The 51,487-nt window shown below is 71.0% G+C and carries 51 protein-coding genes and 2 tRNA genes; 15 read left to right on the top strand and 38 right to left on the bottom strand.

The annotated features are described in order from the left end of the window. Positions 1–274: 274 nt before the first annotated feature. Positions 275–3,670, top strand: coding sequence for an alpha-L-arabinofuranosidase C-terminal domain-containing protein (locus AB0K28_RS48595; RefSeq protein WP_364384622.1), 3,396 nt, complete (start codon positions 275–277; stop codon positions 3,668–3,670). Between the two features lie 43 nt (positions 3,671–3,713). On the opposite strand, the gene AB0K28_RS48600 is transcribed toward AB0K28_RS48595, so the two are convergent. Beyond that, the gene (locus tag AB0K28_RS48600) at positions 3,714–4,460 is read right to left on the bottom strand and encodes a metallophosphoesterase (protein WP_364384624.1); all 747 of its coding nucleotides are present in this window, start codon (positions 4,458–4,460) and stop codon (positions 3,714–3,716) included. A 156-nt stretch (positions 4,461–4,616) separates the two neighbouring features. On the opposite strand from AB0K28_RS48600, the gene AB0K28_RS48605 reads away from it, so the two are divergent. Beyond that, positions 4,617–4,820, top strand: a complete 204-nt coding sequence (locus AB0K28_RS48605) for a DUF4236 domain-containing protein (protein ID WP_364384626.1) — start codon at positions 4,617–4,619, stop codon at positions 4,818–4,820. A gap of 79 nt (positions 4,821–4,899) precedes the next feature. On the opposite strand, the gene AB0K28_RS48610 is transcribed toward AB0K28_RS48605, so the two are convergent. Further along, positions 4,900–5,841: a WYL domain-containing protein gene (locus tag AB0K28_RS48610; RefSeq protein ID WP_345387884.1), complete on the bottom strand. Its 942-nt coding sequence runs from the start codon at positions 5,839–5,841 to the stop codon at positions 4,900–4,902. Between the two features lie 90 nt (positions 5,842–5,931). Here AB0K28_RS48610 and AB0K28_RS48615 point away from each other — a divergent pair, with 90 nt between their 5' ends. Then, positions 5,932–6,330: a VOC family protein gene (locus AB0K28_RS48615; RefSeq protein WP_345387886.1), complete on the top strand. Its 399-nt coding sequence runs from the start codon at positions 5,932–5,934 to the stop codon at positions 6,328–6,330. A gap of 58 nt (positions 6,331–6,388) precedes the next feature. Here AB0K28_RS48615 and AB0K28_RS48620 read toward each other — a convergent pair. Next, positions 6,389–6,461: transfer RNA gene (locus AB0K28_RS48620), tRNA-Ala, on the bottom strand. A gap of 74 nt (positions 6,462–6,535) precedes the next feature. Between AB0K28_RS48620 and sigJ the strand changes: the two genes are divergently transcribed. After that, on the top strand, positions 6,536–7,429 hold the full coding sequence (gene sigJ, locus AB0K28_RS48625; RefSeq protein WP_345387888.1) for an RNA polymerase sigma factor SigJ: 894 nt from the start codon (positions 6,536–6,538) through the stop codon (positions 7,427–7,429). Between the two features lie 4 nt (positions 7,430–7,433). On the opposite strand, the gene AB0K28_RS48630 is transcribed toward sigJ, so the two are convergent. From AB0K28_RS48630 to AB0K28_RS48665, 8 genes are all read right to left on the bottom strand, one after another. After that, positions 7,434–7,967 (bottom strand): hypothetical protein, encoded by a 534-nt coding sequence (locus tag AB0K28_RS48630; protein ID WP_364384630.1) that lies wholly within the window; start codon positions 7,965–7,967, stop codon positions 7,434–7,436. Further along, the gene (locus AB0K28_RS48635) at positions 7,964–8,185 is read right to left on the bottom strand and encodes a helix-turn-helix domain-containing protein (protein ID WP_345387892.1); all 222 of its coding nucleotides are present in this window, start codon (positions 8,183–8,185) and stop codon (positions 7,964–7,966) included. The genes AB0K28_RS48630 and AB0K28_RS48635 overlap by 4 nt, the downstream gene beginning before the upstream one ends. A 32-nt stretch (positions 8,186–8,217) precedes the next feature. After that, positions 8,218–8,949, bottom strand: a complete 732-nt coding sequence (locus AB0K28_RS48640; protein WP_364384633.1) for a metal-dependent hydrolase — start codon at positions 8,947–8,949, stop codon at positions 8,218–8,220. A gap of 95 nt (positions 8,950–9,044) precedes the next feature. Next, positions 9,045–10,286: an MFS transporter gene (locus AB0K28_RS48645; RefSeq protein WP_364384636.1), complete on the bottom strand. Its 1,242-nt coding sequence runs from the start codon at positions 10,284–10,286 to the stop codon at positions 9,045–9,047. A 124-nt stretch (positions 10,287–10,410) separates the two neighbouring features. Then, on the bottom strand, positions 10,411–11,016 hold the full coding sequence (locus tag AB0K28_RS48650; protein WP_364384639.1) for an SRPBCC family protein: 606 nt from the start codon (positions 11,014–11,016) through the stop codon (positions 10,411–10,413). A 31-nt stretch (positions 11,017–11,047) separates the two neighbouring features. Continuing rightward, the gene (locus AB0K28_RS48655; RefSeq protein ID WP_364384642.1) at positions 11,048–11,425 is read right to left on the bottom strand and encodes a hypothetical protein; all 378 of its coding nucleotides are present in this window, start codon (positions 11,423–11,425) and stop codon (positions 11,048–11,050) included. After that, entirely contained in the window at positions 11,422–11,784 is a 363-nt protein-coding gene (locus AB0K28_RS48660) for a hypothetical protein (RefSeq protein ID WP_345387902.1), read from the bottom strand. Before AB0K28_RS48660 ends, AB0K28_RS48655 begins: the two co-directional genes overlap by 4 nt. A 132-nt stretch (positions 11,785–11,916) precedes the next feature. Continuing rightward, entirely contained in the window at positions 11,917–12,624 is a 708-nt protein-coding gene (locus AB0K28_RS48665; RefSeq protein ID WP_364384646.1) for a TetR/AcrR family transcriptional regulator C-terminal domain-containing protein, read from the bottom strand. A 35-nt stretch (positions 12,625–12,659) separates the two neighbouring features. Between AB0K28_RS48665 and AB0K28_RS48670 the strand changes: the two genes are divergently transcribed. Together AB0K28_RS48670 and AB0K28_RS48675 are read left to right on the top strand one after the other, a co-directional pair. Further along, positions 12,660–14,009, top strand: coding sequence for a DHA2 family efflux MFS transporter permease subunit (locus AB0K28_RS48670; protein ID WP_364384720.1), 1,350 nt, complete (start codon positions 12,660–12,662; stop codon positions 14,007–14,009). After that, positions 13,979–14,473 carry a DUF523 domain-containing protein gene (locus tag AB0K28_RS48675; protein ID WP_364384649.1) on the top strand — a complete coding sequence of 165 codons (495 nt, stop codon included), beginning with the start codon at positions 13,979–13,981 and terminating at the stop codon, positions 14,471–14,473. The genes AB0K28_RS48670 and AB0K28_RS48675 overlap by 31 nt, the downstream gene beginning before the upstream one ends. A gap of 44 nt (positions 14,474–14,517) precedes the next feature. Here the strand turns inward: AB0K28_RS48675 and AB0K28_RS48680 are convergent, their stop codons facing one another. Then, positions 14,518–14,901, bottom strand: coding sequence for a hypothetical protein (locus AB0K28_RS48680; protein ID WP_345387908.1), 384 nt, complete (start codon positions 14,899–14,901; stop codon positions 14,518–14,520). A 41-nt stretch (positions 14,902–14,942) separates the two neighbouring features. Continuing rightward, positions 14,943–15,539: a helix-turn-helix domain-containing protein gene (locus AB0K28_RS48685; RefSeq protein WP_345387910.1), complete on the bottom strand. Its 597-nt coding sequence runs from the start codon at positions 15,537–15,539 to the stop codon at positions 14,943–14,945. Between the two features lie 253 nt (positions 15,540–15,792). Here AB0K28_RS48685 and AB0K28_RS48690 point away from each other — a divergent pair, with 253 nt between their 5' ends. The 4 genes from AB0K28_RS48690 (at position 15,793) to AB0K28_RS48705 (ending at position 20,588) form a co-directional block, all read left to right on the top strand. Continuing rightward, positions 15,793–17,163, top strand: a complete 1,371-nt coding sequence (locus tag AB0K28_RS48690; RefSeq protein WP_364384653.1) for a Dyp-type peroxidase — start codon at positions 15,793–15,795, stop codon at positions 17,161–17,163. 101 nt (positions 17,164–17,264) lie between these two features. Then, the gene (locus tag AB0K28_RS48695) at positions 17,265–17,954 is read left to right on the top strand and encodes a GAP family protein (RefSeq protein WP_364384656.1); all 690 of its coding nucleotides are present in this window, start codon (positions 17,265–17,267) and stop codon (positions 17,952–17,954) included. A gap of 63 nt (positions 17,955–18,017) precedes the next feature. Continuing rightward, on the top strand, positions 18,018–19,814 hold the full coding sequence (gene nhaA / locus AB0K28_RS48700; protein ID WP_364384723.1) for a Na+/H+ antiporter NhaA: 1,797 nt from the start codon (positions 18,018–18,020) through the stop codon (positions 19,812–19,814). Positions 19,815–19,856: 42 nt separating this feature from the next. Beyond that, a complete protein-coding gene (locus tag AB0K28_RS48705; RefSeq protein ID WP_364384659.1) occupies positions 19,857–20,588 on the top strand; it encodes a hypothetical protein in 732 nt (243 codons plus the stop codon). A 21-nt stretch (positions 20,589–20,609) separates the two neighbouring features. Here AB0K28_RS48705 and AB0K28_RS48710 read toward each other — a convergent pair whose 3' ends face one another. Then, a complete protein-coding gene (locus tag AB0K28_RS48710; RefSeq protein ID WP_364384662.1) occupies positions 20,610–21,374 on the bottom strand; it encodes an NAD(P)H-binding protein in 765 nt (254 codons plus the stop codon). 94 nt (positions 21,375–21,468) lie between these two features. Between AB0K28_RS48710 and AB0K28_RS48715 the strand changes: the two genes are divergently transcribed. Next, entirely contained in the window at positions 21,469–21,801 is a 333-nt protein-coding gene (locus tag AB0K28_RS48715; protein WP_364384665.1) for a hypothetical protein, read from the top strand. A 4-nt stretch (positions 21,802–21,805) separates the two neighbouring features. Here AB0K28_RS48715 and AB0K28_RS48720 read toward each other — a convergent pair whose 3' ends face one another. Continuing rightward, on the bottom strand, positions 21,806–22,258 hold the full coding sequence (locus tag AB0K28_RS48720) for a hypothetical protein (protein ID WP_364384668.1): 453 nt from the start codon (positions 22,256–22,258) through the stop codon (positions 21,806–21,808). Between the two features lie 45 nt (positions 22,259–22,303). Between AB0K28_RS48720 and AB0K28_RS48725 the strand changes: the two genes are divergently transcribed. The 3 genes from AB0K28_RS48725 (at position 22,304) to AB0K28_RS48735 (ending at position 24,075) form a co-directional block, all read left to right on the top strand. Next, positions 22,304–23,281: a YafY family protein gene (locus tag AB0K28_RS48725; RefSeq protein ID WP_345387925.1), complete on the top strand. Its 978-nt coding sequence runs from the start codon at positions 22,304–22,306 to the stop codon at positions 23,279–23,281. A gap of 111 nt (positions 23,282–23,392) precedes the next feature. Further along, positions 23,393–23,746 (top strand): SPW repeat protein, encoded by a 354-nt coding sequence (locus AB0K28_RS48730; RefSeq protein WP_364384671.1) that lies wholly within the window; start codon positions 23,393–23,395, stop codon positions 23,744–23,746. Between the two features lie 158 nt (positions 23,747–23,904). Further along, entirely contained in the window at positions 23,905–24,075 is a 171-nt protein-coding gene (locus tag AB0K28_RS48735) for a hypothetical protein (RefSeq protein ID WP_364384674.1), read from the top strand. A 28-nt stretch (positions 24,076–24,103) separates the two neighbouring features. On the opposite strand, the gene AB0K28_RS48740 is transcribed toward AB0K28_RS48735, so the two are convergent. From AB0K28_RS48740 to nadD, 4 genes are all read right to left on the bottom strand, one after another. After that, positions 24,104–24,176: transfer RNA gene (locus tag AB0K28_RS48740), tRNA-Ala, on the bottom strand. A 257-nt stretch (positions 24,177–24,433) separates the two neighbouring features. Next, on the bottom strand, positions 24,434–25,063 hold the full coding sequence (locus AB0K28_RS48745) for a histidine phosphatase family protein (protein WP_364384677.1): 630 nt from the start codon (positions 25,061–25,063) through the stop codon (positions 24,434–24,436). A 46-nt stretch (positions 25,064–25,109) separates the two neighbouring features. Continuing rightward, positions 25,110–25,505, bottom strand: a complete 396-nt coding sequence (rsfS, locus tag AB0K28_RS48750) for a ribosome silencing factor (protein WP_345387932.1) — start codon at positions 25,503–25,505, stop codon at positions 25,110–25,112. Positions 25,506–25,607: 102 nt separating this feature from the next. Continuing rightward, entirely contained in the window at positions 25,608–26,225 is a 618-nt protein-coding gene (nadD, locus tag AB0K28_RS48755; RefSeq protein ID WP_345387934.1) for a nicotinate-nucleotide adenylyltransferase, read from the bottom strand. A 96-nt stretch (positions 26,226–26,321) separates the two neighbouring features. Here nadD and AB0K28_RS48760 point away from each other — a divergent pair, with 96 nt between their 5' ends. Next, positions 26,322–27,344 (top strand): M48 family metallopeptidase, encoded by a 1,023-nt coding sequence (locus tag AB0K28_RS48760; RefSeq protein WP_364384682.1) that lies wholly within the window; start codon positions 26,322–26,324, stop codon positions 27,342–27,344. Positions 27,345–27,515: 171 nt separating this feature from the next. Here AB0K28_RS48760 and AB0K28_RS48765 read toward each other — a convergent pair whose 3' ends face one another. From AB0K28_RS48765 to AB0K28_RS48855, 19 genes are all read right to left on the bottom strand, one after another. Continuing rightward, on the bottom strand, positions 27,516–29,381 hold the full coding sequence (locus tag AB0K28_RS48765) for a protein kinase (RefSeq protein WP_364384685.1): 1,866 nt from the start codon (positions 29,379–29,381) through the stop codon (positions 27,516–27,518). A gap of 82 nt (positions 29,382–29,463) precedes the next feature. Further along, positions 29,464–29,640, bottom strand: a complete 177-nt coding sequence (locus AB0K28_RS48770; protein ID WP_345387938.1) for a hypothetical protein — start codon at positions 29,638–29,640, stop codon at positions 29,464–29,466. A gap of 50 nt (positions 29,641–29,690) precedes the next feature. Continuing rightward, a complete protein-coding gene (locus AB0K28_RS48775) occupies positions 29,691–30,965 on the bottom strand; it encodes a glutamate-5-semialdehyde dehydrogenase (RefSeq protein WP_364384689.1) in 1,275 nt (424 codons plus the stop codon). 22 nt (positions 30,966–30,987) lie between these two features. Continuing rightward, complete coding sequence (gene proB, locus AB0K28_RS48780) at positions 30,988–32,115, bottom strand: glutamate 5-kinase (protein WP_364384727.1); 1,128 nt, start codon at positions 32,113–32,115, stop codon at positions 30,988–30,990. 191 nt (positions 32,116–32,306) lie between these two features. Beyond that, entirely contained in the window at positions 32,307–33,659 is a 1,353-nt protein-coding gene (gene obgE, locus AB0K28_RS48785; RefSeq protein ID WP_364384692.1) for a GTPase ObgE, read from the bottom strand. 132 nt (positions 33,660–33,791) lie between these two features. After that, the gene (gene rpmA, locus AB0K28_RS48790) at positions 33,792–34,049 is read right to left on the bottom strand and encodes a 50S ribosomal protein L27 (protein ID WP_012893687.1); all 258 of its coding nucleotides are present in this window, start codon (positions 34,047–34,049) and stop codon (positions 33,792–33,794) included. A gap of 14 nt (positions 34,050–34,063) precedes the next feature. Further along, positions 34,064–34,366: a 50S ribosomal protein L21 gene (rplU, locus tag AB0K28_RS48795; protein WP_345387940.1), complete on the bottom strand. Its 303-nt coding sequence runs from the start codon at positions 34,364–34,366 to the stop codon at positions 34,064–34,066. Positions 34,367–34,583: 217 nt separating this feature from the next. Further along, positions 34,584–37,832, bottom strand: a complete 3,249-nt coding sequence (locus tag AB0K28_RS48800) for an Rne/Rng family ribonuclease (RefSeq protein ID WP_364384696.1) — start codon at positions 37,830–37,832, stop codon at positions 34,584–34,586. A 210-nt stretch (positions 37,833–38,042) separates the two neighbouring features. Continuing rightward, a complete protein-coding gene (locus AB0K28_RS48805; protein WP_364384699.1) occupies positions 38,043–38,810 on the bottom strand; it encodes a TIGR03936 family radical SAM-associated protein in 768 nt (255 codons plus the stop codon). 138 nt (positions 38,811–38,948) lie between these two features. Further along, positions 38,949–40,859, bottom strand: a complete 1,911-nt coding sequence (locus tag AB0K28_RS48810; RefSeq protein ID WP_364384702.1) for a TIGR03960 family B12-binding radical SAM protein — start codon at positions 40,857–40,859, stop codon at positions 38,949–38,951. A gap of 66 nt (positions 40,860–40,925) precedes the next feature. Beyond that, a complete protein-coding gene (gene rodA, locus AB0K28_RS48815) occupies positions 40,926–42,044 on the bottom strand; it encodes a rod shape-determining protein RodA (protein ID WP_355412877.1) in 1,119 nt (372 codons plus the stop codon). Positions 42,045–42,279: 235 nt separating this feature from the next. Then, on the bottom strand, positions 42,280–44,325 hold the full coding sequence (gene mrdA / locus AB0K28_RS48820; RefSeq protein ID WP_364384706.1) for a penicillin-binding protein 2: 2,046 nt from the start codon (positions 44,323–44,325) through the stop codon (positions 42,280–42,282). Then, positions 44,322–44,786, bottom strand: coding sequence for a rod shape-determining protein MreD (gene mreD / locus AB0K28_RS48825; RefSeq protein WP_345387952.1), 465 nt, complete (start codon positions 44,784–44,786; stop codon positions 44,322–44,324). Before mreD ends, mrdA begins: the two co-directional genes overlap by 4 nt. 181 nt (positions 44,787–44,967) lie before the next feature. Next, positions 44,968–45,846, bottom strand: coding sequence for a rod shape-determining protein MreC (gene mreC / locus AB0K28_RS48830; RefSeq protein ID WP_364384711.1), 879 nt, complete (start codon positions 45,844–45,846; stop codon positions 44,968–44,970). Next, on the bottom strand, positions 45,846–46,877 hold the full coding sequence (locus tag AB0K28_RS48835; RefSeq protein WP_345387961.1) for a rod shape-determining protein: 1,032 nt from the start codon (positions 46,875–46,877) through the stop codon (positions 45,846–45,848). The genes mreC and AB0K28_RS48835 overlap by 1 nt, the downstream gene beginning before the upstream one ends. A 332-nt stretch (positions 46,878–47,209) precedes the next feature. Beyond that, positions 47,210–47,620, bottom strand: coding sequence for a nucleoside-diphosphate kinase (gene ndk / locus AB0K28_RS48840; protein ID WP_020546379.1), 411 nt, complete (start codon positions 47,618–47,620; stop codon positions 47,210–47,212). A gap of 152 nt (positions 47,621–47,772) precedes the next feature. After that, positions 47,773–49,374 carry a hypothetical protein gene (locus AB0K28_RS48845; protein ID WP_364384716.1) on the bottom strand — a complete coding sequence of 534 codons (1,602 nt, stop codon included), beginning with the start codon at positions 49,372–49,374 and terminating at the stop codon, positions 47,773–47,775. An 11-nt stretch (positions 49,375–49,385) separates the two neighbouring features. After that, positions 49,386–49,724 carry a DUF4233 domain-containing protein gene (locus AB0K28_RS48850; RefSeq protein WP_345387969.1) on the bottom strand — a complete coding sequence of 113 codons (339 nt, stop codon included), beginning with the start codon at positions 49,722–49,724 and terminating at the stop codon, positions 49,386–49,388. Continuing rightward, positions 49,721–51,013: a folylpolyglutamate synthase/dihydrofolate synthase family protein gene (locus tag AB0K28_RS48855; RefSeq protein WP_345409326.1), complete on the bottom strand. Its 1,293-nt coding sequence runs from the start codon at positions 51,011–51,013 to the stop codon at positions 49,721–49,723. Before AB0K28_RS48855 ends, AB0K28_RS48850 begins: the two co-directional genes overlap by 4 nt. Positions 51,014–51,487 lie beyond the last annotated feature (474 nt).

The following is a 51,487-nucleotide window of genomic DNA, read 5'->3' on the forward strand; positions in this document are numbered from 1 at the left end:
CAAGACCGGCACCCTCTACGACGAGGCAACCGCCTGGTCGCGTCACACCGAGTCGCTTGCTGCTTGACAACTAAAGCTCCTGGGATGTCTTTCCTGGCTTGGCCCCGACTGTGAACGCTCACAATCCCTTCCGTCAAGGGCTCGCCGGATTACGGTCGGGTTACACAGCCGCCTCTTGACGCCCCTGGTCGGACGTCCCTAACGTGGCGCTGATCGCGCTTGTTAACGCTCACTTCTGTGTTAACGCTAACAACTCGTGAGGAGCCCCCCGCTCATGTCGCGCATCATCCTGTCGGCCCTGCTCGTGGCCGCTTCCCTGGTGGCGCCCGCCCGCGCGCCCACAGAACCCGCCCCCTTACCCGGCGGCGCCGTCGTGGACGAGTTCGACGGCACCACGCTCGGCCCCGACTGGAGCGTGCTGTCCCCCGACGACTCCCGCTGGAGCCTGTCCGGCGGCGCCCTGCACCTCGGCACCTCCACCGGCGACACCCACCAGGCCACCAACAACGCGCGCAACCTCTTCCTCGTGGACGTCCCCGACGGCGACTTCGAGGTGGTGACGCGGCTCAGCGCCCCCGTGGCGCTCGACTACCAGAGCGCGGGCCTGCTGGCCTGGCAGGACTGGGACAACTACGTCCGCGCCGGGCTCGCCCACGTCGGCTTCGAAGGCGGCCCGGTCATCGAGACGGCCACCGAGGCCGGCGCCGCCTTCACCTCCGCCTTCTCGGCCCGGCCCGGCTCCACCGCCGAGGTGCTCAAGCTGGCGCGCACCGGCGACGAGTTCGTCTCCTCCTACTGGGACGGCGCCGCCTGGGTGGAGGCGTCCAGGATGACCGCCAGGCTCGCGGTCGGGCAGGTCGGGCTGTTCGGGCTCTCGGCCCAGAACGGCACCTCCATGCGGGTGGACTTCGACTACTTCGCGATCAAGGCGGCTCCCGGCCGGGCGGTGGTGCCCGAGGGGACGTTCACGCTGCGGGCGGCGGAGCGGCCGTACCTGACGGCCGAGCGCTCGGGCGCGGTGCGCGCCTCGGCGTCGGCGGGCATGACGAGCCTGGCCTTCACCGCCGAGCCGAGCGGCGACGGCGTCAGGCTCAAGGACGTGGCCGGCGGGAAGTACCTGGAGGCGGCGGCCAAGGTGCGCCTGTCCGCCCAGGGCTCGATCTTCAAGCTCACCGACGCGGGCGGCGGCAAGGTCACGCTCACCTCGGGCGATCGGGCCGTCGCCGTCAGCGGCGGCGCGCTCGTCATGGGCACGCCGCCCGCCAGGTTCCGCGTCGAGGGGTACACCACGGGCGACCTGACCGTGGACACCCGGGCCAAGGGCACGAAGGTCAGCCCCGACCTGTACGGCGTCTTCTACGAGGACATCAACCACGCCGCCGACGGCGGCCTGTACGCCGAGCTGGTGCAGAACCGCTCGTTCGAGTTCAACGCGACCGACGAGCCCACCTACACGGGACTGACCGCCTGGACCAAGGCCGAGCGCGGCGCGACCGCCGCCCTGGCCGTCACCGGCGACCGCCCGCTCAACGCGAACAACCGCAACTACCTGCGCCTCGACGTGACCGGGACGGGCACGGCCGGCGTGCGCAACGCCGGCTTCAACCGGGGCCTGCCGCTGCGCGAGGGCGAGCGCTACGACCTGTCGCTGTGGGCCAGGCGCAGGGAGCCGGGCACGCTCACGGTCACCGCCGAGGACGGCACGACGATGCTGGGCCGGGCCACCGTGCGGGTGAAGGCGGGCGGCTGGGCCAGGTACCGGGCGTCGTTCACCGCCTCCGCCACGACCGACGCGGGGCGGCTCGTCGTGCAGGCGCCCGCCGGGCGGACCGACCTCGACATGGTGTCGCTGTTCCCGCGTGAGACGTACAAGGGGCACGGGATGCGGGCCGACCTGGCGAAACTGATCGCCGACCTCGAACCGCGGTTCCTGCGCTTCCCCGGCGGCTGCGTGACGAACGTCGGCACCTACGACCCGTACGCGGAGACCGGCGACCGGCGCCGCATCTACCAGTGGAAGGAGACGATCGGCCCGGTCGAGGAGCGGCCCACCAACTTCAACTTCTGGGGCTACAACCAGAGCTACGGCCTCGGCTACTACGAGTACTTCCAGTTCGCCGAGGACATCGGCGCGAAGGCGCTGCCGGTGCTGTCGGTCGGCGTCAACGGCTGCGGCGAGAACCGGCCGCTCACCGACGAGGCCGAGCTGGCCCGCTGGGTGCAGGACACGCTCGACCTCATCGAGTTCGCCAACGGCCCCGCCACCTCCCCCTGGGGGAAGAAGCGGGCCGAGATGGGGCATCCGAAGCCGTTCGGGCTGGAGTACATCGGGCTCGGCAACGAGGAGATCTACGAGGAGTTCTTCACCAACTACCCGAAGTTCGCCGCCGCGATCAGGGCGAAGCATCCCGACATCACGATCATCAGCAACTCGGGGCAGACCTCGCAGGGCGCCTGGTTCGACCGGATGTGGCAGTTCGCCCGCGACCAGAAGGCCGACCTCGTCGACGAGCACTACTACAACAACCCCGACTGGTTCCTCGCCAACAACCACCGCTACGACTCCTACGACCGCGAGGGGCCGCAGGTGTTCGTGGGCGAGTACGCCTCCCGGGGCAACACCTTCTACAACGCGCTGAGCGAGGCGTCGTACCTGACGGGCATCGAGCGCAACTCCGACGTGGTGAAGCTGGCGTCGTACGCGCCGCTGCTGGCCAACGTCGACTACGTGGACTGGTCGCCCGACCTCATCTGGTTCGACAACGACCAGGCGTACGGCTCGCCCAGCTACCACGTGCAGCGCCTGTTCGCCACGAACGCCGGCGACCGGGTCGTGCCCAGCAGGTTCGAGGGCGAGCCGCGGCCGGTCGAGGACATCAGGGGCGCTGTCGGGCTGGGCGCGTGGAACACCGCGGTCCGCTACGACGACGTCAAGGTCACCGCGGCCGACGGCACCGTGCTGCTGGCGGACGACTTCTCGGCCGGCGCCGGCCGCTGGTCGCCGGGGCTCGGCACGTGGGCGGTGCAGGACGGCGCGTACGTCCAGACCGCGCAGGTCGAGGACGCCAGGTCCACGGCGGGCTCGGCCGACTGGTCGAACTACACGATCGAGGTGACGGCACGCAAGACGGCCGGCGCCGAGGGCTTCCTGATCATGTTCGGGGTCCGCGACAGCGGCAACTACTACTGGTGGAACGTCGGCGGCTGGAACAACACCCAGTCCGCCGTCGAGAAGGCGGTCAACGGCGGCAAGTCGTCCATCGCCACCTCCTCCACCACCGTCGAGACCGGCCGCGACCACCGGCTGAAGGTGCAGGTCAGCGGGCGCACGATCACGACCTGGCTGGACGGCGAGAAGGTCGACGAGTTCGTCGACGCCTCCCGGGTGGAGCCGCTCTACCAGGTGGTCTCCAGGGACGGGAAGTCGATCACGCTCAAGGTCGTCAACGCGCAGGACAGTGCCGTACGCGGGAGCGTGGACCTCGGCTCGGCACGGCTCCGCCCGTCGGCCACCGTGACGACGCTGACCGGGTCGCCCTCCGACGTCAACTCCCTGTCCGACCCCGACCGCATCTCGCCGCGGCGGCAGCGGGTGACCGGCTTCTCCTCGGCCTTCACCTACGACTTCCCGGCGTACTCGGTGACGTTCATCGAGCTCACCGAACCGTGACCGTGCGGAGACGGGCCCCCTGGGCCCGGGGGCCCGTCTCCGCTCACGGCACGACGCGGTAGTGCGTGGTCATCCTGGCGCCGTCGAACACGTGGAAGGCGATCAGCGGCGGCGGAGCGTAGTCGATGGCCTCGGCGAAGCTGACGCCGCCCTCCCAGGGCAGCTTCAGCGTGGACACCACGCCGCCGCCCACCAGCAGCGGCCGGCCCGCGAACGTGGTGGCGGCGGCCGTGTGCGCGTGGCCCACCAGCACGGCGGGCACGTTCGGATGCTCGGCGAGCAGCGCTTCGAGGCGTTCCGTCCGGTGCATTCTGATGCCGTCGATGCCAGGGCCGTGCAGCATGACCGGCGGGTGGTGGAAAGCCACGAACACCGGCAGCCCGCCGCTGCCCGCCAGCACCCCCGCGAGCCAGTCGAGCGTCTCGTCCTCCAGGTGGCCGGCGGCCTCGCCGGGGATGGAGGAGTCGCACATCGCGTAGATCGCGTTCGGGGTCCGCAGCACCTGGTTGACCGGCCGGTCATCGGCCGGCCGGCCCAGCAGGACGCGGCGGAATTCGGCGCGCACGTCGTGGTTGCCGGGCCCGATCAGGACGGGGTGGCGGGAGGTGAGCAGCTTGGCGGCGCTCTCGTACTCCTCGGCCGTGCCGTGGTCGGCGATGTCGCCGGTGACGAGCACGGCGTCGAGGTCGGCGGGCAGCGCGTCGAGGTAACGCATGACCGCCGCCGTACGGGTGACGGTCTCGGCCGTGGCGCCGATGTGGACGTCACTCAGATGCCCGATCACGATCATGTCGGTAGCCCCTTCCCTAGGTCCTGCTCCTAACGTAGACCGAGCCCGTCGACGGGCTCAGAGCCACTTCCGCGTGCGTACGCCCGACCAGTCCGGGAACCCGGCCGCCGTTCCGGACGTTCTTCCGACTGAGCGCATGACGGTGGAGGAGGGACAGTGGGCTCGCACTACAACAAGTCGGTCAAAGTGGGTCCGTTCCGGATCAACCTTTCGCGGCACGGCATCGGCCACAGCTTCGGCGGACGCCGCTTCCACGTCTCGACCACCCCCGACGGCCGCCGTCACGTGTCGGTGCGCCTGCCCGGCGGCTTCCACCTCGGCAAGACGTTCGGCGGCCGGCGCCGCCACCACCCCTACTGACCCTCGGCGGTCCTCGTGACCGCTTGTCATAGAAACGGGCCGGAGGCTTATACCTCCGGCCCGCCCTTTTTCTCACCGGTCAGGGGGCGTAGCCGGCGACGAGTTCGGCGCCGATGCGGGCCAGCTCCGTCCTGACCTCCTCGGGCTCCACCACCTCGGCCCGCGCGCCCCACCCGGCGAGCTGCTCGGCGAGCGTCACGGCCATCGGGGCCGCCACCCGCACCCTGGCCCGCCCGTCCTCCTCCTCGCCGACGACCTCGCAGTGCCGCCCGAACCTGTCCCGCAGGATCGGGACGAACCGCGCCGCGATGAGCACGGTGGCCGCGACCGTCGAGCGCCGCCGTTCCATCTCCTCGACGACCTCCTGCCAGGCGGCTCCCGCCTCGAAGTCATCGGGCCGCTCGAACTCCTCCTCCGTCGGCTCGGCCCCGGTGATCCGGTCCACCCGGAAGGTCCGCCGCCCGCGCTCTGTGCCGGCCAGCAGGTACCAGACGCCGTCCTTGTCCACCAGCCCGTACGGATCGACCAGCCGCTCGCTGCGCCCGTCCCGCCCTTCGTACGCCAGCCTGACCCGGCGCCGCCGCACGGTGGCGTCCCGCAGCACCCGCACCGCGTCGGGCGGCTCCTTCCCGGTCGCGCCCCAGCCGGCGGGATCGACCACGACCGCGCTCGCCGCCGCCGCCGCGCCCTCCCTGAACGTCGCGGGCAGCGCCCGCAGCAGCTTGCGCAGCGCCGAGCGCACCTCGGGCGTCGCGGGCGCGGCGGGCCCGGCGAGCAGGAACAGCGCCTGCGCCTCCGAGGAGGACAACCCGCTCAGGTCGGTACGCGCACCGCCCAGCAGCCGCCACCCGCCGCCCCGCCCCGCCTGCGGATAGACGGGGACGCCCGCCGCCGACAGCGCCTCCAGGTCGCGGCGCGCGGTGGCCACCGACACCTCCAGCTCCTCGGCCAGCTCCGCCGCGGTCACCCTGCCGCGCGCCTGCATGAGCAGCAGCGCGGCCACCAGTCGATCAGCTCGCATGTCACCGATTCTCTCCGGAAAAGTAGTCAGAAGATGAGCACTTTTCCGGAGCATCCTGGTCTTCGTACCAGCAACCGGAAGGACACCGACATGCTCCGCGGATTCGCCACCTTGACGTTCTGGGCCGCCGACCACGAGGCCGCGCAGGCGTGGTACACCGAGTTCCTCGGCGTCGAGCCGTACTACCGCCGCCCCGGATACGTCGAGTTCCGCCTGGGCGACTACCAGCACGAGTTCGGCATCATCGACGGCCGCTACGCCCCGCCCGGCACGACCGGGCAGCCGGCGGGCGCCATCATGTACTGGCACGTGGACGACCTGGAGGCCACGGTGGAGCGGCTGCTCAGCATGGGCGCCAAGGAGCACCAGCCGATCAGGGAGCAGGGCGACGGCTCGGGCTTCGTCACGGCGTCGGTGGTGGACCCGTTCGGCAACGTGCTCGGCGTCATGCGCAACCCGCACTACCTGGCCGTGCTCGACGGCCGCTGAGCAGCCCCTGGAAACGCGAAACGCCCCGCCATCAGGCGGGGCGCTGCTCGACATCCTGTGGAGCTATGGGGATTCGAACCCCAGACCTCCTCCATGCCATGGAGGCGCGCTACCAACTGCGCCATAGCCCCTTGCGATCAACAAGTGTAACGGAGGTTCGGAGCCCTCGTGTCACGTCGCGGCTCTGTGGTACGTCTTAGGGTTCATGCCGACCTTCGAGGAGCACCGCAGTCTGCTGACCGCCGTCGCCTACCGCATCCTGGGCAGCGTGACCGACGCGGAAGACGTCGTCCAGGAGGCGTGGCTGCGCTGGTCGGGGGCCGATCGCGCGGACGTCGCCGACCCCAAGGCCTATCTCGTCAGGGTGACCTCGCGGCTGGCCATCGACCGGCTGCGGCAGCTGAAGGCGCGGCGGGAGTCGTACGTCGGGCCGTGGCTGCCCGAGCCGATCTCCACCGGGCCCGACGTCGCCGAGCACGCCGCGCTGGCCGACTCCGTCGAGCTGGCGCTGCTGGTCGTGCTGGAGACGCTGACGCCGCTGGAGCGGGCCGTGTTCGTGCTGCGGGAGGCGTTCGACCTGCCGTTCGCGGAGATCGGGGAGATCGTCGGACGCAACGAGCCGGCCGTCAGGCAGCTCGCCAGGCGGGCGCGTGAGCGCGTACGCGAGCGGCGGCCGCGCTTCGACGTGGACCGCGACGAGCGCCGCCGGATCACCGAGCGGTTCTTCGGCGCGGCGGCGGAAGGCGACCTCGACGGGCTGATCACGCTGCTGTCCGACAAGGTGCAGCTGGTCAGCGACGGCGGCGGCAAGGCCAGGGCGGCGCTGCGCGCCATCACCGGCTCCGCGAACGTCGGCCGCTTCCTCGCCTCCATCACCACGCAGGAGAACATCGCCAAGTTCATGGCCTCGATCGGCCTGCCGGACGTGCCGGACTGGTCGTTCACCATGGACACGATCAACGGCGCCCCCGGCATCGTCATGTCGGCCGGCGACCGGGTCGTCGGCGTCCTGTCCCTCGTGATCGTGGACGGCCGCGTCGAGACGATCTACTTGATGGCCAACCCCGAGAAGATCGCCCACCTCCACCCCACCGCCTGATCGGTCAGGCGGCGTGGCGGGTCGGGATGGCGGCCTCGCGGACCACTGCGGACACGTTCACGCCTGACGCGCGCAGCATCCGTTCCGCGCCGTTGGCGGCGTCGGCGAGCAGGCCCCACAGGAGGCGTTCGCCGGTCACCGGGCCGGGGCGGGACGCCGCCACCTCCACGACCTTCCTGGCGTGCATGGTGAGCGGCAGCTCGCCGAGCGGCCCGTACAGGGTGACGCGGAGCGGGCGCAGGCGGGAGCGGCGCAACGACCACCGCCGGGGGTCGGCGGCACCGGCGCGGGTGCGGCGGTGCACCTCGTCGAGGTCGATGCCCAGCGTGGCGAGCAGCGCGCGGGGGTCGGGCAGCGCGGCGTGCCGGCGTACGTCGGCGGGGGCGGCGGTGAAGTGCTCCAGCCGGAACGGCCGCACCTCCGCGAGCCCGAGCAGGAGCGGCCCGGTGTCGAGCGCGGGCAGTCCCGCGTCCAGCGCGTGGATCCCGCCCGCGACCACGGCCGCACGGGCACCCTCGGTGAACCTGGCGAACATCATCGGCTTCTCCCCGTCCTGCGTGCGTGCTTGCGGTGCGCCGACTGCCGCCGGACTCCCAGCGCGTCGGCGATCTGCTCCCAGGACCAGCCCTGCGCGCGGGCGGTGGACACGTGGACCGCCTCCAGCTCCTCCAGCAGCGCCCTGAGCGCGGCCACGGCCCGCAGCCCGTCATGGGGGTCGCGTCCTGCGGCCGTCTCGGCCAGTTCCTTGACGTCCATGGTGTCAGCATGTGCTGACACGAGGCCGTCTGTCAACACATGCTGACAGTCGTCCTCATGGTGAGCGCCGCGTCGTCCAGCGTGAGCGCGACCGAGACGCGGCCCAGCTCCGACGTACGGGTGAGGTGGGTGCCGCCGCACGGGATCGACGCCTCACCTTCCGGCAGCGAGCAGTGCCACGTGCGCCGGGCGGTCAGCTCGGGCCCCGGCACCTCCACGCGTACGGGCGCGTCGGCGGCCACCCACCCCGCCAGCAGCTCGTTCACCTGCGCGGCGACCTGCGCGGGGTCGAGGTCCTCGGCGGAGAAGCCCTTCTTGCGCAGGGACTTGCCGAGCCGGTAGACGTCCACGCTGCCGTGGGGCTCGATGCGGGAGGAGGTGATCGCGGCCTGGTCGAAGTCGGGACTGCCGAGCGAGTCCGGCCGCGCCTCCTTGCGCCACCGATCGGCCAGCACGGCGTTGAGCGCGAGCGCGGCGAGGTGGCAGGCGGTGTGGCCGGCGGACAGCGCCGTACGGTGCTCGCGATCCACCGAGAGGTCCACCTCCTCGCCCACGGGCAGCGGCGACTCGGTGACGTGGACCACCAGCCACTCCCACCCCTCGGCGCCCCGCCGCACGGGGATGGCGGGACCCAGCAGGATCTCGCCGGAATCGTCGACCGCCCCCGTCACGCAGTCGAGCACCGGCAGGCCGCCGAGCGTGCCCCGGTCGGCCGGCTGGTCGGGCCAAGTGTGATCGAGGGGATGGAAAGGGGTCTCGGACACGACGAGACCGTGCCTGCCCCCCTCAACCGGCACGGTCCCGACGATCTGTGAGCGGCCGCTGGTCAGGCCGCTGGGAAAGGTGACGACAGTGGATTTCACCCGGTCATTCTGGCAGCGTCGCGCTCGTCCTCCAGATAGCGGGCGCGGCCGGCGTACAGGCCGGTGAGGAGCTGGACGACGAGGACGACGAAGATCATCCCGAACGGCAGCGACCAGCCCCCGGTCGTCTCCCGCAGCACGCCGACCAGCAGCGGCCCCGCGCCGGCGATGAGGTAGCCGGCGCTCTGGCCGAAGGCCGACAGGGCGGCCGTGCTCTCCGGCGTACGGGTGCGCAGCCCCAGCATCATCAGCGCCAGCGGGAAGGAGCCCATGCCCACGGCCACGAACACCACCCACACCATGGCCGTCGAGGCCGGCGCGAACCACAGGCCGAGGAAGCCGACCGTGTAGAACGCGACGAGCCCGACGACGGGCGGCCGCTGGTCGCGGAAGCGCGAGGCGACCATGGGGACGACGATCGAGACGGGGATGTTCAGCGCGGTGAAGACGCCGAGGATCAGCCCCGCCTCGGGGGTGGTGTAGCCGTTGTCGGTCAGCATGGCGGCGAGCCAGCCGAACATGATGTAGGCGATCATCGACTGGGTGCCGAAGTAGATGGCGATCATCCAGGCGAGCCTGCTGCGGAGCAGGGTGCGGATGCCCGCGTCCCGGCTCCCGGTGTCCCGCTCCGGCTCACTGCGCAGCAGCGCTAGCCACGGAATGGCGGCGACGAGCGCCAGGGCCGCCCAGACGCCGAGCGCGACGTGCCAGTCCCCCGCCGCGCGCTCGATCGGCACGGTCGCGGCGGCGGCGAGCATCGTGCCGACCGCCAGGGCCGTGGTGTAGACGGTGGTCATGATCCCGGTACGCGCCGGGAAGTGCCGCTTGATCAGCGTCGGGATGAGCACGTTGCCGACCGCGCCACCGGACAGCGCGACCGCGCTGCTCACCAGGAACACGGGGGCGGAGCCGACCAGCGACCTGACCAGCAGCCCGGCGCCGAGCGTGATGAGGGCGAGCAGCAGCAGCCGGTGCTCGCCGATCCGCCTGGCCAGCGTCGGGGTGATCGCGCCGACGCTGGCGAAGGCCAGCACGGGCAGGGTGGTCAGCAGGCCGGTGCCGACGCTGGACATGCCGAGCCCGGCGGCGAGCTGGTCGAGCAGCGGGCCGACGCTGGTGACCCCGGTGCGCAGGTTGAGTGCGGCTAGGACGATCCCCAGGACGAGGAGCCAGGCGAGGCGGGTGTTGCTGCCACGGGACTCTTGTGCGAGCACGGTCATGCTGGGGAGGTCCTCCATTCATCAAATCATGGGACGAATGACCACCCTAACAGGAGTGAAATGTCGCTTTATTCCTGGCAGCGGAGAACCCCCGGACAGGTCCGGGGGTTCTCCGCGCTTTCGGGGTACCGCGCCTGACCGGTCAGAGCACCGGCCTGGGCGGCATCGCGGGGGGCTCGTTCGGGGGAATCGGGCCGGGAGGAGGCAGGGTGCCTCCGGGCTCCTGGCCGCCGCCGCCGATCGTGCCGGGGGGAACGGGCTGGCCACTGCCGCCGTACGTGGAGCCCTCCTGATGCGGCCCCGGGACGTCGCCGCGCCAGGCGCCGGTCTCGCCGCCGCGCGACTCGATGAACGTCTTGAACCGCTTGAGGTCGCCGACCACGCGCATCCTGACGAGCTGCAGCCAGTCGCCGGCCGTCTCGATGAACCCCTCGGGGTCGTACTCCATCTGGAGGGTGACCCTGGTGGTGTTCTCGTCGATGCGATGGAAGGTCACCACGCCGGCGTGGTGGGGGCGCTCGACGCTGCGCCAGGCGACGCGCTCGTCCGGGTGCTGCTCGGTGATCTCGGCCTCGAACTCGCGCCGGACACCGGCGATGTCGGCCACCCAGGCCGTACGCGTGTCACTGAGCTGTTTGACCGATTCCACACCCTCCATGAACTCGGGGAAGCTTTCGAACTGCGTCCACTGGTCGTACGCGACGCGTACGGGGACCCTGACGTCTTCGGAGTGTTCGATCGTGCTCATGGGATCAGCCACTGCCCAGGCACGTCCGGCGTTAACGCCGGCGCCACAGCCAGAAGAGGCCGACGAGGGGCAGCACGAGGGGGATGAACAGGTAACCCTTGCCGTACGCGGACCACACGGTTTCGTCGGGGAAGGCGGCCGGGTCGAGCACGCTGAGCGTGCCGATGACGAGCACCCCGGCCAGCTCGATGCCGAGCGAGACGAACGCCAGCCGGCGGGCGCCGCGCCACAGCGCGACGGTGAGCAGGATGTAGACCGCCGCCGCGAACGCCGACAGGCTGTACGCCAGCGGCGCCTCGCCGAACCTGGTGGCGATCTGCACGCCCGCCCGCGCCCCTGCCGCCAGCGCGAACAACCCGTAGACGGCGATCAGCGCACGCCCAGGCCCGGTGCCGATCGAGCCGGTCACGCCACGCCCTGCCAGATCTGCAGCAGCCTGGCCGTCATCACCGCGATCGCGAACCCGGCCACGGCCAGGATCGCCGAGCCCCACCTGCTGCGCTCGGCCAGCGCGAGGAACACCGCGGCGGGCGGGATCAGCACCTCGCCGCCGACGTAGCCGAACAGCGTGGCCTTGTCGCCGGGCCCCGCGCCGCCCGCCACCCCGGCGATCACGAACCCGGCCTGCACCAGCACCGCCACCTCCAGCAGGGCGAAGCCGACCAGCAGCACCATGCCCATCGGACGGTTGCGGATCGCGACGATCAGGCTCATCAGCATCAGCAGCAGCGAGCCGGAGATGACGATCGTGGAGACGGTGGTGTTCATCGGGGGTAAGGCTATCGCCCAGGGGCCCCGCCCCCGCTGACGACCGGCCTCGTGACGTCGTCGCCGACGCCCGGCCTCACCGGCCTTCCGACGCCCCCACCGGCCTTCCGGCGCCGCCGCCGACGACCCGCCTCACCGGTCTTCCGGCGAGGGCCGGTCGCGCAGGTGCGCCTCGATGCCGTCGAGCACCCAGCCGAGCCCGCGCTCGAAGTTGTCGTCGGCTCCCTGCACGCCCTGCTCGATCATCGGCCCCAGCAGGGGGAACTCACCTCCCGCGATCAGCTCCCTGACGTGCGGCTCGGCCGGCGCGGCCCGCTCGGCCTCGCTGATGCCCGCCTCACGCGACGCCGCGCGCTCCATCGCCTGCCTGATCACGAAGCCGGTCATGTAGTCGTTGAACGCCGCGAGGATCCGCCAGGCCGTCAGCCGGTCGACGCCCAGCTTGCCGATGGCCGCCAGCTTCTGCTCGACGTGCCGCAGCCCGTTGGGGCCGACCGCGACGCGCTGCGAGATGAGATCGACCCGCCAGGGGTGGCGGCGGACGAGGTCGCGTTCGAGGCGGGCGAGCAGCAGCAGCGCCTCGCGCCAGTCGTCAGGGAGCGGCTCTGCGGCGTGCGCCTCGGCGGCGATCTCGTCGGCCATCAGCGCGAGGAGGTCCTCCTTGCGCTCGATGTGGGAGTACAGCGTCATCGTGCGGGCGCCGAGCTCGGCGGCCACGCGCCTGATGGAGACCGCGTCCAGTCCTTCGGCGTCGGCGAGCGCGATGGCGGCGGCCACGATCGCCTCCCTGGTCAGCGCCGGGCGGCGGGGCGGTGCGGGCTTCGACCATGGAGACGTCACGGGACACAGCGTACGAGGGTGATACGGTGTACGACATGCGATACGCCGTACGAACTCCCCTCTGGGCCACCGGCACCGCCGTCCTGCTCGGCGTGATCATGACGATGCTCGACACCACGATCGTCAACGTCGCGCTCGGCACCCTGGCCCGCGACTTCGGCTCTTCCCTGTCCGAGATCCAGTGGACGGTCACCGGTTACCTGCTGGCGCTGTCCATGACGGTGCCGGTCACCGGCTGGGCGACCGGGAGGTTCGGCGCGCGCCGCGTCTGGCTGACCGCTCTGGTGCTGTTCGTGGCCGGGTCCGCGCTCAGCGCCGCCGCCTGGTCGGTCTGGAGCCTGGTCGCCTTCCGCGCCGTCCAGGGGATCGGCGGCGGCCTGCTCATGCCGGTCGGCCAGGCGATGCTGGCACAGGCGGCGGGCAAGGAGCGCATGGGCCGGGCGATGGCCGCGCTGTCCGTGCCGGCGATGCTGGCGCCGGTGCTCGGGCCGCCGCTCGGGGGCGTGATCGTGGAGGGGCTCGGCTGGCGGTGGCTGTTCCTGATCAACGTGCCGATCTGCGCGCTCGCGCTGGTGGCCGCGCTCGTCCTGCTGCCCGGCGGTCCCGGCGAGCGTCCGCAGCCGCTCGACGTGGCCGGGCTCGCGCTGCTCTCCCCCGGGCTCGCGGCCGTCGTCTACGGGCTGTCGGAGCAGGGCGGCGCCGCGCTCTTCGTGCTGCTCGCCGGAGTGGTGCTGGTGGCGGCGTTCACGGTACGGGCGCTGCGCCGCCAGGGGACGCTGCTCGACCTGCGGCTGTTCGGCGACAGGACGTTCACCGCGGCGGTCGGCGCGCTGGTCTGCTACTCGGCCGCGCTGTTCGGGTTCACCGTGCTCGTGCCGCTGCACGCCCAGCTCGCCGCCGGGGGCAGCGCGCTGGACGCGGGCCTGCTGCTCGCGCCCATGGGCGTCGGGGCGGCGATCACGATGCCGCTGGCGGGCCGGCTCACCGACAGCAAGGGGGCGCGCGGCGTCGGCGCGGCAGGGGTGGTCGTCGCGGTGGCCGGCATCGCGGCGTTCACGCTGCTCGGCGGCGGTCTCGCGCCGATGTTCCTGCTGGGGCTCGGGCACGGGCTGGTGTCCACGTCGGTGATGGCGGCGGCGTTCACGACGCTGGAGCGGGCCGCGATCCCGGCGGCGACCACGCTGAGCACCATCGCCGTACGCCTGGCCGCGCCGTTCGGCGTCGCCGTGCTGACCGTGCTGCTGCAGGCGTTCACCCGGGCGGGCGTGGCGCAGCCGTTCACGTACGCGTTCTGGGTGGTGGCGGCCCTGACCGCGGTCTCGCTGGTGCCGATCGCGCTCATAGGATCGAAGGCGTGGAGAGAATCCTCGTCAGCGCCTGCCTGATGGGCCGCAGGGTGCGCTACGACGGCGGCGCCAAGACCAGCTCCGACGCGCTGCTCGCCGGGTGGCGGGAGGAGGGGCGGCTGGTGCCGTTCTGCCCCGAGGTGGCGGGCGGGCTGCCCGTCCCGCGTCCGGCGGCCGAGATCGAGGGCGGTCTGGGCGGCGCCGCCGTGCTCGACGGCACGGCCCGCGTGCTCGCGACCGACGGCGCCGACGTGACCGCGGCGTTCGTGGCGGGCGCGCGGGGCGCGCTCGCGGTCGCGCGCTCCCAGCAGGTCCGCATGGCGGTGCTCAAGGAGGGCAGCCCCTCCTGCGGGGTCCTCACCGTCTACGACGGCTCCTTCTCCGGACGTCGCGCACCGGGCCAGGGCGTCACGACGGCCCTGCTGGAGTCACACGGCATCCGCGTCTTCGCGGAGGACCAGGTGGCCGAGGCCGCCGACTACCTGCGCACCCTGGAGGCGTGACCGGACCGCATCCGAGGCCGGCGGCCGGCGCGCCCTCTCGCCGGTCATCCGCGCACGCGGGAGGCGTAGAAGGCGGCCGCCAGGCCGGCGGTCAGCGCGGCGGCCATCACGCCGTGATACCAGAGCAGCACCACGGTCGTCCCGCCGCCCGGGCTCAGGGTCGTCGCCGCGATACCGAGCAGCACGCCGCCCAGCGCGGCCGCGTGCCCGTAGAGGAGGCCGTCCCAGGCCCACGCCCGGCGGGCCGCCGCGCCGTACGCGCCGATGGCGACGGCCACGGCGCACAACGTCTCGACGACGACGGCGGGCGCGATCACCGGCTCACGGAGCGGGCCGATCCCGACCCCGGCGTGCGCCAGCGCGAACGTCAGGAAGACGAGCGCGTACACCGCCGAAGAACCGGCGAGCACCCGGCGGAGCAGATCCATGCGCCCCACACTCCCACCCGGCTGCCCCGCGGTCATCGTCCCTAGGGAGACGGCTCCGCTACGCCGTGCGGTGTAGGCAGCAGCCGCCTCACCAGCCGGATCACCTCGTCGATCGTCGCCGCGGCGTCGTCGTCGGTCTCGCACGCGGCCACCTCTCGGCCCGCCTCGCCCATCATCGTGGTCAGCAGCACCACCAGCACGTGGCTCTCCCGCGTGTCCGCGAGGCCGAGCACCCGCTTGTTGCCGCCGATCCAGCCCCACCCGCGCTGCCGGCGCAGCGTGGTGAACTCCGCGGGCCCGTCGCTCTCCAGGAAGAGCCTCGCCACCTCGCGCTGCTCCCACGTCCCTTCGAGATAGGCGCGGGCGCCCGCGAGAAAACGTTCTGAGGCGCCGTCGGCAGCCTTGGCCGCCCGCGCGGTGCGTTCCTCCTGCCCGCGCGTGAACTGCTCCCACAACGCCAGGAACAAACCGGGCTTACCGCCGAAATGGTGATAAAGACTGCCGACGCTGATGCCCGACGCCGCCACGATGTCGGCCACCGTGGCGTCGGCGTACCCCTTGGCCAGGAAGACGTCGCGAGCCGCGCGTAACAGCGTGTCGCGCGTGGCTCCGGAACGGCTCCACTGCCGGCTCTTCATGGCCGCCTCCGGGCGCTCCGCGACGCATCGATTTTCACCGTCACCACCCTAAAGGAGCCCTGAATGGGCATTCCCCGTTTCCGCCCAACGGGAAATCCAGCAATCCCGTTGGCGCCGAAACCTTCGCGGGCGTTCGCGAGTCGAAGAGGTGGGACGCGTTGAAAGGTGAGAGATTCTTGCGAACCTTTCTCCCTCAACGCGTAGGGGGTCCGATTTTTCACATAATCGGGAAACGGGGAAAGGGACACGCACGATGCCTGTCGACCTGACCAACGAACGACCTCTCGCCTGGGACTCGGCCGCGCTCGACGCCGACACCAAGGCGATGCTCGACAATCTGCAACCGAACATCCTGCGCGCCCACGTACGCGAGCACCTGTCCGTACTGTTCGTCCGGTTCAACGACGTGGCCGAGGGCCGGGCGTTCCTGCGCCGCCTCGCCACCACGAAGATGAAGTCGGCCCGTCAGCACCTGCAGGAGATCCGCGACTTCGGGGCAGGACGAGGGCCTGGCACCCCTTACGTCGGGGTCGGCATCAGCAAGGCCGGCTACCGCGACCTCGGCCATTCCGTCGAGGACGTCCGCACGTTCGACGACCCGGTCTTCCGCGACGGCATGAAACGCCGCACCGCCGAAGTCAACGACCCGCCCGTCGAGGAGTGGGAGCGCACCTACCAGCGGGAGATCCACGCCGTCATCCTCATCGGCGACGCCGAGGGCGGGCCCGTCGACCGGCTGCGCGAGGAGATACTCGGCGACCTGCCCGAGAGCGCCAGGCTGCTGGGCGAGGAGCGCGGCCAGGGCATGCGCAACCCGGCGGGCGACGGCATCGAGCACTTCGGCTACGTCGACGGGCGCAGCCAGCCGCTGTTCGTCAAGGACGAGGTGGACAAGGAGCCGAAGAAGCACTGGGACCCGGCGTTCCCGCTGTCCAACGTCCTGGTGCCGGACCCCTTCGCCCCGAACCCCAAGCGCCACCACGGCAGCTACCTGGTCTTCAGGAAGCTGGAGCAGAACGTACGGGCGTTCAAGGAGATCGAGCGCGACCTCGCCGACAGCCTCGGCCTGAAGGGCGCCGACCGCGAGCGGGCGGGCGCCATGCTCGTCGGCCGCTTCAAGGACGGCACCCCGCTGACGCTCAAGTCGAGGCCGGCCGGCGGCCCCGTCGCCAACGACTTCACCTTCGACGCCGACGACGGCTCCAAGTGCCCGTTCTCCGGGCACGTCAGGAAGACCAACCCGCGCTCGTTCGGCCGTGAGGTGGTCATGGCGCGGCGCGGGCAGACGTACGGCGAGCGTGCCGACGACCCGTGGGACGACTCCCCGCCGGAGGAGCGCCCGAGCGGCGAGGTGGGCCTGCTGTTCATGGCGTTCAACGCCAGCCTCCTCGGCCAGTTCGAGTTCATGCAGCAGACCTGGGCGAACAACCCCGACTTCGAGATGCCGGCCACCGGGCACGACCCGGTCATCGGTCAGGGTGACCGCGACATCAAGGTGCGCTTCCCCAAGGTGTGGGGCAAGCCGGAGATGTCGGTCCCGCAGCTTCAGGTGCCACAGACGGTCACCATGAAGGGCGGCGAGTACTTCTTCGCCCCCTCCCTGGCCTACCTGCGGAATCTCTGACGTCAGCGGCCCTCCTCCGGCGGCATGAGCACAAGGATGTACGCCGGGTTCACTCCGCCGGAGGAGGCAGGCCGGGGGGCGCGTTCCGCACACTTGTCCCCATGACCATCGCACTGCTGCTCACCCTCGCGGCCCTGGCGGTGATCGACAGCACGAGCTTCGGCACCCTCGGCATCCCCGTCTTCCTGCTGCTGACCACCGACCGCGACCGGGGCCGCCGGCTGCTGATCTACCTGGCCACCGTGGCCGGCTTCTACTTCCTGGTCGGCGTGGCGCTCATGCTGGGCGCGAGCGCCTTCATGGAGGCGTTCGGCGACGCGCTGCAGAGCAGGACCGCCTACATCGTGCAGCTCGCGGCCGGCGTCGGGCTGTTCGCGCTCAGCTTCAGGTTCGACCCGAAGCGGCGGGCCAGGCGGGGCCGGCCCGAGCGCGCGTTCGTCCCCAGGACGGGCGGGCCGCGCACGATGGTGCTGCTCGGGCTGACGGCCGGGGCCCTGGAGGTGGCCACGATGGTGCCGTACCTCGCGGCGGTCGGGATGATGACGAGCGCCGGGCTGGCGGCCGGGCAGTGGCTGCCGGTGCTGGGGGCGTACGTGCTGGTGATGATCGTGCCCGCGCTGGCGCTCATGGCGCTGCGCGCGGCGGCGGGCGGCTGGCTGGAGCCCAAGCTGGAACGGCTGCGCGCCTGGCTCGCCAAGCACTCCGCGTCGATGGTGGGCTGGGCGCTGGCGATCATCGGGTTCCTGCTCGCCCGCGACGCCGCCTTCTCCCTGTTCTTCCAGCCCTCCTAGCCCCAGGGGGCGCGCTTCACCTGCTGCTCGGGCCCGCCTAGGATCGGGCTTCGGGGGGTGAAGATGCTGCGGGCGTTCTTCCGTACGGAAGCGGGCGGCACCACCGTGCTGCTCGTCGCCACGGTGGTGGCCCTGCTGTGGGCCAACTCCCCCTGGGGCGACAGCTACGAGGCGTTCTGGCACATCAACACCGGCCTGTCGTTCGGCGACGCCCACTTCATGCTCGACCTGCGCCACTGGGTCAACGACGGCCTCATGGCCGTCTTCTTCTTCCTCATCGGCCTCGAGGTCTCCTACGAGGTGCGGCTCGGGCAGCTCAGAGACCGGCGGCTGCTCGCGGTGCCGGCGGTGGCGGCGTTCGGCGGCATGCTCGTCCCCGCCGCCGTCTACCTGGCGCTCAACTTCGGCGGGCCCGGCGCGTCCGGCTGGGGCGTGCCGATCGCCACCGACACCGCGTTCGTGCTGGGCGTGCTGGCCGTGGTCGGGGCCCGGTGTCCCGAGCCGCTGCGCGCCTTCCTGCTGACGCTGGCCATCGTCGACGACGTGCTCGCGATCATGATCATCGCGATCTTCTACACCGACTCCCTGGCCCTGCCCGCCCTGCTCACCGCCGTGGTGCTGCTCGCGGCCATCCTCACACTGCGGTGGCTGAAGATCTGGCGGGCGCCGGCGTACATCGTGCTGGGGTTCGCGCTGTGGGTGGCCACGCTGGAGAGCGGCATCCACCCCACGCTGGTCGGCATCGCGCTCGGCATCCTCGTCTTCGTCTACGCCCCCACCGACCACAAGCTGCTGCTGGCCGGCGAGGCCGTCCAGGGGTTCACCAGCTCGCCCACCGCCGAGGCCGCCAGAGAGGCCACGCGGCGGGTCCAGCGGGCCGTGTCGGTGAACGAGCGGCTGCAGCTGCGCCTGCACCCCTGGAGCAGCTACGTCATCGTGCCGATCTTCGCGCTGGCCAACGCCGGGGTGCGGCTCGACGGCGAGACCCTGAGCGCGGCCATGACCTCGCCGATCGCGATCGGCGTGGCGCTGGGGCTGGTGCTCGGCAAGTTCGTCGGCATCGCGCTCGGCACCTGGCTGCCCCTACGCCTCAAATGGGGCGTCCTGCCCGGCAACCTCGTGTGGGGCCAGCTGCTCGGCGGGGCCGCGGTGTCCGGCATCGGGTTCACCGTCTCGCTGTTCATCGTGGACCTCGCCTTCGACGACTCCGCCCTGCACGACCAGGCGAAGATCGGCATCCTGGCCGGGTCGCTGCTGTCGGCCGTCCTGGGCTGGGTGATCTTCCGCCTCGCGTGGGACCGCGGCGGCGTGTGCGCGCCGCCCGACGCCGAGCCGTCAGAAGACCTCCCCAAGACGCTCGCCGTGCCCGTGGGGCCCGCCGACCACGTGCGCGGGCCCGCCAAAGCCAAGATCACGATCGTCGAGTACGGCGACTTCGAATGCCCCTACTGCGGCCGCCTCCAGCCCATCCTTGAGGAGGTCCGCAGGAGCAACCCCGACGTGCGGGTGGTCTTCCGCCACTTCCCGATCCGCACCCTGCACCCGCGCGCCGCCCCAGCCGCCATCGTCGCCGAGGCCGCCGCCGACCAGGGCCGCTTCTGGGAGATGCACGACATCCTCTACGCCAATCAGCGCTTCCTCACCGACGCCGACCTGGAGCACTACGCCGCCCAGCTCGACGTCGACCCCTGGACCGACGTGCCGCGCCACGTCGCCAGGATCGCCGTGGACGAGGAGTCGGGGCAGGCGAGCGGGGCGCGCGGCACGCCCACGCTCTTCCTGAACGGCGTGCGCTACGAAGGCGGCCACGACCTCGACTCGCTCACACGTGCGGTGGAAGATCTCCGCGAGTCCGCGTAGCGTCGTCGAGTCACTTTCGTCCCCTTTTGGAGATCTCACCGGATGACCATGCTGACCGTCATCATCAACATCGCGAATCTGCTCCTCATGGTCATCGTTCTGGGTGGTGGCATCGTCATGATGGCGATGCGCAGGAAGGATCACGGGCGAGGGGCCGGCCTCGGCATCGCCGGGTGCGTCGCGCTCCTCATCGGAGCCGTCGTCCTGACCGCCATCCAGTTCTCCGTCACCACGCTGGTCACCGAAATGGGGAGAACGGCGTACGAGATCATCTTGCCGCTGGGCAACCTGCTCGTGATCATGCTCCAGGTGACCGGCACGGCCCTGCTGGTCTTCGGCGTGGTCGCCCGCCGCACCCCGCAGCCCGCCGCCACCGGCCCCCAGCCCTGGCCCACCCAGCCCGGCCAGCACCAGCAGCCGGGCCACCACCCGGAATGGCAGCCCACCCACCCCGGCCAGCAGCCCGCCTGGCAGCCCCAGCCCGGCCAGCAGGGCCCGAGGCCGTCCGAACCCGGCGCGCAGGCGCCTTGGCAGCCCGAGTCCGGCCAGCAGGCGCCTTGGCAGCCCGAGTCCGGCCGGCAGGGGTCGTGGCCGTCCGAGCCGGGCCCGCAGGGGCAGCCTGGTCAGCCTGGTCAGGCTGGTCAGCCGCAGAATGGTCAGCCGCAGCCCGGTTGGTCGCCGCAGCAACCCGGACCCGGCCAGCAGCCCGGCGGATCGTCCCCTCAGCAGGGCTGGCAGCCACCGGCCCAGGGCTACCAGCAGCCCCCGTCCTGAGCAGCGCCTGGGGCGGTCGTTTCAGGGGCGTGGGTGCGCGCCGAGGTAGTCGTCCCAGGTGATCGTGCCTCTGGGGTGTGCCTCCGTGGTGAGGTGGCCGGCGCGGAAGGCGCGCCCCGAGGCGCCGGGCAGTCGTAGGCGGAGCACCGGCCGCCGCAGTCCCCGCGCCCGCTGCCACCGCCGTACGGCATCCTCCATGGTGAGCACCTCGGGCCCGCCGTACTCCTCGATCGTGCCGCCGGGCCCGCGAGCGACGAGCGCGAGGAGGCGCCCGGCCACGTCCCGGACGTCCACGGACTGCATGGGGACGCCCGGGTCGACGACCATGAAACCGAACCCGGCCATCCCCTTCAGCCCGGCCGCCACGAACTCGTGGAACTGGGTGGCCCGCAGGATGGTCCACGGCACGCCATCGTCACGGACAAGCCGCTCAGCCCTCACCTTCGTCCGGAAATATCCCCACGGCACCCGATCCACGCCCACGATCGAGACGTAGACCAGATGCCGCACCCCGGCCGCCCGAGCCGCCCGCAGCAGCGCCGCCGTGCCGTCGAGCTCCACCCGCCGGGTATACCTGCCCTTATAGGGGGCCGACGCCAGATGCAGCACCACGTCGGCCCCCGAAACGGCCTCGGCCACGCCGGCCCCGGTGGTCAGATCCGCCACCACCCACCGCACGTCCCCGGCCGCGGCCCTGGGCACCCGGCTGGCGGCCCGCACGTCGTACCCCGCCCCGACCAGCTTCTCCAGCACGACCCGGCCGAGCCGCCCGCTGCCTCCGGTCACCAGAACAGTTTCCATGCAGGCTGGACGACGCAGCCGGGAGAAGTGTGACAATGTGGGCGTAAATCCCTACTGCGCACGATCGTCTGAGGGGATCATGACGCGAGAGCAACCCGGCCCGCACGAGCCCGACCCCAACCAGACGATCAGGCACCGCTTCCCGCATCCGGCCCCACCTCCGCAGGGCCCACCGGAGTCGCCCTACACGCAGCGCCTCCCGTACACCCCCGACATGCTCCCCGACGTCCCCCTCTACGAGACCAAGCCGCCCAGGTCCGCCTGGTGGTGGGTGATCGTGGCGGGCGGGCTCGTCCTGCTGATCGCCGCCGTGGCCGTCGCCGTCGTCCTGTGGATCCGCAGCAACGCCGACACCACGACAGGAGCCCTCCCCCACCCGGCCGCCGCGCAGACCGTCACGGGAGCCGCGTAGTCGGTCACGCCCGGCTGAAGTCCATGGTCCAGTTCGTCTCCCACGTACGCCCGCCGTCCCCCGAGAACGCCTGCTCCCACCGGGCCGCGCCGGCGCCCGGCACCGTCCAGACGAACCTGCACCGCACCCGCCGCCCCGCCACGCTCTCCTCACCGTGGAACTCCCCACGATCCCCCTCGAACCCGCCCACCATGGCCGAGGTGTCCAACCGGCCGGTGACGCTGTTCGCCCAATAGATGGCCCACTGCCCGGCCCGCTCGTCGTACACCCGCACGGTCATCCCGCTGAACCCCTTGGTCGGGAACACGATCTCATCCACACTGGCCGCGCCGTCGAAGTGCCGCGTCGCCACCGTGAAGCCGGGGAACTCCTCCCATTCGTCGCTTCCCGACAGAGGCTTGATGAGGCGGCGGCTGGTGACGTTCCAGCGGCCGGCGAAGAAGTCGAAGTCGTTCATGCGGAGCACGGTATGCCCGGGTCACTGACAGGTAATGTCAGTGATGTGCGCGCCTCCCGCCTCGTGTCCATCCTCCTGCTGCTGCAGACGCGCGGCCGGATGACCGCGCAGGAGCTGGCCGACCGGCTGGAGGTGTCCGTACGCACGATCTACCGCGACGTCGAGTCCCTCCACGCGGCGGGCATCCCGTTGTACGGCGACGCCGGCCCCAAGGGCGGATATCAACTCCTCGACGGCTACCGCACCCGCCTGACCGGCCTGACGGCCGACGAGGCCGAGTCCCTGTTCCTCGCCGGCCTGCCTGGCCCGGCCGCTGAGCTGGGCCTCGGGGCGGTGGTGACGGCCGCACAGCTCAAGCTGATGGCCGCGCTGCCGGTCGAGTTGCGCGACCGCGCCGGACGCATCCAGGAGCGCTTCCACCTCGACGCTCCCACCTGGTACCGCGACCGGGAGCCGGTGACCCATCTGCCGGCCGTGGCCGACGCCGTCTGGAACGAGCATCCGATCCAGGTGCGCTACCGGCGCTGGCGGGCACCGCAGGAGGTGGAGCGGCGGCTGGAGCCGTACGGGCTGGTCGTCAAGGCCGGGCGGTGGTACCTGGTGGCGCGGGCGGGCGAGCACGTACGCACGTACCGCGTCTCGCAGATCCTCGACCTGCATCCGCTGCCCGGTACGTTCACCCGGCCTCCGGAGTTCGACCTGGCGGCGTACTGGCAGGGCTACCTCGCCGAGTTCGAGGCCCGGCTGCGCTGGGGCGAGGCGGTCGTACGCCTGTCACCGCGCGGCCTGGAGCGCCTGGCCGACCTGATGACGCCGGGCGTGGTGGCGGCGGCAGGGGAGAGCGCGTCGCCGCCCGACGAGGAGGGCTGGACGCGGGTGACGGTGCCGATCGAGTCGATCGAGCACGCCGTGGGCGAGTTCCTGCGTCTGGGCATCGACGCGGAAGTGCTGTCACCGCCCGAGTTACGCGACCGCCTGGCCGAGACGACGTACGAACTGTCCGCCCGCTACAACCCGCCCTGACGCGTGCGCGATGTCACACTTCCGGACGGAATCCCGGCGCGGCATCCCAGGTTGCACCGATCGACTGACCAAAAGGCCAGCCGAGCCCATACGCCCTTGGCGGAGGTTCTCATGAAGGCATGGTCACGCTGGCAGGACTGGGTCACCCTGGTCGCCGGCATCTACGCGGCACTCTCCCCGATCTGGGTCGACGGCGCGTCGGGCGCCGCCGCCGCACTGATCGTCCTGGGGGTGCTCACCGCGCTCACCTCGCTCGTGTCGCTGGCGAGACCGGGCATCGTGGCGACGGAATGGCTCAACGCCCTCTGGGGTGTGCTGCTGTTCGTCGCTCCGTGGGCCGTCACGTACACCGAGGCTCTGGGGGCGACCGTGACGTCCTGGATCGTCGGAGTCGTCACCCTGGTCCTCAGCCTCACCGCCATACCTGCGAGCCGCGCCGCACATCGTCAGGCAATCCAGCACTAACCGCTCATCCAACGGCCGGGCCCCGCGCCCGGCCGTTGGCATGACATCCACAGAACGACCCGGACAACAGCTCCCCATCCACAGAACCCGCGGAACGTGCGCCTCCACCTGCCGCGCCGGCTCACCCGCAAGCCGATGCCCCGGCCACGTGGGTCGTCGTGACCCTCCTGGAGATCGTCCTCGCCCCGCTGTGGTGGCTCACCCCGCCGGCCCTCACCATGGGCCTGCACGAGCCGCTGCCGGCGACGCGGAAGGCCCTCGTCGTGGAGCCGATCCTGGTCCCCCTGCGCCTGTCGCAGGGCCTGACCGTATACGAAAAGGGCCGCTGAAAACTCAGCGGCCCTGACGCGAAAAGGGTGGAGCTATGGGGATTCGAACCCCAGACCTCCTCCATGCCATGGAGGCGCGCTACCAACTGCGCCATAGCCCCTGGTCACCGCTCCGAGTCCACCCGTTGCGGCGCTCCGAGAGCATATAGCCATCCGCCCCCATTCACCTAATCGCCACCCACCCCGCCCCCGCACCCAACCACACACCAACCCAGGCCGGACATCCACCATGAACCGGCAGCCAGGCATCGACCGGCGACCCGGCATCGATACCCGCCCGGGCATGGTGCCGCCGGGTTCGGCCGTTACTCCGGCCGCACCCGGCGGGTCAGCCGCCCAGGGACCACTCCCAGGCGGGTCATACCTCCGCATCCGGTTTGTCGTCGCTGCGTACCGGCTCAGGCAGGGTGCCGGCGTTGTGTTCGAGCAGCCGCCACCCCCGGCGCCCTTCCTGCAGCACGGACCACGAGCAGTTCCCCAGCCCGCCCAAGGCGGGCCAGAGCTGCTCGGGCAGCCCCAGCAGCTCGCAGATGCCGAGCCGCAGGGCGGCCCCATGCGAGGCCACGACGAGCAGCCCGTCGTCGTCCAGGCGGGCCGCCCAGCGCCGCATGGCTCCGGCGACCCTGGTGGCGACGTCGGTGACGGGCTCGCCGTCAGGCGCCTCCCAGGCGGCGTACTCCTCGGGCCACCGTGCGGCGATCTCCTCCCGGGTGAGGCCTTCCCACTGGCCTCCGCCACGTTCGCGGAAGTCCTTGTCGATCGCCACGTCGAGCCCGACGATCCGGCCTAGGGCGAGCGCGGTGTCGTTGGCCCGCTGGAGGTCGGATGAGACGATCATGGTCGGCCGCAGCGAGGCCAGCAGCGAGGCAGCACGTGCGGCCTGCGCGACGCCGGTCTCGTCGAGGGGGATGTCGGAGTGGCCCTGGAAACGCTGCTCGACGTTCCACAGAGTCTGCCCGTGACGCAGACACACGATCCTTTTGCTCATGCAGATTGCTCGCAATCGACACGAGACTCCACGTTGTGTCGGTCGGTCACGCGCGCGCCCGCTGGAGGTTGGCCTGCATGACGCTCTCCGGCAGGGTGATGGCCGGGCAGTCCTTCCACAAGCGCTCAAGCGCGTAGAACGTACGGTCCTCTTCGTGTTGTACGTGCACGACGATGTCGATGTAGTCGAGCAGCACCCACCGCCCTTCACGCTCGCCTTCACGGCGTACGGGCTTGGCGTCGGCCTCGGTGCGCAGCCGCTCCTCGATCTCGTCGACGATGGCGCGGACCTGACGGTCGTTGGTGGCGGAGCAGAGCACGAAGGCGTCGGTGATGACGAGCTGTTCGCTCACGTCGTAGGCCAGGATGTCATCGGCCAGCTTGTCGGCCGCGGCCTCCGCGGCGATGCGCACGAGCTGGACGGATCTGTCAGATGCGGTCACGATGCGGGTCTGTCCTCCTGTGTCGGCAGCATGCCCTTATGTTGAGGGTACCCTTCCAGGCCGAAACCCCTCACCTACGCCACGAGGACGCCCTGAGAAGGCTCATCCGGCCGCGTGATACAGCCCTCGCTTGTTGATGTACTGAACGATTCCGTCGGGCACCAGATACCAAATGGGCTCGCCCTTTGCGACCCGCTGACGGCATTCGGACGAAGAGATGGCCAGGGCGGGGATTTCCAGCAAGGTCACGCGGCCTTCCGGCAGGCCGGGGTCGTGCAGGGTGTGCCCCGGCCGGGTGCAGCCGACGAAATGGGCGAGCTCGAAGAGTTCGTCGGCGCTCTGCCAGTCGAGGATGGCGCCGAGCGCGTCGGCGCCGGTGATGAAGAACAAATCAGCGTCAGGACCGTAAATTTCCGCAATATCACGCAATGTGTCGATCGTAAACGTCGGTCCCGGCCGGTCGACGTCCACCCGGCTGACGGAGAAGCGCGGATTCGAGGCGGTCGCGATGACCGTCATCAGATAGCGGTCCTCGGGCGCCGACACCTCGCGCTCCGACTTCTGGTACGGCCGCCCCGTCGGGACGAAGACCACCTCGTCGAGCTGGAAGTGGTGAGCCGCCTCGCTGGCGGCGACGAGGTGGCCGTGGTGGATGGGATCGAACGTCCCACCCATCACACCTACTCGCCGCTTCCCCTGCATACCAGGCGCGTTCATCATGAAACGGACCTTACGCGGACGCTCCCGGACAACATGACAGCACCCCCCTGCACGATGACCGCGCATCACTTCCGTTGCGGACGTAGCATGCCGGGCATGACGACCACCCCGGACCGCAGCCGCGTCCAACTGCCAGGCATCTCGTCCCGAGCCTACGAACACCCAGCAGACCGGTCCGCCCTGGTCGCTCTGCGTAAGTTGAGTGGGTTCGACACCGTTCTCAAGCAGATGTCCGGCCTCGTCAGCGAGCGCCGGCTCCGCCTGATGTACCTCGCGTCCGCCGTACGCGTGAGCGAGACCCAGTTCCGCTCCCTCTACGACATGGGCCGCGACGCCGCCTACACCCTCGACCTGCACCGCATCCCGGAGATCTACGTCCAGCAGGACCCGCAGGTCCAGGCCAAGGCCATCGGCTTCGACGACCCGTTCATCGTCGTGACCACCGGCCTGCTCAACCTCATGAACGAGGAGGAGCAGCGCTTCGTCATCGGCCACGAGACCTCGCACATCCTGTCGGGGCACGCGGTCTACCGGACGATGCTCGACATCCTCACCCGCCTCGCCACCCGCGTCGCCTGGATCCCGCTCGGCTACATCGGCCTGCGGGCGATCGTCGCGGGCCTCGAGGAGTGGTACCGCAAGTCCGAGCTGTCCTCCGACCGCGGCGGCCTGCTCGTCGGGCAGGACCCCGAGGCGGCCAAGCGCGCGCTGATGAAGCTGGCGGGCGGCGACTACACCCACGAGATGAACATCGAGGCGTTCCTGGAGCAATACCAGGAATACGACACCGCGGGCGACCTTCGCGACGGCTTCCTCAAGGTGCTCAACCTGCTCGGCACCACCCACCCGTTCGCGGTGGTGCGCGTGGCGGAGCTGGACAAGTGGCAGCGCAGCGGCGAATACGACCGGATCATCGGCGGCGACTACCCCCGCAGGGAGGACGACGCCAATGCCAGGGTCACCGAGGAGATCAAGGCGGCGGCCGAGTCCTACCGCGCGTCGTGGCAGCAGTCGCAGGACCCGTTCATCGGCGTCCTCCGCGACGTGGCCGAGGGCGCGGTCAACGCGGGCGAGCGCATCTTCAACCGCTTCTCCCGCCGCGACGGCGGCCAGGGCTGAGCACCGCCTCGCCACCGCGCGGCGGATCCGCCTGATCGGCCGCGCCGGCCCGCCGCACCACGGCGGCGGGCCACCACCGGCCCAGCAGAAAGCCCGCACGAGGACAGCCCGCACGAGGACAGCCTGCACGCCACTCGGCCAGGCGCCGAACGCCGCCGCGGGGAGCGCGGGTCAAAGCAGCAGGGCGATGGCTCGGACGGCCGCCGCGCACAACGCGACGAAACCGCCCAGCACGGCCAGCGCCCGCAACCCTTCCCTGCGCAGATCGGGCAACCGCTGACCGATGCGCTCGATCTCGCGCCCGGTGATCCCGCCACAGAGCATCCCGAACACCACGCCTGCCACGGTCACGGGCGCGGCCTGCTGCCACCAGTCGGGGGTGATCTCCCCGCCGCCGACGGCCCACAGCGCCCCGCCCGCCGCCACCGCGACGGGCACGCCCGGCCAGACGACGGCGGTCGAGGCCGCCCCGGTCAGCGCGATCGGGAAGGACAGCACGCGCAGCGCCACCCGCGTACGCCGCGAGCTGCGCTTCCTGACCATCCAGTGCCCCATCCACAAGGTCCTGGTCAGCACCACGAACGCGGTCGTGATGGCGATCGAGGCGATCGGCCAGATCACCGACACCACCACGCACGGCACGGCCAGCACCGCGAGCAGCAGCAGCGCCCCGTTGCCCGCGGGCAGCGTGGTGTGCGACTCGCCGCGCAGCCCGGCGGCCTTGCGCCGGTCCTGCGTGGCCGTCCTGCTCCTGACGGCCGCCGCCGTACGCTGCCGCGACGCGGTGACCTTGGCCCGTGGCCCGGTGTTCTTGCCGTCACCTCCGGTACGCCCGCGCGGCGCCGGCACCTTGCCCTCGGCCCGGCTCCGCGCGAGCGCCGACCCTCCGCCGTCGGGCACCGCCCGGTTCCCGGACCGCCCGCTCTCAGGCGTGACCCGCCCGGAACGGTCCGGCACGGCCCGCCCGGTACGCCCGTTCTCGGGCGCGGCACGTCCGGAACGCCCGCTCTCAGCGCGCCCGGTACGCCCGCTCTCAGGCAGCGCCCGGCTGCCGCGCCCGCGCGGCGGCGGCACCTTGCCCTCGGCCGGCACCGCGTTGGGCCGGCTCCTGGCCCTGGCCTCGCCGCGCGGCGTGGCCGCCTCCTCGGCCGTCCTGCTGCGCACGGCCGTGCCCTTGGGCGGAGTGTCCTCCGCGGAGTCGGCGGCACGCCCGGCGGCGGCCTGAGGCTCGGGCTCGGCCGCGCTCGTGGCCTTGGCCAGCCGCGACAGCCGGTCGGCCAGCAGCGCCGCCGTGGGCCGCTTGCCCGGCTCCCTGTTGAGCGCCGCGCGCACCAGCGGCAGCAGCTGGACCGGCACGCCCTTGAGATCGGCCTGCCCGTTGAGCACCGCGTACATCTGCGCCTCGGCCGTGCCCCGCCCGAACGCCGGCCGCCCGGTCGCCGCGAACGCCACCGTCGCGGCCCAGGCGTGGATGTCGGCCGGCGAGTCCACCTGCTCGTCGGCGAAGATCTCGGGAGCGGTGTAGCCGGGGGTGCCGAGGAACGTACCGGTCATGGTGAGCCGCGTCGCGTCGAGCACCTGCGCGATGCCGAAGTCGATGAGCACGGGCCCCCGCGCGCCCATGATGATGTTGCCCGGCTTGAGGTCGCGGTGCACGACGCCGGCCGCGTGGATGATCGCCAGCGCGGCGGCGATGCCCTGCGCGAGATCGACGAGGTCGGAGACGTCGAGCGGCCCGTTCTGGCGCACCCGCTCGAGCAGCGTGACGCCCTCGATGTGCTCCATCACGAGGTACGGCCGCGCGCCGTCGAGGTCGGCGTCGAGCACCTTGGCGACGTACGGGCTCTCGACCCTGCGCAGCGCTCGCACCTCGCGCTCCAGGCGGATGCGCGAGGTCTCGTCTTCGGCTAGGTCGTGCAGGACCTTGAGCGCGACTCGCTCACCGCGGCGGGTGGTCGCGAGGTAGACCTCGCCCATGCCACCCCGGCCGAGCCGCTCGACCAGGCTGTACGGCCCGACCTTGCCGAGCTTGCTCACCGTCCCTCCCCGCCCGGCGCGCCCATAAGGGACACAACCCTAGCGCCGGTGAGCGTGTCGCCGCGTGAGGCACGCCGAAGGTTTATCGGCGTGTGTGGTCGGAGAGCATGCTGTCGAGCCGCGCGGTGGGCTCGTCCGACAGCTGCCGACGTCCTTTCCTGCGCCAGTTGACGTGGCCGCGGCTCTCCAGCCACAGCATCAGCCGGTCGGCGCCGAAGAGCACCGCGGCGGAGAAGACGAGGGCGACGACGATTTCCATGTGCCCCAGTCAAGCGACGCCACCCGGCGCCGGTCAGGCCGACACGCCGACTAACCGGCCACCACCGTACCCTCTGACGTGCGCAAATGCCCCTCACCCGTATAGATCCACTTGGTGGAGGTGAGCTCGGGCAGCCCCATCGGGCCGCGCGCGTGCAGCTTCTGGGTGGAGATGCCGATCTCCGCGCCGAACCCGAACTCCCCGCCGTCGGTGAACCGCGTCGAGGCGTTGACCGCCACCGCGGCCGAGTCGACGAGCGCGACGAACCGCCTGGCGGCCCCCTGCGACCGGGTGACGATGGCGTCGGTGTGGCCGGAGCCGTAGCGCCTGATGTGGGCCACGGCCTCCTCCAGGGAGCCGACGACGGCGGCGGCGATGTCGAGGGAGAGGTATTCGGCGTAGAAGTCGTCCTCGGTGACGGGCACGACCTGCGCGTCGTAGCCGGCGATGCGCTCGTCGCCGTGCACGGTCACGCCGGCCTCGCGCAGCGCGGCCAGCGCCTTGGGCACGAACGCGTCGGCGACGTCCTGGTGGACGAGGAACGTCTCGGCGGCGTTGCACACCGACGGCCGCTGCGCCTTGGCGTTGACCAGGATCTGCACGGCCAGGTCGACGTCGGCCTCGGCGTCGACGTAGACGTGGCAGTTGCCGACGCCGGTCTCGATGACCGGCACCGTGGACTCCTCGACCACCGAGTTGATCAGGGACGCGCCGCCGCGCGGGATCAGCACGTCGACCAGGCCGCGGGCGCGCATCAGCTCCTTGACCGAGTCGCGGCTCTGGCCCGGCACGAGCTGGACGGCCCCGGCCGGCACCTCGGTGCCCGCCAGCGCGTCCTGCATGACGCGGACGAGCGCGGTGTTGGAGGAGTAGGCGCTGGAGGAGCCGCGCAGCAGCACCGCGTTGCCGCTCTTGAGGCAGAGCGCGGCGGCGTCGACGGTGACGTTGGGGCGGCCCTCGTAGATGATGCCGATCACGCCCAGCGGCACCCTGAGCTGGCGCAGCTCGAGCCCGTTGGGCAGGGTCGTGCCGCGCACCACCTCGCCGACCGGGTCGGGCAGGTCGGCCACCTGGCGTACGGCCTCGGCGATGGCGCCGATCCTCGCCTCGTCGAGCCGCAGCCGGTCGATCATCGCCTCCGACGTGCCCTGCGTCCTGGCCCGCTCGACGTCCTCGGCGTTGGCCGTGACCAGCTCCGCCGCGTGGGCGACCAGGGCGTCGGCGACGGCGCGCAACGCCCGGTCCTTGGGCGCCCGCGGCAGCGGGGCCAGCTCGGCGGCGGCCTCTCGTGCCGCGCGGGCGACCTTCAGGAACTCTTCGGACATCGCGTGCTCCTCGATGGAACGTTCAGTTGTGGGATTCCAGTATGACGATGTCGTCGCGGTGGATGAGCTCGCGTTCGTATTCTGGACCGAGCGTGCTCGCCAGCTCCTTCGTCGAACGCCCGAGCAGGCCGGGGATCTCGACGGCGTCGAAGTTCACCAGCCCGCGCGCCACCACGGCGCCCTGCGGGGCGCACAGGTCCACCGGGTCGCCCGCCGCGAAGTCACCCTCCACCGACGTCACCCCGGCGGGCAGCAGCGACTTGCGGCGCCCCACGATGGCCTCCACCGCGCCGTCGTCGAGGTGGAGCCGGCCGCGGCCGGTGGTGGCGTGGGCGAGCCAGAGCAGCCGCGTGCCGGGGTGGCGGCCGCCGGGGTGGAAGTAGGTGCCGACGTCGGCGCCGGCCAGCGCCTGGGCCGCGTGGGCGGCCGCGGTGAGCACCACGGGCACGCCCGCGCCGGTCGCGATCCTGGCCGCCTGCACCTTGGTCACCATGCCGCCGGTGCCGACGGACGCGCCGTTCTTGCCCAGCTCGACCCCGGCGAGGTCTTCGGACCCGCGGATCTCGGTCAGCCGGCGCGAGCCGCTGCGGCTGGGCGGGCCGTCGTAGAGCGCGTCGACGTCGGACAGCAGGACCAGCGCGTCGGCGTGGATGAGGTGCGTCACCAGCGCGGCCAGCCGGTCGTTGTCGCCGAAGCGGATCTCGTCGGTCGCCACCGTGTCGTTCTCGTTGATGATGGGGACGATGCCCAGCTCGAGCAGCCGGTTGAGGGTGCGCTGGGCGTTGGCGTGGTGGGCGCGGCGCATCATGTCGTCGGCCGTCAGCAGCACCTGGCCCACGCGCAGCGAGTAGCGGGCGAAGGAGGAGGTGTAGCGGGCCACCAGCACGCCCTGGCCGACGGAGGCGGCGGCCTGCTGGGTGGCGAGGTCGCGCGGTCGCGCGCTCAGCCCGAGCGGGCCGAGGCCCGCCGCGATCGCTCCGGAGGAGACCAGGACGATCTGCGTCCCGGCCCGGCGCCGCGCCGCCAGCACGTCCACCAGGGCGTCGACCCGATCGACGTCGATCATGCCCTGGGGGGTGGTGAGCGAGGAGGAGCCGACCTTGACAACGACCTTCGACGCTGAGCTGATCTGTTCCCGCACGTCTGGCAGCCTATCCGCTCACACCAGGACGGACCGCATCGAGCACCACCCCCGAGAACCCACTCCACCCCCGCACCCAGCCCCCGAACGATCTACCGGGAACCGGTTCCATTTCCCTGGAACGGCTTCGCCGGCCGATCGTCCGGGCGCTTGCGCACCCGCGTGCCCCCCTGGCCGGGCGGGGCGGGGTGCAGCGCGGGTCAGCCCAGGCGGTTGTCGGTGCCGCGTGGCCCCTGTCGTACGGACTCCGCCCGCATCGTCGGCTGCCAGTCGAAGATGTAACCGCCCTCCATGGGCCCGATGACCACCTCGGCCCCCGCCTCGGCGCCGGCCTTGGCCAGCTCCTCCTCGACCCCCAGCCGCTCCAGCCGGTCGGCGAGGTAGCCGACGGCCTCGTCGTTGCTGAAGTCGGTCTGCCTGATCCACCGCTCCGGCTTCTCACCGGTGATCTGGAACAGGTTCTCGTTGACTCGCCGCACCCTGAACCCGGCGTCCCCGAGCTGCTTGGGCCTGATGACGAGCCGCGTGGGCTCCTCGACCGGCTTGGCGGCCCTGGCCGCCGCGACCCACTCGCCCATCTCGTACGCGAGCTCCCGCAACCCGTCGTGCGTGGCCGCCGAGATCGTGAAGACCTTCAGCCCCCGCTCCTCGAACTCGGGCCTGACCATCTCGGCCAGCTCCCGCGCGTCGGGCACGTCGGCCTTGTTGAGCACGACCAGCCGCGGCCGGTCCGCAAGCTTCCCGTACGCCCGCAGCTCGCCCTCGATCACCTCGTAGTCGGTGACCGGGTCGCGCCCAGGCTCCATGGTGGCGCAGTCGATGACGTGCACGAGCATGTCGCACCGCTCGACGTGCCGCAGGAACTCGTGCCCGAGCCCCTTGCCCTCCGACGCCCCGGGGATCAGCCCTGGCACGTCCGCGACGGTGAACACGTTCTCCCCCGCGGTCACGACGCCCAGATTGGGGATCAGGGTGGTGAACGGGTAGTCGGCGATCTTCGGCTTGGCCGCGCTCAGCGCCGCGATGAGCGAGCTCTTGCCCGCGCTCGGGAAGCCGACCAGCGCCACGTCCGCGACGCTCTTCAGCTCCAGCATCACGTCGAGCGCGTCACCCGGCTCGCCGAGCAGCGCGAACCCGGGCGCCTTCCGCTTGGTGGTGGCCAGGGCCGCGTTGCCGAGCCCGCCGTGGCCGCCCTGCGCGATGACGTAGCGGGTGCCGGCCCCCACGAGGTCGACCAGCACCTCACCCGTGGCCGCGTCCTTGACCACGGTGCCGTTGGGCACGGAGAGGATCACATCATCGCCGTTGGCGCCGTCGCGGTTGGAGCCCTGACCCTGCTTGCCGTTGGGCGCCTTGCGGTGGGGGCGGCGGTGGTAGTCGAGCAGGGTCGCCGTGTTGGGATCGACCTCCAGGATGACGTCGCCGCCGCGCCCGCCGTTGCCCCCGTCGGGGCCGCCGAGCGGCTTGAACTTCTCCCGGTGGATGGAGGCGCACCCGTTCCCTCCGTCACCGGCCTTGACGTGCAGGACCACCTGGTCCACGAAGTCCGGCATGCCTTATCCCTCCATCGCCCCCCAAGGAGGCATCTCATACCCACACAACCCGGCCGCACGGCCGTACCAACACCAAAGGGGTGGATCGACGTGTCGATCCACCCCTGAAAGGTCGAAGGAGAAGGAGGAACCTTACTCCGCGACGGGAACGATGCTCACGGCCCGCCGGCCGCGCTTGACGCCGAACTGCACGTGGCCGGCGGCCAGCGCGAACAGCGTGTCATCGCCACCACGGCCGACGTTGTCGCCGGGGTGGAAGTGGGTGCCGCGCTGGCGGACGATGATCTCGCCCGCGTTGACCAGCTGCCCACCGAAGCGCTTGACGCCCAGGCGCTGGGCGTTGGAGTCACGACCGTTCCGGGTGGACGACGCGCCCTTCTTGTGTGCCATCTCTCAAACTCCCGTCAGGCCTGCTCGATACCGGTGATCTTCACCTGGGTGTACCGCTGGCGGTGACCCTGGCGCTTCTTGTAACCGGTCTTGTTCTTGTACTTGAGAATGCGGATCTTCGGGCCCTTGGTCTCGCCGAGAATCTCGGCGTTGACCATGAACTTGCCCGCCTCGGTGGTCACGTCGCCATCGTTGACGACGAGCACCGTCGGCAGCGCTACCGAAGAGCCGACCTCGCCGGCGACCTTGTCCACCTCGAGGACGTCACCGACGGAGACCTTCTGCTGCCTGCCGCCGCAACGAACGATCGCGTACACCGCGGAACCCTTCTACTGACTCACTGTTGCTTTCGATCATCAGCCGCCTCACGAAGAGGCGGCCGCCGAATGCTGCGCCCGTCATTCGGCCGGTCTGAAACCGACGAACCGAGTAAGCGCGCCAACAGGGCACGTCACCTGACGCACCGGTTCACCAGGGTACCGGATTAACGGGCCCCTAGGCGAACCGGACGGATCGTCGGAAGCTCGCCGAGTGCTACTCGGCGGACTTGGCTCGGCGCGAGCGTCGCCGCCCCCTGCCGGAAGTCTGGTTTGCCTGGTCGTCCTCAGCCGGGACGTCTTCAAGCGCACCGGTCACGGTATCACGGCCAGAGGTGTCCTTGGCCGCGGAAACCTTGTCCGAGACCGCCTTCTCGACCGCCATCTTGCCCTGCGTCCCGCGCGGCTCCGGCTTGCTCTCGACCGGCTCGGTCGAGACCAGCAGACCCCGCCCGTTGCAGCACTCGCACGGCGTCGAGAACGCCTCCAGGAGCCCTTGCCCGACCCGCTTACGGGTCATCTGGACCAGGCCCAGCGACGTCACCTCGGCCACCTGGTGCTTGGTCCTGTCGCGGGCCAGGCACTCGAGCATCCGCCGCAGCACCAGGTCGCGGTTGGACTCCAGCACCATGTCGATGAAGTCGATGACGATGATGCCGCCGATGTCGCGCAGCCTGAGCTGGCGCACGATCTCCTCGGCCGCCTCCAGGTTGTTCCTGGTGACGGTCTCCTCCAGGTTGCCGCCCTGGCCGGTGAACTTGCCGGTGTTGACGTCGACGACGGTCATCGCCTCAGTGCGGTCGATCACCAGCGAGCCGCCGCTCGGCAGCCACACCTTGCGCTCCAGCGCCTTGCCGAGCTGCTCGTCGATCCGGTACGACTCGAACACGTCGCCCTGCTCGGCGTCCCACTTCGACAGCCGCTCGCCCAGGTGGGGCGCGACGTACTTGACGTAGTCGTCCACCGTCTCCCAGGCGTCGTCGCCCTGCACGACCAGGTTCGTGAAGTCCTCGTTGAAGACGTCACGAACGACCCGGATCGTCAGGTCGGGCTCGGCCGACAGCAGCTCGGGCGGGCTGGCCGACTTGGCCTTCTTCTGGATGTTCTCCCACTGCGCCGACAGCCTGGCCACGTCGCGGGCCAGCTCCTCCTCGGAGGCGCCCTCGGCCGCCGTACGCACGATCACGCCCGCGTTCTCCGGCATGACCTTCTTCAGGATGCTCTTGAGCCGGCTGCGCTCCTTGTCGGGCAGCTTGCGGCTGATGCCGGTCATCGACCCGTCGGGGACGTAGACGAGGTATCGCCCAGGAAGGCTGATCTGCGAGGTCAGCCGCGCGCCCTTGTGGCCGATCGGGTCCTTGGTGACCTGCACCAGCACCGACTGGCCCGACTTCAGCGCCGACTCGATCCGCTTCGGCTGGCCCTCCATGCCGACGGTGTCGAAGTTCACCTCTCCGGCGTACAGGACCGCGTTCCTGCCCTTGCCGATGTCCACGAACGCCGCCTCCATCGACGGCAGCACGTTCTGCACCTTGCCGAGGTAGACGTTGCCCACATAGGACTGGCTGGCCTCGCGGTTGACGTAGTGCTCGACGAGCACGCCGTCCTCCAGCACCGCGATCTGCGTACGGTCACCCTGGCGGCGCACCACCATCATCCGGTCGACCGACTCGCGGCGGGCGAGGAACTCCGACTCCGTGATGATCGGCGGACGCCTGCGGCCCAGCTCGCGGCCCTCGCGGCGGCGCTGCTTCTTGGCCTCGAGCCGGGTCGAGCCGCGCACGCTCTGCACGCCGTCGGTGGCGGTGTCGAGCGTCGTCGTACGTCCGGAGCGCGGCGCGCGGATCCGCACCACCGTGTTCGGCGGGTCGTCGCTGGCCGGCTCGGCGCCCTCCTCGGTGCCCCTGCGGCGGCGCCGGCGACGGCGGCGCGAGCTGGACTGCTCCTCCTCCTGTCCCTCCTCGGCCGGCTCCTCGTCGGTCTCCTCCTCGGACTCCTCGGCGTCCTCGGAGTCGTCGCGCTCACGGGTCTTGCCGCGGCCCCTGCCGCCCCTGCGGCGGCGACGGCGCCGGCTGCCGCCCTCTTCCTCCTGCTCATCGGAGGTGTCGAGGTCGGTCTCCTCCTCGGTCGCCGTCTCGTCGACGACCTCCTCGACCTCTTCCTGCTCGGGCTCGGGCTCCGGCTCCGGCTCCGGCTTGCGCGTCACGGCCGGCTTGGCCTTGCTGGGGTCGGGCGCCTGGAACAGCGGCTCGAAGATCGCCGCAGGACGCCGGAAGGAGGCGCCTCCCGGCTCGGTCTCCCTGCGCACGGTCAGCCCGAAGGGGTCGGCGAGCAGGCTCGGCCGCACGTTGTCCTCGTCGAGGTCCTCACCGGCGGGCTCGTCGTCGAGCGGCTCGTCCTCGGGCAGGATCTCGATGATGTCCTCATCCTGGTCGTCGACGTCCGCGCCTTCCGCGACCGGCTCGGCCGCACCGGCCGCGTCGCCCGCGACCGCACCGGCCGCCTGAGCGTCCCCGCCCGGCGCCGGCTCTCCGGCCTGGCCTGCGACGCCCTGAACGGCCTCTTCAGCCTGCGTACCGGCCACCTGGGTGCCTGCCGCCGCCCGCGCCCCCGCGACGGGCTCTGCGCCCGTCTCAGGCCCGCCCTCGGCGGTCTCATCAGCGGCGCGGGTCCTGCTGCGGCGCGTCGAGGTGGTGCTCCTGGTACGGGTCCGGGTCGTCCGCGTACGCCCGGCCGGCGCCGCCTCAGCTTCACCTTCAGCTTCACCGGCGACGACGGCCGCATCACCGGCGCCCACCGCGGCACCGGCATCCTGACCACTCACCACGGCACCGGCGCCCTGAGCGGCACCGGCATCCTGGCCGACGCCGCCCTGGGCACCCGCCTCGTCACCGGCAGACGCGGCCGCCCCGGCGTCCACGGCGGACTCCCCTGCGGCCGGCGCCTCGGCAGCGGCCTCCGCCTTCTTGCGCGTCCTGGTCCGCTTCACCGGCGCAGGAGCCTCGCCCTCGGGCAGTTCCCCCTCGGCCTCCGCCTCGGCGGCCTTCTTCGTGACCCGCCGCCGCGTCGTCGTGGCGGTGGACCGCGTCCGCGTCGTCTTCTTCGGCTTCTCTTCAGCCGCCTGAACGTTCTCGGCCCCGCTCTCCGGCACGCTCTCCGGCACGCTCTCCGCCACGGCGGCCTCGACCGGGCTCTCCCCGGCGGCGCCATTGGCTTCGGCAGGCGTGACGACGGCAGCCGTACCGGCAGCACCGGTGGTCACCGCCGGCGTGTCGCTCGCGGAGGCGAGCAGCTCAGGCGCCGGCTCACCCGCCGCACGCTGGACGGCCTTGACCTGCACCGGTTGCACCTCGGCCACCGAAGGCGCCGCCTGGGCGGCGACGACGGTGACCGGCACGGACGCCGGCTCCTCCGGCAGCTCCGGCGGAGGACCCGCGGGCCTGCTGGAGCGGCGACGCTTCGTCACCTGCGGCTGTTCATTTGTCTCCCCGTCAGGGCCAGTGGCCCCGGCGTTGGGCTCGTTGTCGAGCATGCGGGCGCTCTCCCGTCAGCTCCCGGGCGCGTCGCCGCGCCGCGCAGGAGCCCTCGTGTCTCGTTGTCCGCCGGCACGCTCATCGCGAGCGCACCGGCGCCAAGTCCTGTCAGCGGTCGTGCTCGGCTCGCGCCGGGCACATCCTTAACCGGCGACGTGCTCACCCGCCGACGCCGCCTCGCCGCCGCGCGTGTCGTCGCGGTCCAGGCCGAGCGGATCGGCAAGCGCACCAGTAGTCGCGTCGAGCGGCCCCTGCGCCAGCCTGGTCACCTCGGGGGGAACCGGCGGCGCGAAGTCGGCCACAAGGCGCAGCCCTGTGAGCACATCGTCGGGTCGAACGGCAGGCGTCATGTGCCGAACAACCATGCGCAGTATGACACACGGCTCCTCGCGCACCTGAGCTGCGGTTCTGGCTGTTCCCTCGGACACCGTGAGCCCCAGGACGGCCTCCCGCGCGTCGAAGCGGCGGGGGCCCTTCTTGGTGAGGCGCTCGACTTCCACCGTGCCTGCCGCGAGGAACTTCTGCGCCGCCACCTCGGCGAGCTCGCGATCGGCACCGTACAGCCGCACCTCCCAGTCGGAGACCTCCAAGCGGTCGGCCAGCCCCCCCGGACCCGCCTCCACAACGTCGAGCACATCGAGCCCAGGCGGCAACGACGCGTCCAGGTCCTGTCTGACCTGTCCGGGGTCGCACGGCGCGGTAACACCGATCTCGAGGTATTCGGCTTCGCTGGCGACGCCGGTCGGCGCCGCGCCCGCGTAGGAGATCTTCGGGTGGGGCGAGAAGCCCGCGCTGTAGGCCACCGGAATGCCGGCACGGCGGACCGCTCTCTCAACGGCCCGCGAGATGTCGCGGTGGCTGGTGAAGCGCAGGCGACCGCGCTTGGCGTAACGCACACGCAGGCGCTGCACCGTGGGCGCGGGCGGAGGCCCTTCGGGAACAGGTTTCAGAGCTTGTCGTCCTTCCCTTGTAAGAGTTCCTACGTCTCAGGATAAGCCGCCCCGGCGCGTGAACGTGTACGCCGAGACACGGCTCGCCCACTGAGCGCGCTAGACCACCGTCAGAGGAAGGAGTTTCCGCCCTGTGGGGCCGATCTGAATCTCAGTGCCCATAGTCGGACAGACACCGCAGTCGTAGCACGGGGTCCAGCGGCAGTCCTCGACCTCGGCGCCGGAGACGGCCTCCTGCCAGTCCTGCCAGAGCCACTCGCGGTCGAGCCCGGCGTCGAGGTGATCCCACGGAAGAACTTCGTTCTCCTCGCGCTCGCGGGTGGTGTACCAGTCGACGTCGACGCCCACCTGCTCGGCGGCGGTCATCCAGCGCTCGTACGAGAAGTGCTCGCTCCACCCGTCGAAACGGCCGCCGTCCTCCCAGACGGCCCTGATGACGGCCCCGACCCTGCGGTCGCCCCGCGACAGCAGCCCCTCCACGATGGACGGCTTGCCGTCGTGATAGCGGTAGCCGATAGCGCGGCCGTAGTTCTTGTCGCTCCGCAGCGCCTCGCGCAGTGCCTTGAGCCGCCGGTCGACGGTCTCGTGGTCGGCCTGAGCGGCCCACTGGAACGGGGTGTGCGGCTTGGGGACGAACCCGCCGATGGAGACCGTGCAGCGGATGTCGCGGCTGCCGGTCGCCTCGCGGCCCGCCTTGATGACCTTTTTGGCCAGGTCGGCGATGCCGAGCACGTCTTCGTCCTGCTCGGTGGGCAGCCCGCACATGAAGTAGAGCTTGACCTGCCGCCACCCCTGCGAATAGGCCGTGGTGACCGTGCGGATCAGGTCTTCTTCGGTGACCATCTTGTTGATCACCTTGCGCATGCGCTCCGAGCCGCCCTCGGGCGCGAACGTCAGGCCCGAGCGCCTGCCATTCCTGGAGAACTCGTTGGCGAGATCGATGTTGAACGCGTCGACCCTGGTCGAGGGCAGCGACAACGACGTGTTACTGCCTTCGTAGCGGTCGGCCAGGCCCTTGGCGATGTCGCCGATCTCGGAGTGGTCGGCCGACGACAGCGACAGCAAACCGACCTCGTTGAAGCCGGACTGCTTGACGCCGTTGTCGACCATCGCGCCGATCGTGGTGATCGAGCGCTCGCGTACGGGACGCGTGATCATGCCCGCCTGGCAGAACCGGCACCCGCGCGTGCAGCCGCGGAAGATCTCCACGCTGAACCGCTCGTGCACCGTCTCGGCCAGCGGCACGAGCGGCTTCTTCGGGTAGGGCCACTCGTCGAGGTCCATCACCGTGTGCTTGTGCACCCGCCAGGGCACGTCGGGCCGGTTGGGCGCGACGCGCTTGATGCGGCCGTCGGCGTGGTATTCGACGTCGTAGAACTTCGGCACGTAGACCCCGCCCGACTCGGCGAGCCGCATGAGCAGCTCGTCACGGCCGCCGGGCCGGCCCTCCGCCTTCCACTCGCGGATGACCTCGGAGATGGCGATGGAGATCTGCTCACCGTCGCCGAGCACGGCCGCGTCGAGGAAGTCGGCGATCGGCTCGGGGTTGAAGGCCGCGTGGCCGCCCGCGAGCACGATCGGGTCGTCCTCGCCGCGGTCGACGGCCAGCAGCGGAATGCCGGCCAGGTCGAGCGCGGTCAGCATGTTGGTGTAGCCGAGCTCGGTCGAGAACGACACGCCGAGCACGTCGAAGGCGCGCACCGGGCGGTGCGCGTCGACGGTGAACTGCGGCACGCCCTCGGCGCGCATGAGCGCCTCGAGGTCGGGCCAGACCGCGTACGTGCGCTCGGCCAGCGTGCCCGGCAGCTCGTTGAGGATCTCGTAGAGGATGGCCACGCCCTGGTTGGGCAGCCCGACCTCGTAGGCGTCCGGGTACATCAACGCCCACCGCACGTCGGCGGAGTCCCAGTCCTTGACGGTCGAGTTGAGCTCACCCCCGACGTACTGGATGGGCTTCTGCACCTTGGGCAGCAGCGCTTCCAGGCGGTGGAAAATCGACTCGACAGGCATACGTCAAGCGTAGCGGCGCTCGACCCCTGCCGTGTCCGCCCGCCGGCCGCCACGCCGTCACGGCCGCTATTCGAACGACTGTCTGCGCACCTTGATGGCCTGCAGCAGCCCCACCGCGATGAGATTCGCGAAAGTGGCGGTGCCGCCGTAGGAGACGAACGGCAGCGGCAGCCCCGTGATCGGCATGATCCCGATGGTCATGCCCACGTTGATGAACGCCTGGAACGCGAACCAGCACACGATCGTGCCCGCGACCAGCGTCCCGAAGCGGTCCTCGCACTGCCGGGCGATCTTCAGCCCGCGCAGCAGCACCACCCCGAGCAGCAGCACCACCGTGACGGACCCGAGGAATCCGAACTCCTCCCCCGCCACCGTGAAGATGAAGTCGGTGTGCTGCTCGGGCACGAACCGCCCGGTCGTCTGCCCGCCGCCGAGCAGCCCCTTGCCCAGAAGCTGCCCCGACCCGATGGCGATCATCGACTGCGTGCTGTTGTAGCCGACCCCGCGCGGATCCACGCTCGGATCGACGAACGCCGTGAACCGCGCCACTTGGTACGGCTCCAGCATCTGGAAGTAGAACACCGCGAACACCGCGCCACCGGCGGCCAGCACCATCAGCGCGATGACCCGTTTCCGCACGCCCCCGATGATCAGCCCGGCCGCCGTGATGACCGCGAGCACCATCGCCGTGCCCAGGTCGGGCTGGAGCATGACCAGCCCCATCGTGATGCCGGCGGCGACCAGGGCCAGCACGACGTCGAGCCCGCGCGGCCGGTCGGTGCCCTCGGCAGGTTGTGCCAGCAGCATCGCGATGATGAGCAGCAGCCCGACCTTCGCGAACTCCGACGGCTGCACCGCGAACCCGCCGCCCAGCAGGATCCACGAGTGCGACCCGTTGATCGTCGCTCCCAGCGGGGTGATCACCAGCCCCAGCCCGACCAGCGACAGCAGGAACACCAGCGGCGCGTACGCCCGCATCGCCCGATGGTCGATGGTCGCGACCAGCCCGCACATCACCATGCCGATGGCCTCGTTGAGCAGGTGCTTCTTCACCAGCCCCGTGGACCCTGGCGCCCACGTCCTGGTGGACGACCACACCAGCAGCGTGCCGATGATGGACAGGCCGGCGACGGCGACCAGCATCAGCCCGTCGAGGCGCCGCACGGTCGAGTTCTCGCGAGCCATCCGCCGAAGGAGCGAGGGCCGCCGAATCGCCACCGTACGCGCGTTCACCCCGCCCCCCTCTCCCCGCCGACCCCGCTCATCCCCCGGTCGTCCCGTCGGGCAAGACCATGGGCAACCCCGCCGCCAACCGCCCACCCGCCGTCGCCGGCTCCGAGCCCGCTCATCCCCCGGCCACCGCCCCACCGGGCAAGAACCCGGGCAACCGCCCTCCCGGCACCGCCGACCCCGGACCCGCTCATCCCCCGGTCACCGTCCCGTCGGGCAGGAACTTGGGCAGCCGTGTCGTCAGCCGCCCGCCCGGCACCGCGGCCTTGCGCTTGATGCCGTAGATGCCCTCGTAGATCTCCCTGGCCGCCGGCGCCGCCGTCTGCGCGCCCATGCCGCCCTGGGAGACCATGACGACGACCACGAACTGCGGGTTCTTCGTGGGCGCGAAGGACGCGAACCACGAGGTGTCCTGCTTGCCCCAGACCTCCGCGGTGCCGGTCTTGCCGCCCACGCGCACCTTGTTCATCGGGAACCCGGCGAAGGCTCCCGCCGCGGTGCCGTCCTGGGCGACCTGGCTGAGCGCGTGCTTGATGTAGAGCCGCTCCTTCTCGCTCAGCGGCAGCTTGCCGACGACCGGCACCGGGATCGTACGGACGACCTTGCCGTCGGGCCGCACCTGCGCCCACCCGATGCGCGGGCTGCGCACCTTGCCGTCGCTCACCAGCGCCGCATACGCCCTGGCCAGCTGCATCGGCGTGACGAGCACGTCGCCCTGTCCGATGGAGAAGTTGGCCGAGTCACCCGGCCGCAGCAGGAAGCCCTCGGTGCAGTTCTCCAGCGCCAGCCGCTTGAGGAACTCCGCCCGCGCCTTGTCCTTGACCTCCGGATAGCCCCTGCGCGACCGCTCACAGTTGATCGCACTGGTCTGGTTCCACAGATTCTTCTTCCAGGCACGGTCCGGGATGCGGCCCGACGACTCGCCAGGCAGGTCGACCCCGGTCGGCGAGCCGAACCCGAAGGCCCTGGCCGTGTTCGCGAAGATCTCCTTCGGCTTCTTCTTCGGATGGCGCCCGCCGTCCTTGAGGTATTGCTCGTAGGCCGCCTTGTAGAAGATCGTGTCGCACGACTTGACCAGCGCCGTGTGCATGCTGAGCGTGCCCAGCGGAATGCCGCGGAAGTTGTTGAAGGCCCGGCCGCCCACGTTGACGGAGCCGGGGCAGCCGTAGGTGCCGTTGATCGGGTAGCCGGCCCGCAACATCGACGCCACCGAAGTGATCTTGAACGTCGAGCCGGGCGCGAACTGCCCGTTGATCGCCCGCGACACGAGCGGCTTGCCCGACTTCTCCGACATCAGCCACTGGTAACCGCGTGCCGAGATGCCGCCCGCCCAGATCTCCGGGTCGTAGTTGGGCGCGCTGGCCAGCGCCACCACCCGGCCGGTGCGGGCGTCGAGCACCACGGCCGCTCCACCGTCCGCCGACGGCGCCGACTTCATGGCCTTGCTCAGCGCCTTCTCGGTGACGTCCTGCACCCGCGCGTCGATGCTGGTCACCAGATGGTCGCCGGGGATCGGCGTGACCTGCTCCTCGACCCCGAGCGCCTTGCCCATGCGATCGACCTGGACCCTGCGCAGCCCGGCCTTGCCGCGCAGCGCGTCGTCGTAGACGTACTCGATCCCGTCGCGCCCCGCCAGGTCGACCCCTGAGAAGGCGGCCTTGAGCCCTTCCCGCTTCTCCAGCTCGGCCTCGGTGACGGGCTGCAGGTAGCCGAGCATCTGCGCGCCCGCCCTGCCCAGCGGATATTGCCGCACGGGGTGGATCTCCGCCGTCACGCCGGGGAACTCCTCCTGCCGCTCCAGGATCTGCAGCGCCTCGCGGGTGTCTACCTTCTCGTCCAGCGGAACCGGCTGGTATGGCGACCCCGTCCAGCACGGCTTGCCCACCCCTGGACCGCACGGCGTGATGCGCTGCTGCAGGTCGGAGACCGGCTTGCCGAGCACCTGCGACAGCTTGCGCAGCACATGGACGCCGCCGTCCTTCATCCGCAGCAGCCGGGTCCTGTCGACCGAGACCACGAGCGCGGTCTTGTTGCGCACCAGCGGGCGGCCCCTGGCGTCGAGGATCTGCCCGCGCACGGCCGGCACGATCACCGCTCGCGTCCTGGTCTCGGTCGCCCGCGTCACGAACTCCTGCCCGCGTACGACCTGCACCTGCCACAGCCGCATCGCCAGCACGACCAGCAACGTCAGCACGATCACGTGCAGCACCAGCAGCCGGGCCCGCATCCTGGTCATGTCGAGAACCTCGCCTGTCTGCCTCTCGTCGTCAGCCAGATCACGATCGGCGAGACCAGCAGCGTGTAGACGATCGTGACCGGCACCTGCTCGGTCAGCGTGGCCATCGTCACCCGGGGGTCGGAGATCAGGCCCCCCACGGCCGCCGCCAGCAGCGGCGCCATGAGCACGCACAGCACGACGGTGGTGACCGGCCCGCCCGCGCCGCGCCCGGCGACGTAACCGACCAGAGCCAGCACGAACGCGTACTGCCCGACGAGGTGCGCGGTCGGCGGCATGACGTCGACGAGCAGCCCGGTGCAGAACCCGAGCACAGCGCCCGGCGCGGCCCCCCTGGTCAATGCGATGCCGATGACAGCGAGCAGCACCAGATCAGGCGCACCACCACCGGGCAACGCCACCCGATTGACCAGCATCACCTGCGCCAGCAACGCCAGCACCACCGAGAACCCGCCGATCACCACGCCCCCTTCCCACGCACCCCGCCACCGCCAGACGCGAACGACTCGTGCCTCGTCATCACACCCGTCCCGCGACCACGCACCTCGGCACCGCACAACGCCCGCCTGCCACCGGCGAACGCGAGCAGCCCCGGCGACACGCCGCCTCCTCCGCAGGTCCCGTGACCATGCAGGCGCCCCGTCACCGGGCCGTCTCCTTCGCGGGCAGCACCGCGTCACGCGGGTCCCGCTTCGGCGCCTCCACCACCACACCGACCACGTCGAGCGCCGTCAGGTCGGCATACGGCCGCGCGTAGGCGATGCGGGTCAGCTCGCCGGGCGTGGACTCCACCCGCTCGATCACCCCGATCGGCACCCCCGGCACGTACGGCCGCCAGTTCTGTGACCCGAAGCTGACGATCCGCCCGCCCCTGCTCATCGGCGCCGTCGAGTCGAGCAGCCGGAACTGCACCAGCCGCCCGTGCTCCCCCACGCCGTGCACGACGCCGATCTCCTTGCCGCCCTCGAGCCGCGCACCCACCGACGAGGCGGGATCGCTGACCAGCACCACCGTCGACGTACGCGAGGTGGTGTGCACCACCCGCCCCACCAGCCCGTCGCCGTTGATGACGGTCATCTCCGGCCGGACCCCGTCACTGGCGCCCACGTCGATCTGCACGGCGTCCTCGAACCCCGGCAGCCCGCGCCGCGCGATCACGCTGCCGGTGACCATCTTGTAGCCCCCGGTGCCGGCCAGCCCGATCAGCTTCTTCAGCTCCTTGGACCGATCGGCGTCGAGCTTGCCCGCCACCAGCCCGGCCCGCAGCTTCGCGTTCTCCTCCTTGAGCGTCTCGATGCGCTCCTGAGCGGCCGGCGCGGTGACGATCGCGTGCAAGAACGCCCCGACAGGCCGCACCACCACGTTGCCGAACTGCTCCGCCGTGCCGAACAAGTAGGCGCCGGCCGCCCGCAGCGGGCGCAGCGGCGAGCTGTCACCCGTGCGGTGGTCGACGGTCAGGATGACGAGTGCCGCCGCCAGCAGCACTCCCAGGATCAGCCGGGCACGGCGCGAATCTCTCATCAGTGCCGCGACTCCGGAACCAGGACCTGCTGCAGGGCCTCGAATTCCTCCGCGCACTTGCCCGATCCGATGGCCACCGAGTCGAGCGCGTTGTCGACCAGGTGGACCGGCATGCCCGTCTCCGCCTTGACCCGCTCGTCGAGCCCCTTGAGCAGGGCGCCGCCGCCGGTGAGCGCGATGCCGCGGTCCATGATGTCGCCGGACAGCTCGGGCGGGCACTTGTCGAGCGTGGTCTTGACCGCGTCGACGATCGCGTTGACCGGCTCCTCGGTGGCCTTCCTGATCTCTTCGCTGGACACGATGACGGTCTTCGGCAGCCCGCTGACCAGGTCGCGCCCGCGCACCTCCGCGTGCGACTCCTCGCCGATCGGGCAGGCGGAACCGATGGCGATCTTAATCTCCTCGGCGGTGCGCTCGCCCAGCATCAGCGAGAACTCCTTCTTCGCGAAGGCGATCACCGCCTGGTCGAGCTCGTCGCCGCCGATCCTGATCGACTGACTGGTGACCACGCCGCCCATCGAGATGATGGCCACCTCGGTGGTGCCGCCGCCGATGTCGACGACCATGTTGCCGGTCGGCTCGTGCACCGGCAGCCCGGCGCCGATGGCCGCGGCCATGGGCTCTTCGACGATGTAGACCTTCCTGGCCCCCGCCTGGTAGCCGGCCTCTTTCACGGCCCGCTGCTCCACGCTCGTGATGCCGCTCGGCACGGCGATGATGATGCGCGGCTTGGCGAAATGGCGTCGCCGATGGACCCGCTGGATGAAATATCGCAGCATCCGTTCGGTGACGTCGAAGTCTGCGATCACGCCGTCTTTGAGCGGACGGACCGCGATGATGTTGCCTGGCGTGCGGCCTATCATCCGCTTCGCCTCGATGCCGACCGCCACGATCTTGCTGGTAGCCGTGTTGATCGCGACGACTGACGGCTCGTTGAGCACGATGCCGCGGCCACGCACGTAGACCAACGTGTTGGCGGTGCCCAGGTCGACCGCCATGTCACGGCCGAGGAACGCGAGCTTGCTGCCCATGGGGAACGGAGCCCTCCGTAACGTCGTTCGCGAGTGACTACGGAATGAATTCGAATCGTAACGTGACGTACCCACCGATGCGCGCAATGAGCCATCGCGCCCGTCAAAAATCTCCAGCCCCTACCTCAACCGCAGCTTTGCCCGGATTGCACCACAACATCCGATCGCGACCTGGAACGGTCCACTCAGCGATCTCTCCGCACCCTACGGCAACCCGCCGGCAAAATCCCCGTCATCAACATCCCGCGCTTGCGATGTCAGAACCATACGCCGCCCCGCCGACAGGAAAGCCCGCGCAGCCGGAACTGCGCGGGCTCGAAAGTGCGGATCGGTCAGAACCGGTCCGGGAAGAAGATCTTGATCTCCCTCGCGGCCGACTCGGGCGAGTCGGAGCCGTGGACGACGTTCTCGCCGATCTCGAGGGCGTGGTCGCCGCGGATCGTGCCGGGAGCGGACTTGACCGGGTCGGTGGCGCCGGCCAGCGCGCGGAAGGCCTCGACGGCCCGCGGGCCCTCCAGGACCATGGCGACGAGCGGCCCGGAGGTGATGAACTCGACCAGCTCACCGAAGAACGGCCGCTCGGAGTGCTCGGCGTAGTGCGCCTTGGCGGTGTCGGCGTCGAGGGTGCGCAGGTCCATCGCCACGACCTTGAGGCCCTTGCGCTCCACACGGGCGATCACGTCACCGATGAGGCCGCGCTTAACCCCGTCGGGCTTGATCAGGACAAGAGTGCGCTCGGACACGTGGGGTTCTCCTTCGAACATGGGTGTGGTCGCGGCTGCAGGCACCCGCCCGGCCGCGAGGTCGCGTCGCGGGGCACGGGCCCACGCGCCGCCGTAGCAGGGCCCTCAGCTTACCGTTACCGCGCCCCTGCCCTCGTTTCCGCGGTAGCCGCTCATCCTGACCCGGCATCCTCGGGCGACTGCCCAGGAGGAGGCACCGCCGGCTTGCCCGCCCCACCGAACGCCCCCCACTTCACGACGGGCGCCGCCACCTGCGGCGCATCACCGTCAGCGCGGTCATCGTCAGCGCGGTCATCGTCAGCGCGGTCATCGTCGACCGGCGCACTGACGAGCAGCACGTCGCCGGGCTCGGACGGCCCCGCACAGGGCCCCTCCGGCACCGCAGGCTCCTTGCCGGGCCGCCGCGCCATCAGCGAAGCCAGCACGATGATCGCCACGACCAGGAACCCGCTGATCAGTGCCCACCAGTGCAACGCTCCCACGAACCCGTCGACCAGCTCCTGCGGCGACCGTACGCCGTCCAGCATCGCCATCTGCACGCCCGCGCCGAGCAGGAACCCGGTCAGCACTCCCGTGCAGCACAGCGTCAGCCCGTAGACGGCCGCGCCGAGCCCGATGTCCTGCAGCACCGCCGTGATCGCGACCGCCGCACCCACGGCAAGCAGCGTGAACGGCACCGCCAGCACCATCCCGTCGGCCGACGGCACCACCAGCCGTACCGAACAGAGCCCGCCCACCACGGCGAGCAGCCCCAGCGGCGCGAGCCACCGCCGGCCACCCCGCCCGAGCAGCCGCACCGCCACCGCGGCCGCGATCGCGAGCACCCCCGCCACCGCGTACGGCACCCACAATCCGCGCAGCCCCGGCCCGCCGAGCCCGCCCATCTCGACCAGCGTGATCTGCGCCGCGCTCGGCAGCAGCACCACGCCGACGGCCACCATCGTGTACGCCGACACCCGCCGCACCGCGCCCCCGATGGACGCCAGCGCCAGCAGCCCCGCCACCGCGAGCGCCGCCAGCAGGACCACGGCTCCGGACCGCCACCCCGCGCTCGCCGTGCTGACGGCCGCAGCCGCGACCACCGCGACCGGCGCCACGGCCAGCAGCAACCGCTTCAGCTCGCCGTTCTCGAGAGGGTCGCCGTCGGGCCTGCCGAGCACCAGCCACACGACCAGGTGCACCGCCGCCAGCGCCAGCGCGATACCGGTGACCAGCGGATACGGCTGCAACGTCACCCGCCAGCTGGTCACCTCGTCGAGCGGCCACAGCGCGAGCGCCTGTGCGGTGAGCAGGCTGAGCGCGAACACGCCCGCCCACAACCCGCGCAGGACCGGCGCCCGGTGCCAGGCGGCGGCGAGCGTGACGGCGATGACGGCGCCGGAACCGGCGCCGCGCAGCACCCGCACCACGCCGACGACGAGCTCCGACGCCGCGTAACCACCCGCCGCGTCGGACAGCGCCACCAGAGCGAGCGCGCCGACCAGCAGCGGCGCCGCCGGCACCCGCCGCCTCAACGCCACCGCGAGCGGCACCGCCAGCATCAGGGCGGGCAGGGCGAGCCCGTGCGTACGCATGAGCCCGGCCTGGTCGAGATCGTCCGGCAGCAGCCCGGCGACGACGGAGAGCGTGTTGGGCACCGCGACCACCGCCAGGGGCAGCGACGTCACGATGAGGAGCCCGAGCAGGATGTCGAGCGACCAGGGTCGACTGAGGCGCGCCTGAAGCGGCGGCCGCGTGTCTGGGGGGACGGCCATACCGGCCGACTTTAGCGGGAAGTAGCGCCCTCGACACGGCGAGCGACGATAATCGCCGTGATCCACAGTGCGGCGAAGATCGCGCCCAGGAAGAACATGGTCGGTACGAGAAAGCCCGTGCAGATGGCCAGCACCTGCACGACGGTCCCCGCGACGTAGCCGAACGGCCACTTGAGCAGGCCCGCGATGACCACGCACAGCACCGCGAGCCCGATGCCGACCGTCACCGCCAGCCCGGTCGCGACCCCGCCGCTGATCGCCACCGGCGTAAGAAGCCCGACCACGATGGCCTCCATGCCGAGCACGGTGCCGCCGAGCCTGCGCATGCCTGGGGTGACCTCGAACTTCATGGCTTTCCGTCCGCTTTGAGCAGCAGCCGCGCATCGCCCGCCGTGACGACGGACCCGGTGATGAACACGCCGGTGCCGCTGAACTCGCCGTCGGCGTCAGCGATGCCGATGGCCTGGTCGATGGCGTCGTCGAGCCGCTCGACGACACGGATGCGGTCTTCGCCGAAGAGCGGCACGGCCAGCGCCGCGAGCTCATCCACCGGCATGGACCTGGGCGAGGAGTTACGCGTGAGCACCACCTCGTCGAGGATCGGCTCAAGCAGCTCCAGCAGCGCCTCGACGTCCTTGTCGCGCATGACGCCGACCACGCCGATCACCTTGGCGAAGTCGAACGCCTCATGCAGCCCCTCCAGCGTCGCCTGCATGCCGCCGGGGTTGTGCGCCGCGTCGATCACCACCGTCGGCGTACGCCGCACGACCTCCATCCGCCCCGGCGACGAGGCCTGAGCGAACGCTTGGCGCACCAGATCAACGTCCAGCGGATCGTCACCTCCGGTCAGCGCCTCGACGGCGGCCAATGCGCACACCGCGTTGCTCGCCTGGTGAGCCCCGTAGAGCGGGAGGTAGACGTCGTCGTAGACGCCCTTGAGCCCGCGCAGGGTGACCAGCTGCCCGCCGATCGCCACCTCACGGCTCATCACCCCGAACTCCAGGCCCTCACGCGCCACCACCGCGCCCACCTCGGCCGCCCGCCGCATCAGCACCTCGGCCGCTGCCAGCTCCTGCTGCGCGAACACCGCGGTCTGCCCCGGCTTGATGATGCCCGCCTTCTCGGCGGCGATGCTGGGGATGTCGGGCCCGAGCCGGTCGGTGTGATCGAGCGAGATGGGCATGATGACCGACACCATGCCGTCCGCGACGTTCGTCGCGTCCCACGACCCGCCCATGCCGGCCTCGACCACCGCGACGTCGACGGGCGTGTCGGCGAACGCCGCGAACGCCATCGCCGTCAGCAGCTCGAAGAACTGGATCCGCCGCCCCTGGGTGTCGGTCAGCTCGACGTACGGGATGATCTCCTCATAGAGCTGCGCGAACCGCTCCTCGCTGAGCGGCTCCCCGTCCACCGTGATCCGCTCGCGCATCGACACCAGATGCGGGCTGGTGAACCTCCCCACCCGCAGGTTGCGCTCCCGCAACAGCGCCTCGGTCAGCCGCGCCGTGCTCGTCTTGCCGTTGGTGCCGGCGATGTGTATGACCGGGTACGCCCGCTGCGGCGAGCCGAGAAGGTCAAGAAGGGCCGCGATCCGATCGAGCGTCGGCTCGAAATCCCACTCGACGCCACGATCCATGATCGCGCGTTCTACCGCACGATAATCCACCCCTCAACCCTACTGACCCCCCACAGCAGTCCGTACGCCCCACCCAGGCGCCCGGTCCCCGGGAAAAGCAAAAGGCCCGGACCCACCTCGGCCCGAGCCTTCATCCCCACAACAACCACCGCGCAACCCAGGACACCGCCTAACCGCCGCCCGCCCCGAATACAAAGCACTGACCGAACCCCGACAACCGGCACCAGCGCCAGGAGCCGCCACCACCCGAAGAAACGGCGACCCCCGAAGACGCCCGCCCAGACGACGGGACCGCGACCTTCCAAAAAAGACCGGGAACACACCGAAAAAAACCCCAGCCCCCAAAGACCCCCGGGGCATGCGGAAAAGAAGGGGGGTTCGGACATGCGGAAAGGGCCCCAACACCAGAACCTGGTGTCGGAGCCCTTTCCTTGAAAGTTTGTGCGGCGGTGACCTACTCTCCCACACCCTCCC

This window comes from Nonomuraea sp. NPDC049504, assembly GCF_040676845.1.
GTDB classification, from domain to species: Bacteria; Actinomycetota; Actinomycetes; order Streptosporangiales; family Streptosporangiaceae; genus Nonomuraea; species Nonomuraea salmonea.

Bases quoted from the DNA above. Each gene is read 5' to 3' on its own strand.
- AB0K28_RS48745 (WP_364384677.1), bottom strand. From the start codon at position 25,063: ATGAGCAAAAGGATCGTGTGTCTGCGTCACGGGCAGACTCTGTGGAAC.
- AB0K28_RS48685 (WP_345387910.1), bottom strand. From the start codon at position 15,539: ATGAAGAGCCGGCAGTGGAGCCGTTCCGGAGCCACGCGCGACACGCTG.
- AB0K28_RS48855 (WP_345409326.1), bottom strand. From the start codon at position 51,013: ATGGATCGTGGCGTCGAGTGGGATTTCGAGCCGACGCTCGATCGGATC.
- AB0K28_RS48845 (WP_364384716.1), bottom strand. From the start codon at position 49,374: ATGGCCGTCCCCCCAGACACGCGGCCGCCGCTTCAGGCGCGCCTCAGT.
- AB0K28_RS48720 (WP_364384668.1), bottom strand. From the start codon at position 22,258: ATGAACGACTTCGACTTCTTCGCCGGCCGCTGGAACGTCACCAGCCGC.
- AB0K28_RS48715 (WP_364384665.1), top strand. From the start codon at position 21,469: ATGACGCGAGAGCAACCCGGCCCGCACGAGCCCGACCCCAACCAGACG.
- rpmA (WP_012893687.1), bottom strand. From the start codon at position 34,049: ATGGCACACAAGAAGGGCGCGTCGTCCACCCGGAACGGTCGTGACTCC.
- AB0K28_RS48770 (WP_345387938.1), bottom strand. From the start codon at position 29,640: ATGGAAATCGTCGTCGCCCTCGTCTTCTCCGCCGCGGTGCTCTTCGGC.
- obgE (WP_364384692.1), bottom strand. From the start codon at position 33,659: ATGCCGGACTTCGTGGACCAGGTGGTCCTGCACGTCAAGGCCGGTGAC.
- AB0K28_RS48615 (WP_345387886.1), top strand. From the start codon at position 5,932: ATGCTCCGCGGATTCGCCACCTTGACGTTCTGGGCCGCCGACCACGAG.
- AB0K28_RS48660 (WP_345387902.1), bottom strand. From the start codon at position 11,784: ATGAACACCACCGTCTCCACGATCGTCATCTCCGGCTCGCTGCTGCTG.
- AB0K28_RS48690 (WP_364384653.1), top strand. From the start codon at position 15,793: ATGCCTGTCGACCTGACCAACGAACGACCTCTCGCCTGGGACTCGGCC.
- AB0K28_RS48600 (WP_364384624.1), bottom strand. From the start codon at position 4,460: ATGATCGTGATCGGGCATCTGAGTGACGTCCACATCGGCGCCACGGCC.
- AB0K28_RS48650 (WP_364384639.1), bottom strand. From the start codon at position 11,016: ATGAGCACGATCGAACACTCCGAAGACGTCAGGGTCCCCGTACGCGTC.
- AB0K28_RS48610 (WP_345387884.1), bottom strand. From the start codon at position 5,841: ATGCGAGCTGATCGACTGGTGGCCGCGCTGCTGCTCATGCAGGCGCGC.
- AB0K28_RS48850 (WP_345387969.1), bottom strand. From the start codon at position 49,724: ATGAAGTTCGAGGTCACCCCAGGCATGCGCAGGCTCGGCGGCACCGTG.
- AB0K28_RS48630 (WP_364384630.1), bottom strand. From the start codon at position 7,967: ATGATGTTCGCCAGGTTCACCGAGGGTGCCCGTGCGGCCGTGGTCGCG.
- AB0K28_RS48695 (WP_364384656.1), top strand. From the start codon at position 17,265: ATGACCATCGCACTGCTGCTCACCCTCGCGGCCCTGGCGGTGATCGAC.
- AB0K28_RS48680 (WP_345387908.1), bottom strand. From the start codon at position 14,901: ATGGATCTGCTCCGCCGGGTGCTCGCCGGTTCTTCGGCGGTGTACGCG.
- nadD (WP_345387934.1), bottom strand. From the start codon at position 26,225: ATGATGAACGCGCCTGGTATGCAGGGGAAGCGGCGAGTAGGTGTGATG.
- AB0K28_RS48760 (WP_364384682.1), top strand. From the start codon at position 26,322: ATGACGACCACCCCGGACCGCAGCCGCGTCCAACTGCCAGGCATCTCG.
- AB0K28_RS48775 (WP_364384689.1), bottom strand. From the start codon at position 30,965: ATGTCCGAAGAGTTCCTGAAGGTCGCCCGCGCGGCACGAGAGGCCGCC.
- AB0K28_RS48670 (WP_364384720.1), top strand. From the start codon at position 12,660: ATGCGATACGCCGTACGAACTCCCCTCTGGGCCACCGGCACCGCCGTC.
- AB0K28_RS48835 (WP_345387961.1), bottom strand. From the start codon at position 46,877: ATGGGCAGCAAGCTCGCGTTCCTCGGCCGTGACATGGCGGTCGACCTG.
- mrdA (WP_364384706.1), bottom strand. From the start codon at position 44,325: ATGACCAGGATGCGGGCCCGGCTGCTGGTGCTGCACGTGATCGTGCTG.
- AB0K28_RS48705 (WP_364384659.1), top strand. From the start codon at position 19,857: ATGACCATGCTGACCGTCATCATCAACATCGCGAATCTGCTCCTCATG.
- AB0K28_RS48595 (WP_364384622.1), top strand. From the start codon at position 275: ATGTCGCGCATCATCCTGTCGGCCCTGCTCGTGGCCGCTTCCCTGGTG.
- mreC (WP_364384711.1), bottom strand. From the start codon at position 45,846: ATGAGAGATTCGCGCCGTGCCCGGCTGATCCTGGGAGTGCTGCTGGCG.
- AB0K28_RS48645 (WP_364384636.1), bottom strand. From the start codon at position 10,286: ATGGAGGACCTCCCCAGCATGACCGTGCTCGCACAAGAGTCCCGTGGC.
- sigJ (WP_345387888.1), top strand. From the start codon at position 6,536: ATGCCGACCTTCGAGGAGCACCGCAGTCTGCTGACCGCCGTCGCCTAC.
- AB0K28_RS48810 (WP_364384702.1), bottom strand. From the start codon at position 40,859: ATGCCTGTCGAGTCGATTTTCCACCGCCTGGAAGCGCTGCTGCCCAAG.
- AB0K28_RS48730 (WP_364384671.1), top strand. From the start codon at position 23,393: ATGAAGGCATGGTCACGCTGGCAGGACTGGGTCACCCTGGTCGCCGGC.
- AB0K28_RS48635 (WP_345387892.1), bottom strand. From the start codon at position 8,185: ATGGACGTCAAGGAACTGGCCGAGACGGCCGCAGGACGCGACCCCCAT.
- nhaA (WP_364384723.1), top strand. From the start codon at position 18,018: ATGCTGCGGGCGTTCTTCCGTACGGAAGCGGGCGGCACCACCGTGCTG.
- rodA (WP_355412877.1), bottom strand. From the start codon at position 42,044: ATGGCTCGCGAGAACTCGACCGTGCGGCGCCTCGACGGGCTGATGCTG.